Origin of the sequence: Mucilaginibacter mali, from assembly GCF_013283875.1 — a bacterium.
Lineage (GTDB): Bacteria > Bacteroidota > Bacteroidia > Sphingobacteriales > Sphingobacteriaceae > Mucilaginibacter > Mucilaginibacter mali.
In genome coordinates, this window is the sequence record NZ_CP054139.1 from 3,913,920 (window position 1) to 3,971,590 (window position 57,671).

Here is a 57,671-nt window from a genome sequence, read left to right on the forward strand (position 1 = left end):
TTACTCTTTTTAATTTTGTGGGCGATGCCTTCAGCTCGGGCTATCCGTTCCAAGTCCTCGCCATCCTACCCCACACTGGCTTCAGTCTGCGACTGAAGCTTACATATAAAATTGAAGTCTGCGACTTCATCCCCCCAATGACCAATGACAGCGCAGCGAAATGACCAATGACTATCATGGCGATGCCTTCGGCCCGGGCTTTCCGTTCCAAGTCCTCGCCAGCCCTACGCGCTACCCATTCCGGCTCCGGGCTTTCCTCTGCAATCCCTATCGCGTAATCACGCAAATGTTTATACATCATATCTTGTATATCTACCAATTGTAAAATAATAGCTTTTGATTTTACCGTATGTTTGAAATAAGATTATAACATCTAAATTCGAACCATCTAAAAATGAAAGGTGTACGATCCGGCCAAATCCGAAATCGAACATCGCACTTCCGAAATTGCAAAAACTATGGACAGCAGTTGTATCAGCTATAAAAACACCGGTTTCTTTTCTCATACCGTTACCAACTATCTGGAAGACGTTCCCGACCTGCGGTCGTTCTATAGCTACCGCCCCACAATGGACGGCTTCGCGCAATTGTTCAACAACAAAAAGGTAGTAGCCGACAGGCAGGTGTTGGTTGAAGTATTGACCGAACAATACGCCACCATAGCACCATATGCTAAAACTGGATTCCCCCTTCAGGGGGTTAGGGGGCTTTTGGCTGATAACACCTATACCGTTACCACCGGCCATCAGTTGAATATTTTTGCCGGTCCGCTATACTTCATCTACAAAATAGTTACCGCTATAAAACTGGCCCGCCAGTTAAAAGAGGCTTTCCCCGATAAAAACTTTGTCCCGGTTTACTGGATGGCATCTGAAGACCACGACTTTGCCGAGATCAACTATACCAATATCGGCGGCAAAAAAGTACATTGGTGGTACGAGGCCAGCGGCGCCACCGGCCGCATCGACCCGCACAGCATGCGCCAGGCACTTAACCAGTACAAAGGCGTTTTGGGCATGGAGAACCACGGCCCCGAACTGGCCGAACTGGTAGAAACAGCTTACACTAAATTTGATAAACTGGCCGACGCTACCCGTTATTTAGTAAACGCTTTATTCGGTCAATACGGATTGGTAATTATCGATGCTGATGACAGCCGTTTCAAAAAACAGTTTGCGCCGATCATCGAACAGGATATCATCCAGCAGAATAGCTTCAAACACATCACCGAAACCAATAAACTGCTGGAAGCCGCCGGTGTACACATACAGGTGAACCCGCGCGAGATCAACTTTTTTTACCTGGGAGATAAACTGCGTGAGCGTTTGGTTTTTGAAGACAACCTGTACAAAGTATTAAATACCGATATCAGCTTTACAGAAGATCAACTAAAAGCCGAGATACAGGCACATCCCGAGTGCTTCAGCCCCAATGTGGTGATGCGCCCGGTATACCAGGAGGTGATACTGCCCAATGTGGCGTACATAGGCGGCGGCGCCGAGGTGGTTTACTGGCTGGAGCTGAAATCAAACTTCGATCATTACGGCATCGACTTCCCTATCCTCATCCTGCGTAATTCGGGTTTGATCATCCCTAAGGAAGTTACCCCTAAAATAGCCCGCATGGGCCTCACTCCTGCCGACTTATTCAAACCAACGGATAAACTAAAAAACGACTGGATAAAACAGAACAGCGATCATAACCTTAGCTTGCAGCAAGAATGGGCACAACTGGAAGCCATTTTTACCGGCGTAAAAGAACGCGCCGCGAAGATAGACCCAACACTCGCCCCATCAACCGAAGCCGTGCAGGCACGCCTCAAACACGCGATAGATAACCTGGAAAAGAAGTTAACCCGCGCCGAACGCCGTAACTATGCAACCCGCATCAACCAGTTAGATCATATCAAAGCCGACCTGTTCCCTAAAGATAGCCTGCAGGAACGTACCGAGAATTTCGGCCTGTTCTACGTAAAATGGGGGCAGTTTTTTATCGATGAATTGATCCGCAATTTTCATCCGCTGGATTTTGAGTTTACGGTATTGGCGGAGTAGTGGCCGTCACCGCACCACTTCGTCATGCTGAGCGGGAGCGAAGCATCCCCGATATCCAAAGACGACATGCAAAGTTGAGATGCTTCGCTCACGCTCAGCATGACGAGGTTTGATCTGCATACCAGCCATAATAAAATTACAACCCAACATACTGATAGCCTTTGCAAAAAGGCTATTTTTGTTTCAACATCAACCCCAACCTATGTTTAAACTACGGGCCGTACTGCTATCGTTGCTAATACCTTGTTGTGCCGCTAACGCGCAACAACAGGGTGACAAAACCATCATTAGCGATACCATTAGAACGGTAGTGGTCCGCTCTTATCTTTTCAATCAGCCTTATTTTAATGTGCCGGCGCCGATTGGGGTGCTTTATCCGCAGCAGTTAAAACTACAGGCCGATAATTCGCTGGTGCCTGCCATGAATACCATACCCGGCGTAAAGATGGAGGAGCGTTCACCGGGCAGTTACCGACTTTCCATCAGGGGTAGTTTGCTGCGGTCGCCATTTGGGGTGCGCGATGTTAAGGTTTATTTTGATGAGATCCCGCTTACCGATGCCGGGGGAAATACCTACCTGAATGCCATCGATGTAAACAGCGTTAAAAGCCTGGAAGTGTTAAAAGGCCCTGATGGCAGCCTGTTTGGCGCTAACTCGGGCGGGGTGCTTATCCTGCGGCCTATCAGTAACAGCAATACGGCCGACAGCAATTACGCTAAGGTCGGCTTCAACGGGGGCTCATACAGTGCTTTGCATCAAAATGCCATGGTGCAGGCCCTAGGTGCAAACAACCAGTTAAACCTAAGCCAGGCCTACCAAAATTACGGCGGCTATCGCCAGCATAGTAATATGCATCGCGACTACTTCCAACTGGCCGATAAATACAGCTTTTCGGCAAAAGAGCAACTGAAGGTGTTGGCCCTATATTCAAACTTAAACTACCAAACTCCCGGCGGCCTTACCTTCGCTCAAATGCAGGCCGACCCGCAGGCGGCAAGGCCGGCTACTAAAACCGTTCCCGGCGCTATCGATCAGCAAATTCGTATCACCACCAAAGTATTTTTGGGCGGCGTGGTTAACGAGGCCAGATTAAGCGATCACCTCAAAAACGTCACCTCGCTATCTACCATGCACGTAGATTTTGCCAATCCGTTCATCACTAATTATGAGCAACGTGCCGAGGACACCTACAGCCTGCGCAGCTATTTTGAACTGGAAGGCGCGCATCCGGGCTACGCCTGGGCCACCAACCTGGGCGTAGAGTGGCAGCGCACCAATTCAACCATCAACAATTATGATAACAATGCCGGCGTTAAGGGCAACCCGCAAAAGCTGGATAAGATCAATAGCGGCCAGCATTTCATTTTTGGTCGGTATACAGCTGATATTGATGGGACACTGCACCTGGAAGCCGCGTTAAGCTTAAACTATTACGGGTACGATTTTAAAAACCTGTACCCGTTAAACCAATCCGGCTTTACTCCGCGCAATTTTTCGCCGCAGCTAATGCCGCGTGTGGCCCTATCCTATTCGTTTACCAATAATTTGATGGCGCGGGCATCGGTAAGCCGCGGTTATTCGCCGCCTACCACGGCCGAAGTTCGCCCAACCGACAACGTGATCAACACCGGCCTGCAACCACAAAACGGCTGGAACTACGAGACCGGCATCCGCCTGCGCAACAGTGCCGAAACCATGCTGCTTGATGCCTCGGTATTTTACTATCGCGTAAGCAACTCAATTGTGCGCCGCCTGCACCCCGACGAAACCGAATATTACATCAATGCCGGCGGCACCAACCAAACCGGCTTCGAACTGGCCTTTACCGATTGGCTTATCCGCGAAAATAAAGCCCATTTTGTGCGCGGCTTACAGTTTAACACCGCCTATACTTTAAGCCGCTATTTTTTCAGGGATTATGCCGATGCTACCACCAACTACTCGGGCAACCCCTTAACCGGCGTACCAAGGCACGTAATAGTAAGCAGCCTGCAGGTGAAGATCCCACAAAACCTGTATGTGTTTGTGCAACACAACTACACCGCCAGCATTCCGCTTAATGATGCCAGTAACGTGTTCGCGCCGCAATACCACCTGTTGCAAGCTAAAGCCGGCTGCACTTGCAATTTGACACACAAAACTAAACTGGATATTTACGCCGGTACCGATAACCTGCTAAATGCCCAATATAGCCTCGGCAACGATTTGAACGCCGTAGGCAGCCGCTATTTTAACCCATCGCCGTTGCGTAATTATTATGCGGGTTTTAGTTTGATGTTTTAATTGATGTGGTTAGTGGTCATTGTGGTTTAAGCACAGAGGATACAGAGATTCTAAATCGGTGCAATCTTTCCCAAAATCTGTGAAATAAAATAATGATAGCGAAGCGTAATGACCTAATGACGCGAAGTAATAATGACAGCGAAGCGAATGACGCGAAGCCCTATTGCTCCATCCCCACATCCTTTTGCCTGATGACAACAGAATTGCTGCTATGGTCGTTCTCCATCATCACGGTAATGTGGTTCAGTTGGTTATCGTAAATAAATAGTTTACGCTGCTGGTCGCTGCCGGTAAAGGTAAGTTTATAGCCAAAACCCAGTATTTGCTTTTGCAGGTTGGCTATATAGGCGGGATAAATGGTTTTGTAGGTAACGGTTTTCAGCATAATGCCATCGGCGCTGGTGCGGTAGGCACCGGTAAGCATGGTTTCGCCCTTGATCACGTTTTTGTTCTTATCGATGCTTTGATAGTGGGTAATGATCTGGCCGTTCTGCTCTTCTTTATTATTGATCTTGAATTTACCTGTACCTATCAAAATATTATCAACCTGGGGCAGGCTCAGGTTCACCAGGTCGGCCAAGTCGTTAAAAGCGATAGTTTGCGCGCGGGATACGGCACAGCTAAAAAGTAAGATCGTGATGGCCAGTAACTTCTTCATTTAATCAGGACGATCAAAAATAACTATTTTTTTAATATTTATTCGTTCATAAATACTTCTGATTTGTTTATTATCGCCTGAACATGCTGATACAGCATGTTCAGGCGGCTACCCTGCCATAGGTCAGCAACATGCATTATCTTATAATTTTCCGTATTTTTAGCCTTGCATGATACCTATAACATCTAAACTTCCCCAAACGGGTACTACCATTTTTACGGTAATGTCGGCACTGGCAGCCGAAACAAAGGCAATCAACCTGTCGCAGGGTTTCCCCGATTTTGATTGCGCGCCCCAGCTTACCAAACTGGTAGCAAAGGCCATGAAAGATGGGCACAACCAATACGCCCCGATGGCCGGCCTGATGAGCCTGCGCGAACAGATCAGCATTAAAACCGAAAAACTATACGGCGCGGTTTATAACCCCGATACCGAAGTAACTGTAACCGCCGGCGGCACGCAGGCCATTTATACGGCCCTAAGCGCAGTGATACACCCTAATGATGAAGTGATCATCTTCGAACCGGCTTATGATAGCTATGCCCCTGCCATTAAGCTGATGGGCGGCGTGGTAAAATCGCTGGAGTTGGAACCGCCCGATTATCGCATACCGTGGGATATGGTAAAAAGGCTGATCACCAATAAAACACGGATGATCATCCTCAATTCGCCGCAAAACCCTACAGGTACAATTTTAAGCATGGCCGATATTGATGAGTTAACCGCCATAGTAAAAAGCCAGGATATTTTAATACTAAGCGATGAGGTGTACGAGCATTTGGTGTACGACGGGCAGGAACACCACAGTATGGCCCGCTACCCCGAGTTGCGCAAGCGCAGCTTTATCACGGTATCGTTCGGTAAATTATTTCACGCCACCGGCTGGAAGGTGGGGTACTGCCTGGCCCCTGCTAATTTAATGCAGGAGTTTAGAAAAGTACACCAGTTTTTAGTATTCAGTGTAAACACGCCCATGCAGGCCGGTATTGCCGATTACCTGAAAGATGAAAATGTTTATGCCGGGTTACCCGATTTTTTTCAGCAAAAGCGCGACCACTTTAGGGAGGGACTTTCGCAAAGCCGTTTTAAGCTGCTGTCATGCCAGGGTTCGTACTTTCAGTGTGTTAGCTACCAGGGCCTTACCGATGAAAAGGACACCGATTTGGCCATACGTATAACCAATGAATTTGGGGTGGCATCTATACCGGTTTCGGCCTTTTATAGTAAGGGTACTGATCATCATATCCTGCGTTTTTGTTTTGCCAAAAGGCAAGAAACGCTTGATAAAGCCGTTGAAAGACTATTAAAGGTGTGAACATCTAACCGCGGTTTACCGTAAAAAGGCCAACCGTACTAAATTATAGCCGATGGAGAACTTAAAGATAACCACCTATCAGGGGTACCTTTTTTGGGAGAATATTGATAAAAATCTGCAGAACATTACCCTGCGTTTAGGCGGTATCCGCGAGAAGACAGACCTGATCATCCTGCCCGAAATGTTCAACACCGGTTTTAGTATGGATGCCGAACGCCTGGCCGAACCTATGAACGGCAAAACCATGCAATGGATGCAGGAAATAGCAACCAAATATAATTGCGTGGTAACCGGCAGCATGATCATTAAAGATGCCGGCAAATTCTACAACCGCCTGATCTGGATGCGCGCCGATGGCACTTACGAGCATTATGACAAGCGCCACCTGTTTGCCATGGGCAAGGAACATTTAACCTACACCCCCGGTAAAAGTAAACTGATAGTAGAACTGAACGGCTGGAAGATCTGCCCGATGATCTGCTACGATTTGCGTTTCCCCGTGTGGCTGCGCAATGTAGACGAGGAATATGATATGCTGATCATTGTAGCCAACTGGCCCGAAAAACGCGCGCTGCACTGGCGCACCCTGATACCCGCCCGCGCGGTAGAGAACCAAAGCTATGTGATTGGTCTTAACCGTGTAGGCCATGACGGAAATGAAGTTTACCACTCGGGCGATTCTACCTGCATCAGCCCCAATGGTGATGTGGTTTACTACAAGCGCGATGAGGAGGATGTTTATACGTTTACCATCAACCCCGATGAGTTGGCACGCGTACGCAGGGCTATGCCTTTTTTAAGGGATGCGGATAAGTTTGAGATATTGGATTAAGGCTCAGGTCACGCTTCCGTCTTAATTTACTTTCTTATTGGGTTAAAATTTAATCACTGAGATTTACGCAGCGGTCACAGCGGTTCTTATTTGGCTATTAAAGCGATTATGTAAGTTCTTTGTGACCTTTGTACTTCTTCCTTTGTGCCTTTTGTGGTTAAATTACCTTTTTGCTAATTTTAAATTACCAATCCCCCAATCGCATGAAAAAACAACTACTTGCTATAGCTGCTCTTGTATTGCCTTTTGTAGTATCCGCCCAAAAGGCTACGCCAAAGGAAATTGCCCGATATCAGCAACAGGCCAAAGCGGTAACCATCATCCGCGATAATTATGGCGTGCCGCATATTTACGCGCAGACGGACGCGCAGGTGGTGTTTGGACTGATGTATAGCCAGTGCGAGGATAATTTTAAGGGGATCGAGCGGAACTACCTGTACCAGCTTGGCCGCCAGGCCGAGGTGGATGGCGAAAGCAATCTCTACACCGATGTACAACTGCAAATGATAGCCGACAGTGCCGATGCCATTAAAGATTATAAGGCCAGTCCCGTTTGGTTTAAAAAACTGATGGACGCCTTTGCCGATGGCATTAACTACTATCTGTACAAACACCCCGAAGTAAAACCACTGGTGTTTAAACATTTTGAGCCGTGGTACGCGCTGATGTTTACCGATGGCAGCGTATCGGCAACGGTAACCGGTGGGTTGAATTTAAGTGAGACCGCCCGCTTTTACGGTCAGCCGGGGATGGATATGGGCAAGCTGAAATTGCCCAAACCTAAAACCCTGCAGGAGGAACTGGACGAGCGCGAGATCGGCTCGAACGGGTTTGCCGTGTCGCCAAAGCTAAGCGCGTCTAAACACGCCATGCTTTATATCAACCCGCATGTACCGTTCTATTTCCGTAGCGAAGTGCAGTTGGTGAGCAAGGAGGGCCTGAATGTTTATGGCGCCTGCACCTGGGGGCAATTCTTCGTGTACCAGGGTTTTAACCAGCACTGCGGATGGATGCATACCAGCAGCAATGCCGATGTGGGCGACCTGTATGCCGAGAAAGTCACCAAAAAAGACGGCAAATGGTATTACGAATACAATGGTGAACAAAAGCCGGTAACCGAACGCAAACTGACCATCAACGTTAAGCAGGGCGATAAGCTGGTACCGAAAACATTCACCGGTTACTTTACCCATCATGGCCCTGTACTGGGCGCGCGCAACGGCAAGTGGCTGGCACTACGGAACGATAACCGCAGCTACCCTGCCCTGCTGGAATCGTGGCTGATCACCAAAGCCAATACCTTTGCCGAATATAAGTTGGCCATGGATATTGGCCACAACGCCACCAACAACACCGTTTACGCCGACGATCAGGGCAATATCGCGTTCTGGTATGGCAACTTTATGCCCAAACGCGATCCCAAGTTAGATTGGACACAGCCTGTTGACGGCAGCACCTCGGCCACCGAGTGGCAGGGCCTGCATAAACAAAGTGAGATCGTGCATGTGTTTAACCCATCGACCGGCTGGATAGAGAATTGTAACTCTACCCCCTTCTCATCGGCAGGTGTTGCCAGTCCGGATAAAACCAAATACCCGGCCTACATGGCCCCCGATGGCGAAAACTACCGGGCCGTAAACGCCATCCGCATGTTCGGCAATGTAAAAAGCCTGGGGATGGATGATTTGATAAAATTAGGTTACGATAAATACCTTACCGCCTTTGATGTGCTGCTGCCGCCGCTGTTTAAAGCTTACGACGCAGCGCCTGACAGTACCAAGGCTATGTTAAAAGAACCCGTACAAATACTGCGCGATTGGGACCGCCGTTCGGCGGTGAACTCGGTGGCTACTACGCTGGGCTTCGAGTGGGGTTCAAGCCTGATGCGGTTGTTACCACGCGCCAAATCTTCGGAGGATGGCACGTACCAAACCGCGCGTACCGAGGCCATGATAAAGGCTGCCACGCCAAAGCAATTATTGGATGACCTGGCCAGCGTGGTAAAAAGCCTGCAAAGCCGCTATGGCGACTGGAAGGTGCAATGGGGCGATATCAACCGTTATCAGCGCCCGGCCGACGGGATGTTTAACGATAACGCGCCGAGCATTCCCGTAGGGCAGGTATCATCATTGTTCGGGCAGTTGCCATCGTTTGTAAGCCGGCCGATGAATGGCACCAAAAAGCGCTACGGCTACAGCGGCAACAGCTTCATTGCCGCCATTGAATTTGGCCCGAAAATAAAAGCCAAAAGCATCATGACCGGCGGGCAATCGTTCGACCCAAAATCGAAGAACTTTACCGACCAGACCGAGGGCTACATCAACGGGCAATTTAAAGATGTGCTGTTTTACAAAGCCGATGTGTTGAAGCATGTGCAGCGGACGTACCATCCGTAGTATTTGTCTGAACCGCTGATTTTGTATGATTAGAATGATGACGCTGAGAAAAAATCAACGAAATCAGTGTAATCAAAAAAAATCAGCGGTTCAGACAATAACATAATCCATCCTTTCTCAAAATAAGTCCATTGCGATATTGGTTATAAAGCGGCATCTTTAACTAACCAATAAAACCAATGCCTGTGCAACCCGAAAACTTTAATACACGATATATCATCGGTATATCGTTCATCTCGGCCCTGGGGGGCTACCTGTTTGGCTTCGATTTTGCTGTAATATCCGGCGCTCTGCCTTTTTTGCGCACCCAATTTATGCTGGATGCCTGGTGGGAAGGTTTCCTAACCGGCTCGCTTGCGCTGGGCTGTATTGTGGGCTGCCTCATCGCCGGTAATATTACCGACCGCTACGGCCGCCGGCCGGGGCTAATGATAGCTGCTGCTATTTTCGCAATTTCGTCCATCGGTATCGCTTTATCGCAGGGACTAACTTTTTTTGTCATCATGCGCTTTGCGGCGGGTATTGGCGTGGGGATGGCATCTATGCTGTGCCCCATGTATATTGCCGAAGTATCGCCGGCCAAAGTGCGGGGGCGCAATGTGGCCATTAACCAGCTTACCGTTGTGATTGGCATTCTGGTAACCAACCTGGTAGACTACCTGCTGGCCGACCATGGCCCCGATGCCTGGCGCTGGATGTTTGGCCTGGGTGTGGTGCCGTCGCTGGTATTTTTAGTGGGGGTGATCTGGCTGCCCGAAAGCCCACGCTGGCTGCTGAAAGACGGCCAGGTAGACAAAGCAAAAGCCGTACTGAATAAGATCGGCTCGGCGGAATTTGCCGAAAACACAACCGCCGCCATCCAAAAATCGCTGACCGGCAACCAAAAGGTGTCCTACAGCACTGTGTTCCAAAAAAGCGTACGCCCAGCGGTTACGGTGGGTATCATCCTGGCCGTGTTTCAGCAGTTTTGCGGGATCAACGTGGTGTTTAATTATACGTCCACCATATTTGAATCAGTTGGCGCTAATCTTAACCGGCAATTGTTCGAGACCGTTTCCATCGGCGCGGTAAACCTCATCTTCACCATTTTGGCCATGTGGCTGGTGGATAGATTAGGCCGTCGCCCGCTGATGCTGATCGGCTCGCTGGGCTTGTCGATATTATACATTGTACTGGCATTTGCCCTGCAAAATCATTACCCGGCATACATGGTTTCGGTTTTTGTGCTGCTGGCCATCAGCATCTACGCGCTCTCGCTGGCGCCGGTTACCTGGGTGTTAATCTCAGAGATCTTCCCTAATAAGATACGGGGCGCGGCATCGTCTGTGGCTATCGTATCGCTTTGGGGGGCTTATTTTATACTGGTGTTTACCTTTCCTATCCTGGCTAAAAAGCTGGGCACTTACGGGCCATTTTACCTGTACGCGGGCATTTGCCTCCTGGGCTTTTTGTTTGTGGTGGGTAAAGTAAAAGAGACAAAAGGGCAAACGCTGGAGGAGCTGGAAGATAATTTGGTGAGGCATTAATCGGCCTCACCCAAACCCTCTCCAAAGGAGAGGGCTTATAAAACAACACTTCTTAGCCCCTCTCCTTTGGAGAGGGGTTGGGGTGAGGCTTAAACCCCTCCCTGCCATCACACAAATCAAACACACCCCTCCCAGGGGAGGGAACTAAAAAAACATATCGAGAGGTGCATGAACACATCATACGTAAACGCCTGGGAAGAAAAAGTAAGCATACCCACCTACGGCATTGGCAAGCCCGATAAAAACCCGATGTTTTTTGAAAAGCGGGTATACCAGGGCAGCAGCGGGGTTGTATACCCCAACCCGGTGATAGAGAAGATTTACGACGAGAAAGAAGACAAGGAATACATTGGCCTGTTCCTCGAGAACGAGTATATCAAAATCATGATCCTGCCCGAGTTGGGTGGCCGCGTGCAGATGGCGTACGATAAGATAAAACAACGCCATTTTATTTACTATAACCAGGTGATCAAACCGGCATTGGTGGGCCTGACCGGCCCTTGGATCTCGGGCGGCTTGGAGTTTAACTGGCCGCAGCACCATCGCCCAAATACCTTTGGCCCTACCGATTATAAGATAGAAGAGAACGCCGACGGTAGTAAAACCATCTGGATAAACGAGATGGAGCAGATGTTCCACACCAAGGGGATGGCGGGTTTTACGGTACACCCGGGAAGGGCTTATATCGAGATCAAAGCCAAACTGTTGAATACCTCGTCGTTGCCGCAAACCTTTTTGTGGTGGGCCAACCCGGCCGTAAAAGTTAACGACGATTATCAATCTGTATTCCCACCCGATGTGAACGCCGTTTTTGATCATGGTAAGCGCGATGTTTCTACCTTCCCTATCGCCACCGGCACTTATTATAAGGTTGATTACTCACCGGGCACGGATATATCCTGGTATAAAAACATCCCGGTGCCTACATCGTACATGGCCATCAATTCCGATTATAACTTCATCGGCGGATATGAGCATGATACACGCGGCGGCTTGCTGCACGTGGCCAATCACCATGTATCGCCGGGTAAAAAGCAGTGGACCTGGGGCCACAGCGATTTTGGCCAGGCCTGGGACCGCAACCTTACCGACGAGGACGGCCCGTACATTGAGTTGATGACCGGCATGTTCACCGATAACCAGCCCGATTTTAGCTGGCTGATGCCGAACGAGGAAAAATCGTTCACCCAGTATTTTATGTCTTACCAGGAACTGGGGTTGGTGAAGAACGCGTCGAAGGATCTCCTGCTAACCATCAGCAAAAACGGGAATAATGCAACAGTTAAGGTATATGTAACATCGGTACACAAGGGATTAAGTATCACCTTAAGCTACAAAGGCGAAACCCTGTTTGCTGAACAGGCCAATATTCAGCCCGAAAACGTTTTTGAAAGAACCATACCGGTGGGTAACGATGTTAAAGAAGATGAGCTTGTGTTTACCATCAGTTCGGCAACGGGCAGGGAATTGTTGAAATATGATCCATCAACCAATAAAAAGAACCCTATCCCGCAGGCAGCCAAACCGGCTTTGCCACCTGCCGATGTGGTTAATAACGAGCAGTTATTTTTTACGGCACAGCACTTAGAGCAATACCGCCACGCAACTTATAACCCGGTGCCTTATTATGAGGAAGCCTTGAAACGCGACTCGGGTGATTTCCGTTGCAACAATGCTTTGGGCTTGTGGTACCTGCGCCGGGGACAGTTTGAACGGAGCGCCCCCTACTTCCGTGCGGCTATAGCTACCAGTATACAGCGTAACCCTAATCCTTACGATAGCGAACCGTATTATAATCTTGGTCTTGCCCTGAAGTTTTTAGGCCAAACCGATGAAGCTTACAACAACTTTTACAAAGCCACCTGGAGCAAGGCCTGGAAGGATACCGGCTTTTTTGCCGTCGCGCAGATAGATATGGCCCGCAGCGATTATGATCTGGCGCTGGAACATATCGACATTTCCATCAGCAACAATGCCAATAACAGTAAGGCTTATGTGATCAAATCGGCGGCTTTGCGTAAGATGGAGCAGTTGGAAAAAGCGGAAAAGGTTTGTACCGATGAATTGCAACGCGATACTTTTAACCTGGGCGCTTTGTATGAATTATCGTTATGCCAACAGCAAAACAACAACCCTGCCGAAGCGCAGGCGGCAATTGATACCCTGCTAAACCTATCGCGCGGGAGTGAACAAAACCTGATGGCCTACGCTTTGGATTATGCCGCGGCGGGTTTATATGCCGAAGCAACCGGTTTGTTATCGCTCATTGTTAACGCAAACAACAACCCGCTGGTTTATTATTATATGGCATGGTTTGCTGCCCAAACAGGCGATGAAAGTAACGCCAACCAATGGCTGCAAAAAGCTGGGGCTGCTGATCCATATTTGTGTTTCCCTAACCGCCTGCAAGAAGTACTGATACTGCAATCGGCCATTCAATTAAACCCATCCGATAGCAAGGCGCCTTATTATTTGGGCAACCTGTTTTACGATAAGCGCCAGTATGCCGATGCCATTGCCAACTGGGAATTATCGGCCCAACTGGATGATACCTTCCCTACTGTGCTGCGCAATTTGGGTATTGCCTATTTCAACAAATTGAGCCAGCCTGAAAAGGCCCTGCAATATTTTGAAAAAGCCTTTGCGCTGGATACTGCCGATGCCCGCGTACTGATGGAGCTTGACCAGCTATACAAACGCCTTAACCATATGCCGCAGCAACGCCGTGCTTTGATGGAGGCGCACATGCCAACCGTTTTAATGCGCGATGATGTTTATTTGGAATATGTAAGCCTGCTGAATTTTATGTGCGAGTATGACAAAGCCCTGATCATGATCGGCGAGCGGCAGTTTCACCCATGGGAAGGCGGCGAGGGCAAGGCATCGGGGCAATACATTTACAGCCTGGTGCAACTGGCTAAGCAACATTTGCAAAACGGGGCATACGCCAACGCCATTGCCTTGCTGGGCCGCGCGCAAAGCTATCCGCATAATTTGGGCGAGGGCAAACTATTCGGCGCGCAGGAGAATGATATTTTTTACTGGCTGGGCCGCGCTTACCAGGCCATGGGTAATACCGAAGCAGCGAAGGATTACTTCCGCAAGGCCACCATTGGCCTGTCCGAACCTTCAGCGGCCATGTTTTATAACGATCAGCAGCCCGATAAAATATTTTACCAGGGATGGGCCTGGAGCCAATTGGGCGAGACTACCAATGCCGGGCATATCTTCAATAATCTTATTAATTACAGCAAACAGCATATTAACGATGAGGTAAAGATCGACTATTTCGCCGTATCGCTGCCCAACATGCTGGTTTTTGAAGATGACCTGAACCTGCGCAACCAAATCCACTGCCTGTTTATGGAAGGACTGGGCAACCTTGGCTTAGGTAATACGGCGGAAGCGAAGCAGCTATTTAATAAAGTACTATTGCTGGATGCCGAACACCAGGGCGCAAAAACGCACTTACTTTTGGCAGAACAAGCTATATGATGCAGTTGACAAAGGCAATTTGGGGCCATCACGAAGGGCAAAACGTATACCTGTTTAAATTAAGCAACGGGCAAATGGAGGTATCGCTTACCAATTTCGGGGCGACGATTGCCGGCATCATCACGCCTGATAAAAATGGACAAAAGCAGAACATTGTTTTAGGGTACGATGACCTTGCCGGCTATATTGCCGATGAGTTTTATATAGGATGCACCGTGGGCCGTTTTGCCGGGCGCATTGCGGGGGCAGCTTTAAACATCAACGGGGTGCAATACCCATTAGCGCCTAACGATGGCGATAAAAACATCCACCTGCATGGGGGCAATAAAGGTTTTAACAAACGGGTTTTTACCGTAACTAACGAGGCTATTACTGATGATACGGCATCGGTAGAATTGTATTACCGGAGCCCGCATCTGGAAGAGGGCTACCCGGGTAATCTGGACATTTGGATAATGTATCAATTATCTGCCGATAATAAATTAAGCATAAGATATAAAGCTGTAAGCGATGCCGACACGCATATCAACCTCACCAATCACAGCTATTTTAACTTGAGCGGAAAGCAGCAAAACGCTTTAAATCACCGGCTATTTATTAATGCGGATAGTTATTTGGTAAGTGATGAAAATTATATCCCTACAGGAGAGGTTAAATCGGTGGTGGGTACTTCCTTTGATTTTAAAACTGATCGCGTCGTGGATAACGGCTCACGTAACGAATGTTATGTGCTGACTAAGAACACAGTTGGCCTCGCTGCGATATTGAGTCATGAAGCAAGCGGACGGGAGATGCGGGTAGAAACCGATATGCCTGCCCTTGTTTTCTATAGCGCCGATTACCTTGACGGACAGTTTTTAAAAAATGGGGGCCTTTGTTTGGAAACGCAATATTATCCGGATTCGCCGAATCATGCAACGTTTCCTTCTACATTGCTTAAAGCAGGTGAGATTTGGGAGCAATGGACGGAGTTGGGGTTTGGGTGGTAATACCTATATAAAATCGTCATCCTGAGCATAGCGAAGGATCCCAAGCTATGCATAACCGCTCTGCTTATCGGGGATCCTTCGCTATGCTCAGGATGACGATGGAATATAATAGGAATTAAGAAACTACTTCTTCAAACTATTCAAATACTTAATACTCTCCGGCACCTGGGTGATAGACGAACTGCTTTCATCCTCGATATAAAAATGTTTTACACCAGCTTTGCGGGCGGCTTTAATTACGGCCGGGATATCGATCTGGCCAGTGCCCAGTATCACATCGTTATCCTGCGGGGTGCTGCCTGAAAGACTGCCGCGCTCCACGCCTTTTTTCAGGTCTTTCATGTGCAGGGCTTTGTAGCGGTTGCCGTATTTAGCCAGCATAGCGGCCGGATCCTGGTTAGGGAAGAATGCCCACAGGATATCCAGTTCAAAGCTTACGTATTTAGAGTCGGTATTTTTAACCAGATAATCGTACAGGGTACCATCTTCGTATGGCTGAAATTCGAAGCCGTGATTATGATAGATAAAGGTTACACCGTATTTATCCTTCAACATCTTACCATATTTGTTAAAATCGGCCACGGCCTGTTTGGCGTTATCTAAAGTAAAAGCGCCTTTATGCGGGATGCCAGCCACGCGCACATAGCTTGCGCCCAGGGTTTTGGCCGCCTGGCCTACCTCGTCGGTTTTGCCAACTAAATCCTCGTAGCTTACACCATAAGATGATATTTTAATGCCGCGCTCATCGCACATTTTGCGCAGGTTTTCGGGCGTTTGTTTGAACAGGTTACTAAATTCCATATCCGTAACGCCGTTGCCCTTTACCATATCAAGTGTGGCTGGTACATCTTTGGCAAAATTGTTACGGTAGGTAAACGATACCATCCCCGGGGCTTCCGGGAACAATTGTTTTTGCGCGAACGACGCGGTGGCCAAACCAATGGCTAATCCTGTAGTTAGTAATGCTTTTTTAAACCGGCAGATCATATTATTTTTTCTATTGATTAGACGTATTATTTAAATTTTTGGCGCCCAGCCCGGTTCGTAAGTACGTGCCCACATTGCTTGCGCTTCCTTATCGTTCAGGATATGGCCGTTTTGGGGGTTAAGGTGCAGTTCGCGGCCTAACCGCCAGGCTACGTTGCTTAGTTGCATACCTACAATGCTTTTATGCCCTATCTCCACGTCGCAATTTGGGCGGCGGTTATTGCGGCAGGCATCCAGAAAATCGGCCACGTGCATGCTATCCATACCCAGGCTTACGCTGGCGGTATTGCGACCCTGTACCGAGGCCTCCTGTGTTTTGGAACTAACATCCTTAATCAGTTTGCCTTCCAGATCGTATATCTTATAACTATCGCCACCTGTGCGCAGGCTGCCGCCTTCGCCGTAGAAGATAATACCACGGTCTTCTCCCTCTATCTTGCGGCCATTAACGCTGCTGCTTTCCCAAAGGATCATTTTCCTGTCGGGATATTCCAGCGTTACGGCCTGGGTATCGGGTGTTTGCCAATCATCCTTAAAAGCATATCGCCCACCCGATGAGGTTACCTTATTGGGGTAATCAACGCCTAATCCCCAGCGGGCCACGTCTACCTCGTGGGTACCGTTGTTCAGTGCCTCGCCGGTACCCCAGTGCCAAAACCAATGCCAGTTATAATGGATCAGCCCATCCTGGTATGGGCGGCGGGGCGCGGGGCCCTGCCACAGGTCGTAGTTCAGTTCGGCCGGAACGGTGCCCGGTTTCAGGAAGGTGGCTTTACGGGTATTGGTATACCAGGTTTTGGCATAGTAAACCCGGCCAATAACACCGCTGTGCAATTGGTTAATGCCCTCGGTTAGTATCGGTGCCGAACGGCGCTGCGCGCCCATTTGTACTACCCGGTTATATTTGCGGGCGGCGGCAATGGCCAGTTCGCCCTCGGCGGGGTTATGGCTTAGCGGTTTTTCTACATATACGTGTTTGCCCGCTACGCAGCCCATAATAGCCAGCGGTGCGTGCCAGTGATCGGGCGTGGCAATATAAATGGCATCGATATTTTTATCCTGCATCACTTTGCGGCAATCGCCCTCGGTTTTAGGAACGTTCGCCTGCCTGGCATCGGCTACCGATTTAAGCGCCTTTGCGAATACGCGGGTATCCACATCACACAGCGTGGTAACTTCTGTATCTTTTTGCGGCGCGAAGGTACCGGCCATACTGGTACCACGGCCATTAAGGCCGATGATAGCCACGTGGATACGCTCGTTAGCGCCAATAATGTTGCGGTAGCTTTTGGCGCTCATGCCAAATATGCTATTACTAACAGCCACGCCTGCCGAAGCCAGCGCCATTTGTTTTAAAAATGCCCTGCGGTCTTGCATAGGATAGGGGTAAATAAGGGTTTACAATAAACTCGTTAAGCCGCACAGTGTGCGGGTAACACTAAGTACGGAATAAAGATTTGTATTTAGATGTATTTTTTTATTTGATCTGTCACTTCGCTATCACCGGGAATGCCGAGATCCGCAGCCTGGCCCCGCCCATGGGTACCAACGTAAGCGTAGTTTCGTTCGCATTGCTTACTACCGGACTTTGCGGCAATATACCCGCCAGGCCATATTGGTCTATCCCCCATTCGGCTATCTGTTTGCCTTTTACTTTCAGCTCTATCGGCGCGTTGGCATTGATGAAAGGGTTATTATCGGCCGGATATTTCTTCTTAACCACGGTGAATGATTTGGCAGCATCCTTATCCAGCACCAAACCATAGTTCCAGTCAGATCCGGGGTGGATCTCGTACGATGGCCATTTGTTGGCATCGGCCCCCTCCTGCCAGCCCGAGTCGTCCATGGCAGTGGTTTTGCTGTCGCCTTTAATGTAGTTCTCCTTTATCTTGAGCGAGTAGGTAAGCGGACCGTAATTTACGCTAACGCTGTTCTTGTTCTGCTCCCATTGGCGCACGTTGATATTCATGGGCAGGATAAGCGTCAGGCGGTCTCCGTTGTGCCAGTTGTTGCTGATGCGGATATAGCCGCCGCCTTTAGGATCAACCGAGATTATCTTTCCATTCAACTGCACCTTAGGCGCATCGCACCAATTGGGTACACGCAGGTACAACGGGAAGTTAACTGTGCCGGCAGTATTAATGGTGAATGCCACCCTATCGCTAAAAGGGTATTGTGTATTTTGGCTGATGCTTATCGTTTTTCCATTACCCACTTTTGCTTTCACACTGTTTTGGAAATACAGTTGCGCCGCCAAACCGTTATCAGGTGTGGCCATCCAGCTATTCTCGGCGTAATATACCCAGCCCGCCGCGTGGTTATGCTGGCAGCAGCGGCTACTGAAAGGGTTCATCATCAGGAACGGCCCATCGTTAGCGATGCCGGGCGAGTGGTTCTTGCTGTCGTTAAATACCATGTTTGGCGCGGTAAGGTAGCGCAGGGCGCGATAATCCGGTTCGAAGGCGGCGGGATAGGTATTAAAAGCCACATCTTCGGTATTATCGGCCCAAAAGGTATCGCCGGTAATAGGCAGCAGCATTTGGTTCGATGTCATTTGCTCTACCATACCGCAAGTCTCTACCGCCTGGCGGGGGTCGTTGTAGCCTTTGCGGGCATTCTCATCCGCACCGAACATGCCGCCCGGCACCTGCCCGTAAATATCGCGCACCAGTTTAAAATCGTTATAAGTAGCATCAAGATCGGCCTTTGCATTACTTTGCTGGTAAAATTGCGCCGGCTCACGGAAGCTTTCGGCAATGTTCACGTTATGCCAGTTGGGTAGTTTATCGGCCTGGCGCCAGTTGGCGGTATTATGGTCTATCTTGGCGGCCAGGTCAAGCAAAAAGCTATCGCCTGTTTTGTTGTATAGCCAGTAAACGCTCACCAGGTTATCGCCGCCACGGCTGTTCTCCCAATAATCCTTCAGGAACATGTTATCGGGAACACTCAGCTCCCATTTAAAATAGCGGGTCATGAACGGCACCACCCTAGCATCGTGCGAATACTCGTACCACGAGATCAAACACCAAAGCATCGGCATATTAGTCCAAAGGTCGCGTTTGCCACGTTTTAGTACCACCGGACCAAAATCTCCATCGGGGCGCTGATTGTTCAGCACGGCATCTATCCAAAATTTCGATTTGGCGATCATCTGCGGGTCGTGCAGCATATAGCCGATATTGGCGTACCCCTTCAGCCAGTAAGGCAATTCCTCCCAGCCGAATTTACCTTTGCCATCTTTATTTATCCAGGCGTTATCGGTTTTGGAGAGCCACTTACTGATCTCGTCCAAATGGCCAGTTAAACCTGAACGCTGTAGTTCTAAAAAATGTTTCAGCCAGCCGCCGGGAATAACGCTGCCAATGGGTAACCTTGCAAAGTATTCCTTTTGCAGCGGGGCACGGTTGCTTAAATAATATGTGTTGATTGTGGTATTGGCAGGCGCTGATACGCGGCTCACCTGTAAAGCACCTTGCGCATGGGCACCGTTTATGACGGCAGCTAATGCCAGCGTGGCAAATGTCTTCCGGATAATATTGGTCATAATAGTTAAGTAGATGTATTTACAATATTAAGGATATATTTTAATTACGGCACCGATACTGGCAAGATCACACCCCTAAATTGTCGCTTTTGCACTGCATCGTATTTGCGGCAGGACATTAACTTTGGGGTATCAATTAAAACGATCAAACATTATGGCAACTCAAATTTTTGTAAATCTACCTGTAAAAGATCTTTCGAAAACCATCGCGTTCTTCGAGGGCCTGGGCTACAGCTTCAACCCGCAATTCACCAACGAACTGGCCGGCTGCATGGTGGTGAGCGATACCATTTACTTTATGATGGTAACCGAGGGTTTCTTCCAGACCTTTACCAATAAACCCATCAGCGATGCTACTAAAGCCACCGAGGTACTGAACTGCGTATCGGTAGAAAGCCGTGAAAAGGCCGACGAACTTTATGACAAGGCTATCGCCGGTGGCGGCCAGCCATCAAAAGAACCAACCGATTACGGCTGGATGTATGGCCGCAGTTTCCAGGACCTGGATGGGCACCAGTGGGAGGTGATGTACCTTGACCCGGCTGGCCCGCCTGCGGAGCATTGACCGGAGTAGTTACCACCTAATTGTCATTGCGAGCGATAGCGCGGCAACCCCATAGGACCTGCAATCAGGACCTGCCTATGGGATTGCCGCGTCGCTACGCTCCTCGCAATGACAAGGAAGCGATAAAAAAGACTACAAACTTTATCAACATTGTATTTTTGTGGATAAACCCTCGCACAATTTTTGCATTTTTGCCCAATTAAACCAGCGAGACAAACATGGGGCGATACTATATTATCGATTTCGACAGTACATTTACACAGGTTGAGGCTTTGGATGAACTGGCCCGCATATCGTTAAAAAGCCACCCCGACCGCGAAAAGATCTATCAGCAGATCGAGGACTACACCAATGCCAGCATGGAGGGCCGCCTTTCGTTTGCCGAAAGTCTTGCCGCCCGTGTACGATTACTGGAAGCCAACCGCGACCACCTGAAGCAACTGGTTACACACCTCAAGAAAAAGGTATCTACCTCTTTTTCGCGCAACAGCGTCTTCTTTAAAAACCATGCCGATGAGGTACTCATCGTATCCGGCGGGTTTAAAGAATTCATCATCCCGGTTGTTGCCGAATACCATATCAAAAAGGAAAACATCTATGCCAATACTTTCGAGTTTGACGAGGAGGGCAAGATCATCGGTTACGATAAAAGTAACCCTCTATCGCAGGAGGGCGGCAAGGTAAAGCTACTTCGCGAGATGAACCTGCAAGGTGATATTTTTGGCATTGGCGATGGCTACTCTGATTTTCAATTAAAGGAATCGGGCCTGATCAAAAAGTTCTTCGCTTACACCGAAAATATCGAGCGTAAATCGGTGGTTGAAAAGGCCGACCATATCACGCCAAGCTTTGATGAATTTTTGTACATCAACAAGTTACCACGAGCTATCTCTTATCCTAAAAACCGCATCAAATGTTTAGTGGTAGGCAATATTGATGAAGAAGCGCTGGTGCAGATGCGCAAAGAAGGCTACAACATCCGCCATAAAGAGCAGATAGAGGATAAATATTTGCAGGAAGCCGGTGTACTGTTTTGCGATGAGGCCAACCAGCCCACGCCCGAACAGGTGGAAGCTGCCGGTCGCTTAAAGGTTATCGGTTGCTTTGGTAAAGTGCAAAGCCGTAAACTGGCCGATACAGCCTGCGCGGCTGGCGTCATCATTTTCGACGACCCGAAGAGTAACCCACGCAATACCGACTTTATCCCTAAGCGCGTTATCGCCTTTATGAACGAGGGTAAAACGCATACCAGCTGCAACTTTCCCGATCTGCAGCCGCCACGTGTAAGCAATGCCCACCGGCTTATCCATATCCACAAGAACGTACCTGGCATCCTGGCTAAAATAAACGAGGTGTTCGCCCGCCACAACATCAACATCGTTGGCGAGTTTTTGGTGACCAACCCGCAAATTGGTTATGTAATTACCGATGTAAATACCGGTTACGATACCCAGGTGCTGGAGGAATTAAAAGCTATTGAGCAGACCATTAAGTTTAGGTTGCTGTATTAGGTATATTCTTCGAAATTTGTCATTTCGACCATCGGGAGAAATCTTATACGTGCGACCGGCTACACGTATAATATTTCTCTTTTGCGCTAAACACATCCCAGCCCTTGCTCTATCGAAATGACAAATTCTTAATTACTGAGCCAGCAGCTCCGCCACTTCCACACCCAATGCATCGGCTATGGCAAACAGGTGTTCTACCGTAAGTTTTGTTTTTCTTAACTCAATTTTGCTGTAGGCGTTTTGGCCGATGTGCATTTTGGCGGCCATATATTCCTGCGAGAAGTAACTGCGCTCGCGGGTTTTTCTAATGTTATGAAGAATGTATTCGATGTTGATCCCGGACATATAAAACTAATATTCAGCTTTTTATTATTGATGCTTATATCAGCATATACGAAAAAATATCATACAAAGTTTTACTATTAGTTATAATATTTTCATATAATAACAATTTAATTAAACTCTGTTTACAAACTATGCGAAGTATTGGGATGATGATCCTGAACGGTGTTTTGCGACCCGGCGGTATGCCCGGCTACATCAAGCTTGCCATCATCATTACGGAATAAGCGATAAACATCGCCGGTGTAGGTAGTGGTGTAGGTTCCGGTGTAATTATCAAGGTATTCGGTACGGTCGATAGTGATGGTATAGCAACTTACCTCGCCGCTGTTTTGGGTGAAGCAATTCCCGGCAACAGTATCCTGTTGAAGCCGGTTGATAACCAGCCGGTATTTTAAATAACCTGATGCCTTAGCGGTTTGTTTTAATTGGTTGAGAAAGTAATTATAGATCTCCTTTTTATCGGGGATTTTAGAAACTGGCCCTGAATGATGACCAGGTTGATCACAAGTTGAAAGCAATATAACCGGAACTAAAAACAACAGGCAGCGGGATTTTACAGCATAAGGTATCATGCAATAAACAACCCTCCCGGGCAAAAATTTGTTTACCGGTATCTAATTCGTTATAGGAATAAAAAAAACGCTTATATCCCCAGCACCTGCTTCAGCTTCACGTAGCCCGATTTGCTTACGGGAATCTTGGCCCCCGAACGAAGGATAGCCAAATGGGCATCCTTTTCGTACGGATCGATGCGGGTGATCTCCTGTATGCTGACGATGTACGAACGGTGCACCCGCACAAAATAGCGTGGATCAAGGGTCTGTTCAAAGAAGCCCATGGTCTTATTTTTCAGGTACGATCCTTCGGCGGTGTGGATGCTTACGTAATCGTCGTCGGCCTCCAGGTACAGTACGTCCTGCACGGGGATAATTTTTACTTTGGTGCCGGTCTTCACCACAATACGTTCGTGTTGTGCAGGCGATACGTTACCGCTTTCCAGCAGGTCTTCGGTTGGTTTTATGGCTTGCGCGGGGGCAGCGGCCAAAAATTTATGAACGGCAGCCTCAAAGCGCTCCTTGCTGAAAGGCTTCAGCAAATAATCAACCGCGTGGGCTTCAAAGGCTTTTATGGCGTATTCATCAAAGGCGGTGGCAAATATCACGGCCGGGCGCTGATCCAGCAGTTCCAGCATTTCGAAGCCGTTTATTTTAGGCATCTGCACGTCCAGGAACAACAGGTCGGGTTTGTGCTGGTTAACAGCTTTTATCCCCTCGAAACCGTCGCCGCATTCACCTAAAACTTCTATCTGCGGGAAACTTTGTAAATACTCCCGCACCACCATGCGGGCCAAAGGTTCATCATCAATGATCAATACGCGTTTCGTCATTTGCCTGCGGTACTTTTATTACGGTTGTAAATATATCATCATTTGGGTAGGTTTCCACCAAATCGTTACGGGCAAATAGCAAATAAAGGCGGCGCTGCACCCCGCGCAGCCCGAAGCCGGTACCGGTACGTGGCCGTGTAGTTTTGGCATCGTAAGGGTTTTGCACCATTATCACCAGGTAGTTATCCTCCACCTCACCGCGGATGCTGATGGTTACTTCGTCGGTGGTATCGTACAAGCCAAATTTTATGGCGTTCTCTACAATGGGCTGCAACAGCAGGGCGGGCAGCAGAGCGGTCCCACAAACTTTATCGCAACTGATCTCGGTAACCAGTCGGTGCCCGAAGCGCACCTTTTCAATATCAAGGTATAGTTGCAGGTGCGCCAGTTCTTCGGTTAACGGCACCATTTGCTGATCGTCTTTTTTCAGTGTGCCGCGCAAAAAGTCCGACAGTTGGTGGATCATCTTGCGCGCTTCATCGGGCTTAAAACCTATCAGCGCGTTAATAGAGTTAAGGCTGTTGAACAAAAAGTGCGGCTGCAATTGCTGGCGCAGGTTGTATAGCTCGGCTTCGCGGGCCAGCTTTTCGGCTTCGCCCTTGCGCTTCTCGTTCTCTTTATGATCCAGTTGCGCGTACCATACCAGACTGATCATCGCCATCCAGCCAATAGCGAGGAAGTTGGTAAAGAAGCGTATCACCAGCGATTGCGTAAGGAAGTTAAAATAGGCCGTTTGCCCGTTAATGAATGGCAAACAATACCTGCTGCCCGCCACACTGGCCGCCGCCAGCGCCACACACCAAAAAAACAGGTTGATATAGCTGCCCTTGCCGGGCTGGTAGTAGCGCAGGTTATTATTAATGAGCCAGCATACCGCCGCCAGTAAGATGGTGCTTACGCCCCCATCAATACCGGCGGTATACCAATCGAACCCGAAGCTGTGGACGATGTAGGTTTGCGCTACACCCCATGCCAGTCCGCAGGCGGCAAATGCCCAGTCCAATTTTATCGAAGCCGATGTTTGGTTGCTCACAGGTTAAAGTAGTTAATTGATGTGTAGCCTCACCCCAACCCCTCTCCAGAGGAGAGGGGCTAAAAGTCCTCTCCTTTGGAGAGGATTTAGGTGAGGCTTAATTAATATTTTTTAGTTACCAACGCCAATCAGCGCCGATTTATGGTGCGCCCATGCCATGTACAGGTCGGCATCGGCGGGTTCGTTTATCTGGTAATACAATTCGGTGCCGTCGGCCAGCTCGCTTAGCTGGTTAATTTCGGGCACATCTATAAATTGCCATTGCACGGTTTGCTTCTGGCTGTTCATAAAGTTATCTTCACAGATCTTGCCTAAACGGGTGGCTTTTTCAAAAGCCTGCTTATCGCTATCGGCCTGTATCAGGCGTAGTTGCTCGTCAAATTGCGCATCGTGGTTGCCCTCGCCGCTTACTATCCTGAAAACTATTTTCGCTACGTACCAGTTCATCGTTGTTTTGATTTTATGATCAATAGACCTGTATTAAAAACTCCTGATATCAACTCCGGCAAAGATGGATACACCTTTGATCACCAAAAGTTTATCGGTGCTTAGTGGCGCGCCCAGGTTCCGACGCTTATCGTCGACACTGCTAAAAACAGCGGCTACGTCTGATGTTACCTGCCAGTGCGGCGGGATGATCAGTTTGATGCCACCGAACAGCTGGACGATCTCTATCTCCACCCTGCCGTTAATATCGGCCTGGGTAAGGTCAAGGTCGGTACCGCCGAAGATGTTTACGATCTCGCCACCCTTAAAGTTCTTTGAGAGGATGGTGCGTTTTACACCACCAAAAACCGAAACGGTATCGATATGGTCATCGCCGCTTAGCGGTGGTACGTAGGTGCCTGAAGCATTGGCATCGGCAGTTGGGCCGTTAGGATCAAAGTTGGGATCGGGCTTACCTTTGGGTTCAAACGGATTGGTGTATTCGTGCCCGCCGAAAGGATTACCGCCTTTATATTTTTCAAAATGGCCGTTCCTCCATTGATACTTTTTCCCAAGCACCATGTACAGGCCAAAAAATATCAGCATCAATGGCCAAAAGGCGCGCTCTAATGAAAGGCCGGGGATAATGTCATCGGCAATAAACAGCACACCTATCAATATCATGATAGCCGCGCCAAAGGGCCTTGTGAAATTATTTTTAGAGCCGATATAAAGCCCCCAGACGATCAGCAGCATGGGCCAGCTGATGAGCCAGTGCGGGAACAGGAATCCTCCGATTTGTTGCAGCAGCAGCACTGCGCCTACTGCTAAAAGAATAAGGCCGGCAAATACTTTTCCGCTGCGCTGGCCTTGTGTATATTTTGGGTCGATACTCATGATCTATGTTAGTGTTATATTGTTGTACTTAATATTTTATTGATGATGTAAAACTAATATAATAGCACGCTTTTGCAAACCCATAGTTGGCGGGGAGTTGAACAAAGTCGGTAAAGGGGGGAGAAATGTCGGTGAAAATTTTTATTTGGATTGAGTGGGGAGTTTAACCACAGAGGACACGGAGGTTTTTCACAGAGTGCACGGAGATAATTAAGGCTTTTTAAGTGATACAAAATTAGTTCTATATTGCAGGTAAAATACCCCAATTATGAACCAGGAATTTACCCTCGGTAACGGAACTAAAATAGTTTACGGCCTGCTTGGCGCGGGCCTTGCGGCTTTTGCGATCTTCTTTTTCGCTATGCCCCGCAATCCTAATGTCAGTTATGCCGTTTATTCGATACCCTTGCTGTTTCTGCTGGGTTCGGTGCTTATGTTTATTAATATAGCCAGGCGCCGGGTTATTATTGCCGGTGATACCATTACCCGCGCCAATGTCTTCGGGACCAGGGAAATGGCCTTCGATCAAATAAAAGGCTGCCGTATTGGACAGAAAGTGATCATTATTGAGCCGCTTGACGCATCGGCAAAGCGAATGACCATAACCAATTATATCGATTATGCAGACGACGAAGTGTTGGTGAACTACCTGCGGGAACGCTTTACTGACCTTGACGCGGCCGACCTGCAAAAATCAGAAAAAGAATTTGCCGATGACAACCGTTTCGGTTTTAATACCGATGACCGCAAGGCAGCTTTGGAAAAAGCGACGGCTATATGTACAGCCTACAACATTATTGGTTTCACAGGCGGTTTCGCGCTTATTATTTTAAGAGGTGGCCGGGTTGCGGTTATTTGCGAAATAGTTTACCCGGTTATTGGCATCTTTCTGATGGCCTTCAGCCATGGGTTGATCAAATTTTTATCCAATAAAAAAAGGAGTGTATACCCGTTCATCGGGATAGGCTTTTTGATCGCTGCAATATCATTACTTATCCGTTCGCTGATTAATTATGAAATTTTAGGATACGACAAGCTGTTGCTTCCGTCCTTTGGAATTGCTTTGGCAATGTTTATACCGCTATATTATTGGGGCATAAACCGGGAAGCGGAATCCCCAAAAGGACAAGCGATCATGATGTTGGTAGTATCCCTGATATTTGGATTTGGGTTGACCAGGACATTGAATTGCCAGTACGATGATTCTGCGCCCCGCAATTTCAACACTACTGTATTAAGTAAATATATTAGCAGCGGCAAAGGCGCGCATTATCACATCACCTTAAATCCGTGGCATAACACGCAATCATCAAGGGAAATTGACGTAAGCCAAAGTGAATATGACCGCATCCAAATCGCCGATCCGGTTACCATACATGAAAAGCAGGGCTACCTGCACGTGCCATGGTTTTATGTGGATCTGTGATATTTTAGCTGTTTCGGCATGGTGGCTAAACCCCTCCCTGCCCCTACACAATCCAGCACACCCCTCCCATGGGAGGGAACTATTAAACGTAGCACAAGGGGAGTAACTTACACCTCCGGCTCCTGCTGGCTAAGGCAATGGAAACTGCCTAAACCCCAAATAATTTCGGTTGAATCGATACCTACCACTTTTCTATCCGGGAAACATTGCTGCAGGATATCAAGCGCTTTATCATCCTTGTCGCAACGGTAGGTTGGCACAATAACCGAATTATTGGCGATATAAAAATTAGCGTACGATGCCGGCAGGCGCTGATCATCCCAGATCACCGGGTCGGGCATGGGCAACTCGACTATATTCAATTGCTTGCCGTTAAGCAGGCGCATGCCTTTCAGGCTTTGCAGATTCTCCTGTAAAATATGGTAGTTCTCGTCGTTATGGTTTTCTTCAACTACGGTAACAACGGTATCGGTGTTTACAAAGCGGGTGATATCGTCGATGTGGCCGTCGGTATCGTCGCCAATAATGCCATCACCCAGCCACAGAATTTGCTCTACACCGTAATAATTACGCAGGTAACCCTCAATTTCGCCCTGGTTAAGGTGCGGGTTACGGTTGGTGTTCAATAAACAAGCCGTGGTGGTCAACAAGGTACCGGCACCATTAAAATCAACCGAGCCGCCTTCCATTACTATGCCCGGATGATAAACCGGCAGACCGAAATGCTGGCCGATCTTGGTCGGGATCACATCATCCAGATCGAACGGTGGATACTTGCCGCCCCAGGCATTGTAGCCCCAATCTACAATCGCTTTTTGCTTAGTAGCATTATTAACCAAAAAGGCTGGTCCATGGTCACGGCACCAGGCATCGTTAGTAGGGAACTGAAAGAATTGGATCTTGCTCAGATCGGCACCAACCATTTCCAATTGCAGGCGGGCAAAGGTTTGCATCTGCTCGTCGGCCACGTTAATGCGCACCAGTTCGCCCTTGGCTACTTCCTTTATAAACTCGGCATACTTATCGTATATCAGGCCTATTTTGCCCGGCCACGATTCTTCCTTATGCGGCCAGCTCAGCCAGGTGGCGGTGTGGCGTTCCCACTCTGCGGGAAATGTGAAGCCGTTGGCGGCGGGATAGTTGGTATTGGTCATGGTGTATATCTTCTCTATTTGTCATTGCAGATATAGAGGCCTCACCCTGCCCTCTCCAGAGGAGAGGGTTCTAAAAACCTTTTAAAGCCCTCCCTGCTGGGGAGGGTTTGGGTGGGGCTACCTCGCAATGACGCGGTGGTGATTAATCGTTGTCGAGTAAACGTTTGGTGATCGGCTGATAAGAATCGATCCTGCGATCACGCAAAAACGGCCAGTGGCTGCGGTAGTAATCAGACTTGTTTAAATCCAACTCTTTTACAATCACCTCTTCCTCTTCAACAGTGGTTTGGTGCAAAAGTTCGCCAAAAGGGTCGGCAAAAAAGGATCCACCCCAGAATTTCACGCCGGCTTCTTCGCCTACACGGTTCACGCTTACCACGTGCACACCGTTGGCCACGGCATGGCTGCGCTGTATGGTTTGCCAGGCGTTATATTGCTTGGTATTGGTAGCCTCATCCTGCGTAGTAGCCCAGCCAATGGCCGTTGGGTAGAATAAGATCTCGGCACCCATTAATGCGGTAATGCGGGCAGCTTCCGGGTACCATTGGTCCCAGCAGATGAGTACGCCTATGGTAGCGAATTTGGTTTTGAACACTTTATAGCCCAGATCGCCGGGGGTGAAGTAAAATTTCTCGTAAAAGCCCGGGTCGTCCGGTATATGCATCTTGCGGTACTTGCCCAGGTAAGCGCCATCGGCATCCAACACGGCGGTGGTATTGTGGTAAACCCCCTGCGCGCGTTTTTCGAACAGCGAGGCGATGATCACCACACCCAGTTCGGCCGCTACTTTAGAAAGTTCATCGGTTGACGGGCCGGGGATAGCTTCGGCCAGTTTAAAATTATCGTAGTTCTCCTCATCGCAAAAATAAAGCGATGTAAACAACTCCTGCAGGCAAACGATCTGCGCGCCTTTGGCGGCGGCTTCGCGCACTTTAACAATAGCTTTTTGCAAATTCTGTTGCTTATCCGCAACGCAGCTCATTTGCACAATTCCAACATTAACCTTGCTCATAACGTGTGTCTGATAAATTTGGCGCAAAAATAGTTCTTTTTAGAGATTAGTTAATTAGTGATTAGAGATTAGTATTTAACAATGACAAACACCTTTGCTACTTTTAAACCAATACTACCTGCCCAATGTTCTGCTAATCACTAAAACTGTTAAACTATGTTAATTCTGCGTAACGATATTGTCCTAATCACTAATCAACTAATCACTATTTAACTAAAACATTATCTTTGCCCCCAATGTCAGAAAACTCAGAAATAGAAGAAATTGTTGACGAAGGCACCGAGCACAAGACTTGGAAGGGCAAGCTTTGGGGTGTTGTAAAAGTCATCTTGATCATAGCCGTTACCGGTGGTTTGTTGTATTACGTATTCAGCAAAGTGCCCTTTGTTAAAATTAAAGACCGCCTGGTACATGCCGACCGCGGATGGCTGGCCGCTGCCATACTGGCTTACTGTGGCTCAATGCTGTTCTCGTCGTGGCGGTTATTAAGCTTCTTTAAATCGATAGGTTTACGGTTAGACTGGCGCTTTAACCTGCGCCTGTATTTCCTGGGGCTGTGCTACAACGTATTGCTGCCCGGCGGCATCGGTGGCGATGGTTACAAAATTTACCTGCTACATAAACGCTATAACCTGCCCACCAAAAAAGTATTCTGGGCCATATTGTTCGACAGGCTGAGCGGCTTCTGGGCCATCGGCGCTATTGTGGTGGGGCTAATTATCCTGATACCAAGTTTCCCGTATCATTTGGCCATTCCGCTTACCATTGTATCTATCGGTTCGGTAATTTACTATGCGGTTGCCCGTAAGTTTTTTAAGGATTATACACATAACTTTTTCCAGGCACATGGCAAGGCTATCGGTGTGCAAAGCATGCAGTTGCTTACCATTGTTTGCCTGCTAATGGCGCAGGGGTTCAATGGCAAGTTTGCCCCTTACCTATTGTCATTCCTGTTCTCCTCGCTGGCGGCGGTTATTCCGTTTAGTTTAGGTGGCGGGGGCATTCGCGACGCCTTGTTCCTTACCCTGGCGCGCCAGTTTAACCTTACCGAGGATATGGCCGTGTACCTGAGCTTTGGTTTCTACCTTATCTCTATTATTGTGGCTTTACTGGGTGTATACTATGTATTGGTACCTAAACGTTTGGAAGAGGGCTTAAAAAGCGCCGACAAACCAAAATTGGAAAATCACCCTATAGAAGAATAATATTTCTTTTTTTAGACCAATTTTAGAATCATATTCTGAAATTTGGAAAGCTCGCAACCTTATGCATAACTTGGCGTTATATTATAAACGCACGGTTATCTATGAGCCAGTTTAATGATTTTAATAATCCGCAGGTAGCTGCCCTGCCCGCCCATTTAAAGCAATTTATTGTAGATCAGCATTACGATCATTACACCCCTATAGACCATGCCGTGTGGCGCTACGTGATGCGCCAAAACTATAGCTACCTTAAAGATGTAGCCTATTACCCCTATATCCCCGGCCTGCAAAAAGCGGGGCTGACCATCGAGCATATCCCCAACCTGCAGGACATGAACAACGCGCTGGCCAAAATTGGCTGGGGCGCCGTAACGGTTGATGGCTTTATTCCGCCGGCGGCGTTTATGGAGTACCAGGCTTACCGGGTGCTGGTCATAGCCGCCGATATCCGCCAGTTAAAGCATATCGAATATACCCCCGCACCCGATATCATTCATGAATCGGCCGGGCACGCGCCTATCATTGCCGATAAGGATTATCACGAATACCTGAGTTATTTTGGGTCGATAGGTGCCAGGGCCATGTTCTCGGCACAGGATTTTGAATTGTACGAGGCTATCCGTTCGCTATCGATATTAAAAGAGATGCCCGATGCTGACCCTGAAGCTATCAAGGAAGCTGAAGAGTTAGTGGCTTATCGCCAGGAAAATATCGGCACACCATCGGAAATGGCCCTGCTAAGCCGCCTGCACTGGTGGACGGTAGAGTACGGCCTGATCGGTACGCTGGATAACCCCAAAATATATGGGGCCGGCCTGCTATCATCCATCGGCGAAAGTTCTACCTGTATGCTGCCCGATGTAAAGAAACTGCCTTATACTATCGACGCGGTAAACTACAGCTACGATATCACCAAGCAGCAACCGCAGCTTTTTGTAACCCCTACCTTCCAAAACCTGATAGACGTGCTGGAAGAGTTTGCCGATACCATGGCCTTCCGCAAAGGTGGCGCATACGGACTGCAAAAGGCGGTAGAAAGCAACAATACCTGCACAGTGGTATACAGTTCGGGCTTGCAGGTTAGCGGTACGGTTAGCGATTTTAAGACCGATAAAGGCACACCATCATTCATCAAACTAAGTGGTCCGGCGACATTGGCTTATAATAATAAGCAGCTAAAAGGCCACGGAAAAAATTATCATAAAGATGGCTTCAGCTCGCCCGTGGGCAAACTGAAAGATCAAAGTACACCATTAGAAGACTTTACCGAAGGCCAACGCTTTACAGCCGGCATACAGGAAGGCAAAACCGCTTACCTTAATTTTGAGAGCGGCATCAGCTTAGTGGGCAAAGTAAAATCCATCACCATAAACGGAGGTAAATTACAGATCATCGCTTTTGAGGATTGCACAGTTAAAGATGCTGAAAGCCAAATTCTGTTCGACCCATCGTGGGGCGTATACGATATGGCTGTAGGCGAACTGATCACTTCGGTTTTTTGCGGCGCGGCTGATAAGGAAGCGTTTGAAGAGATCAGCTATAAATCGAACACCGGGACACACCATATACAGTACGACGCGCGCCTGCTGGAACTACACCACCTTTACCGGCAGGTGCGCAATTGTCGTCAAAGCCAAAAAGGGTACCAATACCTGGGCAATGTTTGGGAGCAACTGGAAAAGAACCATCACGACGACTGGCTGTGCGCCATGGAGATACTAGAGATACTTGATCACGAAGAACTGGAACCCCAACTGGCCGATGATATCCGCGCATTTCTTGAACACAAGGCTGCTACCGAACCGGAGTTGAAGAAATTGATCAGCGATGGGTTTTATTTAATCAAGCACCCGGTGGAGCAGGCGTTGGTGGTTTAGGCAGAAATTTGCTACCTTTATACTATGACAAAAGTAAGCTTCACAGTTGACGACGAGCGCTTAGGATCAGTAGAGCGGATCTTGAGAGAGCTCCCTTTTGTGCATGATATAGAGGTTGAGGGAAATGAACAAACCTTAAAAGAGCCTTTAAGCCAGTATGAAAAGCTAAAAAGGATAATTGATGATTCAAAAGGCAAAGATCTTTTCAAAGATATCGAAGATCCATCTGAATGGCAGCGCGAAATAAGAAAGGAATGGGATCGTGATCTTTGATACGAATGTATTGATCTACCTGTCGAAGTCCGAACTGAACCTTGAATACATTCTGAACGAAAAGGCAGCTATTTCTGTCATTACTAAAATAGAATCTTTGGGCTATCCTTTCAAAGACCCCAACGAACATGGTTTCTTACTTGATATTTGTAATGCACTCCCGGTAGTGCCGTTATCTGATGCGATAGCCGAAGAGACCATCAAGATCCGCTCTAAACATAAGATCAAACTTCCCGATGCCATTATCTATGCAACAGCTGTTGTATCTGGCTTACCCTTGTTAACTAACAACATTAATGATTTTAGATCGTTAGGTGGTAAAGTTGAACTGATCGACCCATTTACTATATGAACATCATCATCACAGGCGCCAGCAGTGGCGTAGGTTTCGAAGCCGTTTTAGAATTATGCCTGTCGGGCAAACACAAGGTGATCGCCCTGGCACGGTCGCAGGATAAGCTGACCAAATTATTGGAGATTGCCTTAGGGTTAAATCCCGACGCGGTACTTTACCCGCTGGTGTTCGACATTGTTCACGACGATTACCACGGTTTGCAGCAATTTATCCAAACCCGTTTTGAAGGCAAGGTCGATGTGCTGATCAACAACGCCGGTGTACTCATCAATAAACCTTTTGCCGATATGGACGAGGCCGATTTTGTAGAGATGCTGCAAAGCAATTACATAGGGCATGTGCGCATGATCCAAAGCACCCTGCCGCTGATGGCCGAAGATAGCCACATCGTCAACATTGGCAGTATGGGAGCCTTCCAGGGCAGTGCTAAGTTTGCAGGCTTATCAGCCTATTCGGCCAGTAAGGCGGCTTTGCATACCCTTACCGAATGCCTGGCCCTTGAACTGGCCGACCGTAAGATCAAAGTGAACTGCCTGGCCTTAGGTTCGGCGCAGACCGAAATGCTGGAGCAGGCTTTCCCCGGTTACGAATCGCCGGTAATGGCTTTCGAAATGGGCAAATACATCGCCGATTTCGCGCTGACCGGGCAAAGGTTCTTCAATGGTAAGATATTGCCGGTGGCGGTGACAACGCCTTAGTTTGTTGTAGTGATGGCAATTTAACCACAAAGGCCACAAAGAAATAGCAAATTCATTAGCACAAAGAACACAGAGATAATCAATGTATGTTAAAAGATCTGACCATAAAGCAAGAGTTACTGGCTCAGCTCATGAGTGACATTTCAGAAAAATACTACGCTGCTGGTTGGGCGCAGGATCTGGAATATGTTTTATGGGACGCTGTTATCAATGGTGAAAGAAAATACGGCCATGACATCATTACTATAAGAGAAATTGAAACGTTAATATCGTTATCCAACGAAGCAAAATGTTGGATTGTATTTGATGACCATGCGGAAGAAACAGCTATCTCCTTAGAGGTCTGGCGAAAAAAATTCAATAATGATATTAGCAATAATGCAAAATTATTGAATAGCTAGGGCGTTGCCTGCGGCCGGGCTATCCGCTCATACTGCACTGGCCTTAGCCACAGGCCGGTATCCGCTACTATCTAACGCTGCCCGGCTTTGTGCCCTTTGTGTAAAACCTCTGTGCCCTTTGTGGTTAAATAGCCATTCTGTTAACCACCAACCAACTAATCACTATATTTGTCCCCAGTTTACAACACCTTAAATAATGAGCATATCTAAATTAGCGCAAAACCTGCGCGGTTCTGAAATTATAAAAATTGCCGGCGAGATCAACGAATTGAAAAAACAGGGGCAAAACATTGCCAACCTTACCATCGGCGATTTCGACTCGAATTTATACCCTATCCCCGCCGAACTGAAAGCCGGTATTGTGGGCGCTTATGGCCATAATCAAACCAACTATCCCCCTGCCGATGGAGTGCTCGATCTGCGTGAAAGCGTAAGCGAGTTCCTTCAAAAGCGCCTGGGCCTAACTTATCAAGCAAACGAGATCCTGATATCGGGTGGTTCACGCCCGCTGATCTATTCTATCTTCCTGGCTATTGTAGATCCCGGCGATACCGTGGTATTCCCGGCACCATCGTGGAACAACAACCACTACAGCGACCTGACCAGCGCCAACGCCATCATTGTGCAAACCACGCCCGAAAATAACTTTATGCCTACGGCTGCCGAGCTGGCCCCACACCTGAAAGGTGCTACGCTGCTGGCCCTGTGCTCGCCGCTGAACCCTACCGGTACCATGTTCACCAAAAAAGACCTGGAAGAAATATGCGATCTGGTAATTGCCGAGAACAAAACCCGCGCCGCAGGCGAAAAACCACTGTACATTTTGTACGATCAGATCTATTCGCAATTAACTTTTGGTACCCATCAGCATTACAACCCGGTAACGCTGCGCCCCGAACTGCGCGACTTAACCATTTTTGTTGACGGCGCATCTAAATGCTTTGCCGCTACCGGCGTGCGCGTAGGCTGGGGCTTCGGTCCGGCCAAAATTATCGATAACATGAAAGCTATTGTAGGCCACATGGGTGCATGGTCGCCTAAGGCCGAGCAGGTAGCTATGGCCGATTACCTGCGTCATGATGACCAGGTTGACGCTTACCTTGGCGACCTGAAGACCAAAATACAGGCAAGCCTGGCAGCCCTGCACGAAGGCTTCCAGCAATTAAAGGCCGATGGTTTAAATGTCGATTCCATCGAACCGATGGGCGCTATCTATCTAACCGTGAAGGTTGATTATGCAGGTAAAACTACGCCCGATGGAACGGTGATCAAAGATTCGGCAGATGTGAACTTTTACCTCATCAAAGAAGCCAAAGTGGCTTTAGTGCCTTTCTCGGCTTTTGGTACCGACGAGGGTATGTGCTGGTTCAGGGCTTCGGTGGGTGCAAGTTCGCTGCAGGATATCCAGCAGATGATACCGCGCATAAAAGACGCTTTATTGAAATTGAAATAACACACCCTTCCCAACCCTCCCCGATGGGGAGGGCTATTATATTTTGTAGATGAAAAAGCTTTGTTTATTTATTGCCTGTAGTTTACTTGTATTGGCATCCTGTAAAAAAAAGGCCGACGAGATAGATACGTCTACCGCTTCGGTTAACGTGGCCCTACTTACAACAAAAGCCTGGATAATTAGCGGCAATGATGCTAATCCCGCTACCAACCCTAAAGGCGGCACGATAAACTATGCCCCCATAAGCGCCTGTTATACCGACGACACCTATACTTTTAACACGGATGGCACCATGCTGGTAGACAATGGCACGGTACATTGCAACGGCGCCGAAGCGGCAACATCCACCTACAATTACAGTGTTGATAAAGTAAACAATACCATCACGGTAGACGGTAATACCTTCAGGCTGGCAGAAATATCGGCCATACAATTTAAGTATTATTCGGTTGTTTCTACACCTGCGGGTAATCAGTTTACAGTATATATCTTTCAGCACAATTAAACCATGCCCGCGGGAACACTCTACCTCATCCCTGTACCACTGGCCGATGAAGCCGCGGGCAAATCGTTTACGCCATATTTGGTGGATACCATCAATCAGATAAGCGAATACATCGTCGAAAACGAAAAAACCGCCCGTCGCTTCCTGAAGGAAGCCGGTCTGAAAACGCCTCAAAGCGAATTGCTGATACACGATTATGGTAAGCATAACCGGGATAAAAACGATAACGACTTTTTTAAAGGTCTGTTGGCGGGTAAAGATGTTGGCCTGATGAGCGAAGCCGGCTGCCCCGGCGTAGCCGACCCCGGCGCGGAAATAGTAGCCGAAGCGCATCGCAAAGGCATAAAAGTGGTGCCGTTGGTAGGCCCAAGTTCTATTTTACTGGCGCTGATGGCATCGGGCTTTAACGGGCAGAGTTTTACCTTTCATGGGTACCTGCCTATTGACAAAGCCGATCGTGCCCGCCGCCTGAAAGAACTGGAAAACCAGGCCGAGCGCCATAAGCAAACGCAACTATTTATAGAAACCCCCTTCCGCAACAACCCCATGCTGGAAGAAATTTTGCGCACCTGCAAACCCGCCACCCGCCTGTGCATTGCCTGCAACCTTACCGCGGCCGATGAAATGGTGAAAACCCAAAGCATCGCCGCCTGGAAAAAGCAAACACCCGATCTGCATAAAAAACCAACCATCTTTTTACTTTTCCACCCCTGATAAAGCATGCAGATCAGCGGGCAACATACATCGGTTTTAATTGCAGGCGCCGGCCCGTCTGGCCTGATGATGGCCGCGCAGTTGCTGCGCTATGGCATTCAACCTGTTATTATCGATAGCCGGCAGGGACCGACCAGCCATAGTAAAGCGCTGGCTGTTCAGGCGCGGTCTATGGAGATCTACCGGCAGATGGGTATTGTTGATAAGGTACTGAAGGATGGTAAACCTGCCAAAGGGATAACTTTTTACGATGACGGCAAACCCGGCGCGCAACTGCTGATGGACAGTGTAAGCGACGGCACTACGCCCTACCCCTTCATCCTGATGTACCCCCAAAGCAGCAACGAGCGTACCCTGCTGGATTACCTCACAATGAATTGCTGCCCTGTTTACTGGGATACCACGCTGACACACATCACTCAAACTACCGACAAGGCGACCGCGACGCTGGAAGCCAATGGCAAAACCCAAACCCTAACCGCCGATTGGGTGATCGGCGCGGATGGAGCGCATAGCCCGGTACGCAAATCGCTGAACATACCTTTTAACGGGGATACCTATAAAAGCCTCTTTTACCTCATAGACGGAAAGCTTGCCGACCGTTACGATATCGACCTGATCCGCGTTTTCCTGTCCACAAAAGGTCTGGCCGGATTCTTCCCCATGCCCCAGGAGGGCTACTACCGCATTATTGGCAATTTGCCTGACGGGGTGAACGAAGACGGTAGTGAACTGGAATTGAACGATGTGCTGCCATCCTTAAGCGCTATAGTCGGTCGCGGGATATCGGTTGAGGAATGCCGCTGGCTCATCACCTATAAACTGCATCACCGCATGGCCGATAATTTCAGGCTGGGGCGCTGCTTTTTAATTGGCGACGCGGCGCATATCCACTCGCCGGTTGGCGGGCAGGGTATGAATACTGGTTTACAGGATGCCTACAACCTGGCCTGGAAACTGGCCATGGTCATCAACCAAAAAGCAAATGCCAACCTGTTGGATACTTATCCCGAAGAACGGATGCCGGTAGCTAAACGCCTGCTAAAAACCACCGACAGCGCCTTTAAGTTCGCCATGTCTAAAGGTATCCTGTCGCGCACCTTCAAAAAATATATCATGACACGGCTGCTGCACTTTATGTGGAGCAAGGAGCGTATCCGCAAGTTCTTTTTCCTTACCGTATCGCAAACAGGTATCACCTATCGCGACAGCAAGCTGAACCTGCACCTTAGCAACGCCAAAAAAATAAAGGCCGGCGACCGATTGCCCTGCCTCACTATTTTCGACGAGAAGAAACAGGAAGAAACCGACCTGCACCAATGGTGCTTTAAACCCGGCTTCACGCTGATCATTTTAGGGAAGCTGATAGAAGAGGACCTGTTTAAAGTTGCACGCTGGCTTACGCAAACCTATAACGGCAGCATCAACTTTTATTATTTGCCCCCGTCCGAAAAAAACCAGCATGTGTTTGATGCCTTCGAGGTTGGCAAGGGACGGCATCGCAGCATACTGGTGCGCCCCGATATGCACATCGGCTTTATGAACGATGCGGTTGACCCGGACAGGATGGATAGGTATCTGAGCCCCCTAACCCCCTAAAGGGGGAACCCGATGTGCAAATGCGAAAATGTGCAAATATGCAGATGATAAAATTCTCGCATAACTTCCTCATTTGCACATCTGCATATAAGCACATTTTGCACATCGCCCCCTAGGCATCACCTCACAATCGCTACCCAGCCCGATAGCACGGTGCCGGGCTTCAAATCAATTTTATAATAATAAACGCCTTCGGGCAGTGGGACGCCACCCGTGCTGCCATCCCATTGTTTGGCATAGCCATGCGTTTGGTACACTACCCTGCCCAGGCGGTTAAACACCTGCGTATACGACTCGGGATAGGTTTCCAGCGCAACAATGTTCCAGGTATCGTTAATGCCATCGCCATTAGGGGTAAAAGTATTGGGCACTACTACCTTTTTGTAAACGCGGATAAATACGTCAGCTGTCGTTTCAAAATAGCAGGGGGCGCCGCTGGTGGCGTGCAGGGTGTAGGTAATATCTTCGGTGGGCCTCGCCGTTGGGCGCAGCGCGTTCGGGTCGCTTAGTCCGGTAGATGGTGTCCAGTAATAACTGGTGGCATTAGCGTCAACACTGCCATTGAGCGTGATGGTTTGCCCCTCGGTCATTTTTTGGTCGGCGCCGGCGCTGATTTGCGGCTTATTGGTAACGTTTACGGTTACCTGTGCTGTAGCGCTGCAAGCCGTCGCGTTGCTAACAGTTACCGTATAAGTTGTGGTTTTGGTTGGATTAGCCTGAGGGTTGGCTATATTAGGATTATCTAAACCCACTGCCGGCGACCAGGAGTAAGTAGTACCGCCCGATGCTGATAACTGTGCCTTATCGCCCTCGCAGATGGTAAAATTAGCATTACTTACCGATGCCGTTACTTTGGGACTTACCTTAAGGATGGTTGACGCGGTGGCCGTACAACCCGCGGCATTTTTTACAGTGACTGTATATGTATCATCATCGCTTAACTGCACATTGGGGATAGACAGATTAGCAGAGGACGAACTATACCCACCTTTGGACCGTGTCCATGTATAGGTGTTATTTGGGTCGGAACCTGACCGTAGGGTAAGCGAGAACGGCTGCCCTTCGCATACGGAGACGCTTGGCGGCGCGCTTACAGATGGTATATCGCTTATAGTGAGTGTAAGCACGTTAGACACCACCCTGCACGTTGGCGATGTGATATTACCCCCATTGGCGCTGGCCATGCGGTATTGATATGTGCCGGCTACAGCTGTAACCGCGGTAAAATTGGCCGTGTAATCTGTAGTGGTTGCCCCGGTTATATCTGTCCAGGTACCATTACTGTTTACCTGCCATTGGTACATGGGGTTTGGGTATCCGCCGGCCGGTATCTGCGCAATCATTTTATAGCTTTGAGCTGTACCCGCACAACCGCTGGCATTTTGTGATGATAATACGGGGAAACTTGAACTAATAACCGGCCCGCAGGGGCGAAAGGTGATATCATCTACCGCTATATCATTACCTGTGCCGCCTGCTCCATTATTGATCATTGTCAATGTAATATCGCCACCTACAGCAGGGGTTGTAAACAAAATACCGTACTGTTTCCAGTCCTTAGCGCTGATGCTGGGTGGCAAATCGCCGGTATTTATCAGGGTCTGATTCCCTAATGCATCTGTTATTTGAAACGTGATATTAGGGGTAGCCGTCTTCACGGTTTTTGCCATGTTAAGTAACCATGCAGCAAATTCGTAGGTAGTACCGGGGCATAGGCCGGTTATTTTTTGCTGAAAAAAATAGTTTGTTTTAGATACGTTGGCGTTCACCACCATCATATAACCGTTTCCTGTATGATCAGTAGCGGCCCACCAGTCAAACATGCCTGCTGTAGACTTTGTAATGGTATAGTAACCATCATTGGGGGTACCTGAAGTATACGTATAATTGGTTAGGTTGGGGATAGGGTTACTGTTAGAGAAATCAATATTCACAATCGGGTCGCCCAAACTACCGTTACATGTTTGCGACTGCGCATAACCAACGCTCACGGCAAACAGGTAACAAATAATCAATAGTATCAGGTATCGCATATTAACAAAAGCATTTTTAGCACGATGCAACATGGCTTAAGGTTTCGCAATTATTGCAGCGCTAATAAATTGGTTTTGTAAATATATAGTTTGTTGGTGAAGCTTTTATGAAACCTGGTGTAATAATTACAATAAGTAGTGGTTAAGATGTAGCGGATAAACAAGCGGAGAATGGTCTGTACCCCACAGACCATGTGAAAAGGACAAAAGCGTTGGGCAGTGCGATCCCCTCCCATAGGGAGGGTGAAGGGAGGGGTTTCTGCGATACCACATTGTGCCTAAACCCCTGCCACTACACTGCCCGGCGCGCCCCTCCCAAGAGCTATCGTTGTGGACACATCTCTAAATAAGAGCAACTTGTCATTTCGAACCCTTAGCGGGAGGGCAAGAGCGAGGAAAGGGTGAGAAATCTTATATATGAAGCCGGTCGCACGTACAAGATTTCTCCTCACGCAACCGCACTACCCTGCCCATGGTTCGTTCGAAATGACAAGTTGGTAAGATGTGTCCACACGATAGTCCCAAGAGAGAGAACTATAAAACTTCAGGGACAAACCGACTACAACGGCGGCACGGTTAAAAATGTCCTCTTATCTGCTTGAATATCTTCTCATCATACAAAGCCCGTAAAGCCCGGTGTGTCTCAGCAGGTAAGGCCGGCAATGCCGACGCGGCCACATTACCATCTACCTGGCTTATCTTCGACGCGCCGGGGATCACCGTGGTCACTTCCGGGTGGTCCAGTATCCAGCGGATGGCCCATTGGGCGGTACGTTCGTCGGGCAGCAGGGTTTTTATCTCTTCGGCCAGTTTTACGCCTTCTTTAAAATCGATGCCCGAGAAAGTTTCACCGGCATTGAAGGCCTCGCCGTTGGCGTTATAGTTGCGGTGGTCTTTAGCGGCAAATTGGGTATCGGCATTGAACCTGCCGGTCAGCAGACCACTGGCTAAAGGCACGCGGACAATAATGCCTACGCCCTTCTCTTCCGCTTTGGCAAACACTTCGTCGGCCACATGCTGGCGGAACAGGTTGAAGATGATCTGCAGCGATGACAGCCCCTCCTGTTCCAGGCAGATCAGCGCCTCTTCGGATGTTTCCACGCTGGCACCAAAATGCTGTATCAACCCTTCCGACTGTAGTTTGCGCAGGTAATCAAACACTTTACCTGCACGCATCTCTTCGGTAGGGATGCAGTGCAACTGCTCTAAAAACAAATGCGGCACATCCAGGTGCTTCAGCGAATCTTCCACCGCGCGGCGCATGGCATCGTAAGTAAAATTTTGCGGCCAACCATTCGGCGCGTCGCCCCGGCGACCCAGCTTGGTAGCCACGTGGATCTGTTTATCGGTGGTCTTCAAAAACTTACCGATCACGGTTTCGCTCACGCCCATGCCGTAAACATCGGCCGTATCAATAAAATTGCCGCCGGCATTTACGTAAGCTTGCAAAATGCCAAAGGCCGCTTCTTCGTCTACAACACCCCAATCGGCGCTGCCTAATTGCCAGGTGCCCAGGCCAACCTCGGCTATGTCGGTATCTTTAAATTTTCTGTAGTGCATGTGTTTATCAATAAACGTCATTGCGAGGAGCGATAGCGACTTGGCAATCCCCGACTTGCAGAGCGGCTCTGTATTTCGGGGATCGCCACGCTATCGCTCGCGATGACGATCCTTTAATTATACTAACTTCCCAACTCCAATATCCGGTCAAACTCCTCCACTTTCAACGGCATTACCGAGAGGCGGCCCTGGCGCACCAGGCTAACATTCTTCAGTTGCCCGTCGGCTTTTATCGTTTCCAGCGTTACCGGGGTTTTAAGGGTTTGCACGGGCGATAGATCGACCACAACCCAGTTCGGGTCTTCAGTGGTGGGGTCCTGGTAAAATTCGCGCACCACTTTGGCAATGCCTACCACGGCCTTGCCCTCGTTGCTGTGGTAAAACAGCACCAGGTCGCCCTCCTTCATTTCGCGCAGGTTGTTGCGGGCCTGGTAATTGCGCACGCCATCCCAAAAGGTGCGGCCGTCTTTATTAAATTTCTCCCAGCTATATTTTACAGGTTCGGATTTTACTAACCAGTGGTTCATGTTCGATGATGATTTTTGACGGAGGTAAAAATGCGGAAAAGTGGGGAGAATAAAAAAATAGTATTTTTAGGGGATTGAGGCACGCGTGCGCCAGCGGAGGGGAAGTCCTATAATATGTCAACCATAATTAGATAGAAATGAACTTAAAGAAAGCATATTATTACCTTTTTTATAAATTTTATAAATTTGGTGAAGCATCTCCCTCATTGTTTCCCAACGACCTAACGGCCGCATTTGCAATTGATTGGTTAGAGGCTCTTTTATTAGCATCTATTGGTTTTTATTTAATGCCCCTTACAGGTAGAAACGGACATTTGAGTGTCTTTTCCTTTCAAGTTTTACTTCCGCTTTTAGTCATATTTTTAATAAATCATTTTGCCTTTATACACGACAAAAGATGGAAAAAATATATTGATGAGTTTGATCGATTTCCACAAAAAAAGAATAACAAGGGGACATGGTTTGTTATTGGTATTATAGCTTTTATTATTATAAACTTTGGATTTTCTGTTTATGTAATGAAACAAGTTCCCATTACTCCTTAATTGATGCCTAAGCTGATGCATGTGTGTCCTCCTATCTGGCGCGAGTATGCAGCATTGGGCTGATTCGTGCCTAGCAAGCACCCTAACTGGCGCGAGTATGCAGCGATGGTTAAGGCAGGTGTACTCGTGTCTTAGCCAACAATACTATTCAAACCCGTAACCTTTCCGGTTAGGGGCTTTTGGCGTCTTAGCTTTTCCGCGATAGGGATAGTAGTGGAAAGCCCGCAGCCGCCGGAGGGTAAGCCCCATAACTGGCGCGAGTATGCAGCGTTGGACTGAGACGGGCGTACTCGTGCCTTGACCAGTAAGACCAAACAACAAGACCCGGCAAAAGCCGGGTTTTGTTGTTTATATAATTATTGTATTTTTAAACAAGTATGAGTGTCAAGTATAAATTCAGAGACCAGGAGAAACTATACTTTATCAGTTTTGCCGTAGTGAACTGGATAGATCTTTTTATACGAAACGATTATAAAGATATCATGCTCAACTCGTGGAAATATTGCCAAACCCACAAAGGGTTTGAAATATATGGCTGGTGTATCATGACCAGCCATGTACATATGATTATAGGCAGTAATGGCGCAAAGCTGGAAGATATTATGCGCGATATGAAAAAGCATACTTCGATAGCGCTGAAAGCCGCTATACAAAATCATCCTGGCGAAAGCCGCAGAGAATGGATGTTATGGATGATGGAAAGAGCGGGCAGAAAGAACAGCCAGAATATAAATTTCCAGCTTTGGCAACAAGATAATCACCCGATAGAAATATATGATTTCAGGATATTGCATCAAAAGCTGGATTATATACATAACAATCCGGTAGTGGCAGGCATTGTTGACAAACCACAGGATTATTTATATAGCAGCGCGCGCGATTATTATGGTTTACCAGGTATGGTCGATATAATTTTAGTTGATCCATTGGTGGCATAAAGGCACGAGTACGCCCGTCTCAACCTAACGCTGCATACTCGCGCCAGTTTGGAGGCATTAATAATGCTTTATGGTAAGCCGGATTATAGTATAGCAAACATTATTACTTAAAATTGATCATGGCTTGCTACAAGCCATGATCTTAAAATATCAATGCAATAAGCTCGTTGTGCAACAGCCACGTCCCCGCTTGTGTTAAACGAGCATGTACAGCATAAATCTCAACTTGTCATTCCGCCCAATTTTTCGTATATTGTAGCTACCTGCACCCGGTATAATCAATTCGATTGTACTATCCTGCAAAAGCAATCCTTTAAAAATCCTTCTTATTTTAAATATAAAGTATGTGCTGGTGCTGGATATTTCCCCGTTCTTTGATATGGAATGCTCCTCAAAAAGCACTTCTTAAAACAAGTCTGGAAAGCTTTTTACGATAAGATTCTACAAAAGGGTATCAATTTAAAACTAAACTCTTGCCGGGCGCTAAGCGCTGCTTATATTGCATAACATATCCATACAGCCATGCGCAAACTGCTTGCCCTGCTTATTTTTGTTAGCACCATAACCTTCGCCCAAACGCCCAAAGTAAGCAGCGGCACCATCCAGCATATCGAAAAGTTCCCTTCGAAATTTGTCCCTGCCCGCAATGTGGATATTTGGCTGCCCGATGGCTACAGCATTAATAAAAAGTACGCCGTATTATACATGCACGATGGTATGGCCCTTTTTGATGCCGCTATCATGTGGAACAAGCAAGAGTGGGGCGTAGATGAAACCATGGGCCGCCTGCTGGCCGAACATAAGATAAAGGATTGCATTGTAGTCGGCATCTGGAATGGTAATGCCGACCGCCATCACGAGTACTTCCCGCAAAAGCCCTTTGAAAGCCTGCCAGCCCAGGTGCAGGATTCGTTATACGATATCGGTTCCACTGCGGGTAAATTACTGTCGGCTAAGGTAAATTCGGATGATTATCTGAAGTTTATTGTAAGGGAGCTGAAGCCCTATATCGACAGTCATTACCCTACGCTGAAAGATCAAGGAAATACGTTCATCGCCGGGTCGAGCATGGGTGGGTTGATATCGCTGTATGCTCTCTGCGAATATCCTAAGGTATTTGGCGGCGCAGTATGCCTTTCCACCCATTGGCCGGGGACATTCGCATTGGACAATAACCCCATTCCTGTCGCCTTTATGGCATGGTACGGCAAACACCTGCCATCGGCACGGAGCCATAAAATCTACTTCGATCACGGCGACCAAACGCTGGATGCGCTGTACGCGCCCTATCAAAAACAAGCTGATTCGCTGATGCTGGCAAAAGGGTACACACAGGGCAAAAACTTTTTAAGCAAATTCTATCCCGGGGCCGATCATTCTGAAAACTCGTGGGGTAAAAGGTTGGATGTGCCGTTGGTGTTTTTATTGGGGCGATAGAGTTGGTTATTTGACAGAGCGCACAGAGAAAGAATCACAGAGGACACGGAGCTTTGCAAATGAAAAATAGATTTGGCTTAAGTATATCTCTGTGCGCTCTGTGAAAACCTCCGTGTTCTCTGTGCTTAAATTCTTTAATCCTGTTATCCTAAAAATCCGATAAATCATGGTTCAGACAAAAATCATGGTTAAATTTGCCCCATGCTTACCCATCGTCAACTTTTTTTAGCCAATAATGCTCAAACCACCAACTTCCCCCTGCTGCTGGAGTTTGAGCGGGCCGAGGGTGTTTACCTTTACGATAAGGATGGCAAAGCCTACATCGACCTGATCGCCGGTATTGGCGTGAGTAATACCGGGCACGGGCATCCATATGTAATTGATGCCATTAAAGCCCAGCTGGATAAATACCTGCACCTGATGGTTTACGGCGAATACGTGCAAAGTCCGCAGGTAAAGTTTGCCGAAAAGTTGGTATCGCTGCTGCCTGATGACTTGCAGTCGGTTTACTTTGTTAACTCAGGGGCCGAGGCGGTGGAGGGAGCGATGAAGCTGGCTAAGCGTTATACCGGCCGCAGCCAGGTGCTGGCCTGTTATGGATCGTACCACGGCAGTACGCAGGGCGCATTAAGCATTATGGGTAACGAGGAGTACAAACAGGCTTACCGCCCGTTAGTGCCAGGTACTGGCTTTATCCGCTTTAATGAACCTGCCGATCTGGACCTCATCACTAATGAAACCGCCTGCGTATTTGTAGAAACCGTACAGGGCGAGGCAGGCATCCGGGTAGCCGACGTTGAATATATGCAGGCCTTGAGCGCACGCTGCAAAGCAACCGGTACCTTACTGGTGTTAGACGAAATACAGGCTGCCATGGGCCGCACCGGCAAACTATTCGCGTTTGAGCATTATGGTATTGTGCCCGATATTCTGTTGCTGGCTAAGGCGTTGGGTGGCGGTATGCCACTGGGGGCCTTTATCGCATCTAACGAAGTAATGTCGGCATTAAAGGAAAACCCGATACTGGGGCATATCACCACCTTTGGCGGGCACCCGGTATGTTGCGCCGCCGGACTGGCATCGCTTGAGGTATTACTGAATGAAAATTTGATAGATACCGTAGCTTCCAAAGAAGCGTTATTCCGCCAGTTACTGGTTCACCCGGCTATTAAGGAGGTACGTGGTAAGGGGCTGATGCTGGCGATTGAACTGGCCGACTTCGATACGAATAAAAAAATCATCGACCGATGCATCGCCAACGGTGTAATAACCGATTGGTTTTTACATTGTAGCAACTCTATGCGCATAGCGCCACCGTTGATTATTACTGAAGAGCAGATACGTGAGGCTTGTGGGGTGATATTGGAGGCTATGGACCATGGCATTGCGAGGAGTAGTGGGGGTTTGTGAATTGGGTGCGATGCGAACAACCGACCAACGGGAGCTCATTAATGCCCTTTAAAAACAAACCATTAATAATCTCACAGGCAGGTTCTGTTTGAATATCCTATGGGATTGCTTCGCCATCGCTCGCAATGACAAATTTTAGTGGGCCGGCCGCGTTAGCGATTGCAGCGGATACCGGCCCTGTGGCTAAGGCCCCGTGCAGTATGAGCGGAAAGCGCGGGCCGGAGGCAACGCCCCAGTTAGTCATTAGTCATTCGCTACGCTGCCATTAGGGCATTGGTGCTGATTACCATATAAAAAAGGCCGTATCGATCATCAATACAGCCTTTTTTATCAATATCATAAATTCACTTTCTATTTCCCGCCGATGGTTATTTTTTGTGTTTGATAACCTACCGAGCCTTTCAGGTCGCCACCTTCGAGGGTGAGGGTATAGGTAGCCGGTTTATCGGCCGCGTAGAACGATACGGTTGCTTCGCCATCCTTGTTGGTTACCACAGTGGGTTCCCAGTGGATGGTAGAGCGCAGGTCGGCAAATTTGGCGGGCGCGTTTTTAACCGGGTAACGCGGGCGGTAAAATATGGCCGGCAGCGTATTCTTTAGCGGCTTGTACACGTAAATACCGGCAGCATGCTGGGTAAACGGCCCGTTGCCCGCACGGGTAGTGATCTCGATATAGGCTGTAGCTGAGCCGCGTGCCCCGGCAGGGCTTTCGGCCATCAGTTCTTCGGGTGTAAGGTTTTGCGTATTATAGTTGTTGGTACGGCGCATGGTATACATTACTTCGATGCCTTTAATATCCTCGGCGGTAAAGTAATCCAGGTATTGTTTCACGTAATTATAAAACTCGTTAGGCATGGCCGGGCCATCGGTATCCATTGGCTGGTAAAAACGGTTCAGGTAAACCCCATCGAACGAAAAGCTTACCTTTTTATCCTTCAGCATATACATCAGTTCGGGCGGGGCCTTTGGTATGCCAGAACCACGGCCCCCGCCGGGTTTGCTCAAATAACCGGTATGGAAGCCGGTTACTTTTTGCTCAAGCAGGTCGGCCAGCGACATTTTGTTGGCATTTACAATTGTTTCCTCGTCAATCACCTGGTCGGCTTCGCCGGCGCCGTTCAGGTTTTGCGAACCTTTCACCATGGCCCTGTCGCGTATGGTAACGGTTTTCAGCAACCTGCCCTGCGGGCCGTATTGGGCCTTATCCAGTTCGGTATGGTATGATGGGTTGGTTTTAACGAAGTTCAACATGGCCGCGTCGCTGTTTACATACCATGGGGTGGCGCGCGGCGTATTTTCCTTAATGATATCGGGTGCCAGGTTTTCATCAACCGTAATACCCGAGTTAATAACCTTATGGCGCTTATTCTGCGCTTCCAGCACAAAGGTTACGCTATCTATCGATGGAAAATTGCGGAAAGTAAAGCGGCCCTCGGCATTGGTAAGGGTATCTTTTATATAATTATAACGGCCTCTTGCCAATAGCACCACCTGGGCATTGGCTACAGGCTTATTGAGCAGGTTACCCACCCGGCCGTTAACAGTATACTGATATTCGGGTTGGAACGTTGGTTTTGGGATGGCTTTGATCTGGTTCCAGTCGTAGCCTATCCAACCTTGTGTAAGCAGCAGGGCATCCAGTGCCTGCCAGGCGTTCTTATCGCCGGTAAAGTAGTAGGCAGGATCTTCTACAAAGCCTTTCAGATCGGATGTTAACAGGAAGCGCGATGTAATATTATCATTATTGGCGCTATCGGTCTTAACCTGGGTATCGTCGGTAACCGCTAAAGAGAAGCTGCCAATGATGGGTTTACCGGCGGCATCGCGCACCGATATTTTAACCGGGATGCTGTCGCGCGCGGCATAAGTACTTTGCGCGGTACTGACACCTATCTTCAGGTTATCGTGATGATCTACATAGGTCAGGCGCTCGTTAAGTGGCTGGTTTTGGGCGTTAAGCAGCGTAAAGTGCACAATACCTGTAGGGAACGAGCTTTTTGCCACATGCACCGTCGCAAATGCACGGGCGGTAGGGATACTGGCGCCGAAACAAACTACGCCACGGGCCTGGCCCACCAGGTAATAGGCGCTGCCCGGTTTAACCAGGTCGGCGCTCATAAATACCGATACGTCCATACTATCGCGGGTAGCAATGTTGCGCACCCTGATCTCGGTACCCGATGGTTTAATAGCAGGCAACGGTACATCCTTTGTTTGGCCACCGGGCAGAGTAAGTTTAGCGGTATATACATCACCGGCCTGCGGGGCAAGATCGACCGTACCGATGCCTTTATAGGCTGATTGCAGGGTAACCACTTCTTCGCCTGCAGCGTTCACTATTTTGCCGCTGATGTTTACGCCCTTACCATCATCGCCAATGGCTTTGAAACCTAGGTGCGCGGGCAGGCCTGCCACCATATAGCCGCCTTCGGGCATAAACTGCACATCTACATCCTTGGCACGGCGGGTGTTTACGGGTATGGCCACCTGCTTTTTCGGGTCGGCTTTATCCTGCGCCACCAGTACCAGGTTCTTCACCGGGGTTTTATCGGGCAGCGGGAAATTCAGGTCGAGTAAGCCTTCAGCGGTAGTTTGGGCATTGCCTTTAAACAGCACCTTTTTACCATCAAGCACACGCATTTGCATTTGCTTAAGGCCGGTGGTTTGGTTATCCAGGCTGCTCAGCTTTACGTTCATTTTTATATTATTGGCATCGGATAGCTGGCTATTTGCCGCTACCAGCCAGGTTTGCTTTTGCGGATTAGAGATATAAAATGCGCGGGTAAAAAAGTAATCCTGCCCGAAGTTGCGTTGCCAGTTGGTATAAGCGCGGATGCTGATAGAACCCTCGCGCATCCCCTCCAGCGAAATATTGCCCCAGGAAATCCCCACCCCCATCTGGAAGGCCATACGGCGGATCACTTTACTACTATCGTTCAGCACCTCTACATAAAGGCGGCTGCTCAGCGGCGAATAATTGAGGTTGGCATTTAACAGGTAAGCTTTAAACCAAATGGTATCGCCAACGGCGTAATAGGGTTTATCAAACTGCATATACAGTTTTTCGGCAGGCATATGATAGTTGAAGCTATCTATTTTGGCCATTACATCTTTAATGCCACTTTGCGGGGTTTGCGCTTTGGCAAAAAGCGAAAGGCCGAGCAACAAAATGATGCTCAATGATTTAAGAACGGGGTATTTCAATAAATTCATAAATAAAAGGACGGGATAAAGGTTAATTAAGCTTGTTTGACATGTATTATAAGCAATGGTTTAAATATTGGTTAAATAAATACCGCATGGTTGGTGCAGTTTGGTAAACATAAGAGAGTTTACTAATGATAAAGATTGATTTAAATTAAATTGTTTTGGTGAGATGGATGAGCAATGTTATCAATTTTATTAGCATGCGTAGGTTAACCACAAAGTTCACAAAGAAATATCATGTCAATTAGCACAAAGATTCACAAAGCTTTTATAACTCATTTATTAGATATTAAGGCTTTGTGGCCTTTGTGAAAAAACCTTTGTGGTTAAATAACCACCTAAGCCATCCCTGCCAATAAAGCTTACTGTTTTGATAAAAGGCTTAATAAGCTTATACTTAAACTTTATTTACTTGCGTCCGCATTTATAAACCAAAATTGTAAACCTGTATCAATGGCATCGTTAACCAACAAGTCGTACCGCTTCGCGTTCATTCTCATCACGTCCCTGTTTTTTTTATGGGGCTTTGCTCATAACCTCGACCCGATACTGATCCCACATTTAAAGCGCTCGTTCACGCTGACTACCTTACAGGCTTCGTTGGTCGATTCGGCCGTGTTTGTGGCCTATTTTGTGATGGCCTTGCCGGCCGGCGCCATTATGCGCAATTATGGTTATAAATCGGGCATTATTACCGGTTTGCTGCTATTCGCGCTGGGTTCGTTCCTGTTTATACCGGCTGCCAATACACAGCAATACATCTTCTTTTTGGGCGCGCTGTTTATTATCGCCTGCGGGTTGACCATTTTGGAAACCGCCGCCAACCCTTACGCTTCGTTACTGGGCGATCCGGAAACGGCTACCCAACGCCTTAACTTTTCGCAATCGTTCAATGGCTTCGCGGCGTTTATGGCCCCGATTGTTGGCGCCAACCTGATACTGACCAGGGGTGCGACCGATGAACAATTAAGCCACATGACCGAAGCCGTACGCAAGGCAACCTTAGCATCCGAAGCATCCACCGTAAAAATGCCGTATATGATATTGGCAATCATCCTGTTGCTGATAGCTGCCGCCTTTTACTTTACCAAACTGCCCGAAATTAAGGATGATAACCAGGAGGCCAGCAGCAAGAGCTTATTCCACGCCTTTAAGCATAAACACCTGAGCTGGGGTGTTGCCGCGCAGTTTTTTTACGTTGGCGCGCAGGTTTGCGTATTTAGCTTTTTTATCCTGTTCGCATCCAAAACCATCCCGGCAGGCACACCGAAAGATCTGCTGGTGACGATAATGGAAAAGATATTCGTATTCTTCCACGTGGTGAGCGAATCATCGGCCACTACTTATTACTCGTATTACCTGTCTGCCGCCGGACTGATGTTTATGGTTGGCCGCTTTGTGGGTACTTTTATTATGAAGTATTTAAAGCCCAACACCCTGCTGGCCATTTATGCCGCTATTAACGTGCTGCTTTGCATTGTGGCCATGAACAGCCACGGCACTACGCCGGTTTATTGTGTTATCGCTATCGCGTTCTTTATGTCTATCATGTTCCCTACCATCTTCTCGCTGGGGATCCATAATTTGGGTGGCGATACAGAATATGGCAGCAGTTTGATCGTGATGTCGATAGTTGGCGGCGCTATCCTGCCGCCTGTATTTGGTTATATTACCGATAAAACCGATAACATTCAATACGGTTACATTGTGCCACTGGTATGCTTTGCCGTGGTGATGCTGTTTGGCCTTATCGGCTATAAAACCACCCAAAAAGAAGTTGCCAATACCCCCGACCCTATCCTATGAAAAGATATTGCTTAGCCCTCGACCTGGTTAACGACCCAACGCTGATTGCCGAATACGAAGCCTACCACCAAAACGTCTGGCCCGAAATTAAGGCCAGCATCACCACATCGGGCATTACAGATATGGAGATCTACCGCTTTGGTAACCGCCTGTTTATGATAATGGAAGTGGATGATACCTTCAGCTTCGAGCGTAAGGGCGCCATGGATGCCGGCAATCTTAAAGTTGATGAATGGGAGCAACTAATGTGGAAGTATCAGCAGGCTATCCCCGGCGCCAAACCGGGGGAAAAGTGGGTGTTGATGGATAGGATATTTAAACTTTGATGCCATTTGAGATAATTTTAACCACAGAGGTCACAGAGATAAAACACGGAGGACACAGAGTTTGTCCAGTAAGATCTCTGTGTTCTCTGTGAAAATCTCCGTGAACTCTGTGGTTAAATCGACTTTATAAATATTACCCAAGCAAATCTTTATACAACGCAAAATTCTCCTCATCAAAACAAACAAACGTTACTTCAGCAATACTGTCATTATCTTTTAAAAAATTGTTAACCGCATTTATGGCTACCTGGGCAGCTTCTGCCTTGGGATAATGGTAAATACCTGTGCTGATATTGGGGAATGCGATGGTTTTGATGCCTTTGTCAACCGCAAGCTGCAGGCTGTTGCGGTAGCAGTTGGCCAGTAGTTCAGGTTCGTTCTTGTGGCCGCCGTTCCAAACAGGGCCAACAGTGTGGATCACATAGCGGGCGGGCAGTTTGCCGCCGGTGGTAATAACCGCCTCTCCGGTTTTGCAGCGGCCCTGGCGGTTAATAATATCCATACAGTCATCCAGTATCTGCTTGCCGCCGGCACGATGGATAGCGCCGTCAACACCTCCCCCGCCCATCAGGCTGCTGTTGGCGGCATTTACTACAGCATCAACATGTTGTTTGGTGATATCGCCTTTAATGAGTTTGATCTTGGAGTTCATTTACGGGTTGCTGATGATTTAACCACAAAGTACACAAAGAGTTTTTCACAAAGTTGACAAAGCCTTTGTGACCAGATATTAAGTAAAAACTTTGTGATCTTTGTGCTAAGTATTTGAAATTTCTTAGTGCCCTTTGTGGTTAAATTGCCACTATTGCTTAGCCGCGAAGAACAATGCCTTCAATTCCGTAGCGTCATCAGGATTCATTTTGCCGCCTAATATCAGGCGAAGCTGGCGGCGGCGCAGGGCTCCTTCGTACAGGCTTACTTCGTCTTCGGTTTCGGGCTGCAGTTCGGGTACGGGGACTGTCTTGCCTTCGGCATCAAGGGCAACAAAGGTGTAATAAGCCTCGTTACTTTTCACCCTCGTGCCCGATGGGATATTTTGCGCCCAAACATCCAAACGTACCTCTACCGAGGTATTGAACGAGCGGGTTACCTTAGCTTCAATGCTTACCACATCGCCCAGTTTAATGGGTTGCTTAAACGATACGTTATCTACCGAGGCGGTTACTACCGTACGGTTGCAATGTTTCTGGCCCGATATGGCCGCGGCAATGTCCATCCAATGTAAAAGGCGCCCACCCATCAGGTTGTTCAGTGTGTTGGTATCGTTGGGCAGTACCAGTTCGTTCATTATAGTATATGATTCTTTGGGCGATTTTGCGTTCATGCGGGCAAAGATAGGGGTAAATGTGCAGATGTGCGAATATGCAGATATGCAAATGATTGGTTAGCGCCAAAACCGCGTTAGGGATAGTAGTGGAAAGCCCACAGCCGCCGCCGGGCTGAGCGCGGGCCAGCGGCGAGGACTTGGAACGGATAGCCCGGGCCGGAGGCAACGCCATCTATATTTGTTCTTTTTCTTGATAAAAAGAACCAAAAATCAAGACAGCAAAAATGCTTTCTTCGCTGCACAAGGCCTTTGCCCTGCAAACCGGGCAGAACCACAGGGCCGGACCTTGATGCCCCTGCTGCGCGCCCGCTTATCCATCGCTCCAGGCATCAAGCTAATGCCCTTTTCCTCCCACAGGCCACCATTGTTCTGCCCGCTTTCGCCCGGAAGCTGTTTTGCTGTCCGGTAACGAAATCCCTCTCCTTCGGAGAGGACAAGGTGAAGCTAAAAACAAAAAGCCCCGGCGATAAACTCACCGGGGCTTTCATGATATATATTGATCTGCTTATTTTACTTCTTCAAAATCAACATCGGTTACGCTATCGGCGTTGCCTTGCTGGCCACCACCTTGTGGACCTGCACCTGCATCAGGGCCTGGCTGCGCGCCTTCGGCCGATGCTTTGTACATATCTTCAGAAGCTGCCTGCCATGCGGCGTTCAGTTCGGTCTGGGCGCTTTCAATAGTGTCCAGATCTTTAGCTGCATAAGCGTCTTTCAGTTTTTTCAAACCGTCTTCGATAGAAGATTTTTTATCGGCAGGGATCTTATCACCATACTCTTTCAGCTGTTTTTCGGTGCTGAAGATCAGGGCGTCGGCCGAGTTCAGTTTTTCAACTTTCTCTTTTTCCAAACGATCTGCTTCGGCATTAGCTTCAGCTTCGTCTTTCATCTTCTTGATCTCGGCATCGGTTAAGCCCGAAGAAGCCTCGATACGGATCTTCTGCTCTTTGCCGGTAGCTTTATCTTTAGCCGATACGTGCAGGATACCGTTGGCATCGATATCGAAAGTTACTTCGATCTGCGGTACGCCGCGTGGTGCCGGTGGTATACCATCCAGGTGGAAACGGCCTATGGTACGGTTTGCCGATGCCATTGGGCGCTCGCCCTGCAAAATGTGGATCTCTACAGATGGCTGGCTGTCCGAAGCGGTAGAGAAAGTTTCCGATTTTTTGGTCGGGATGGTAGTGTTAGCTTCGATCAGTTTGGTCATTACACCACCCATGGTTTCGATACCCAAAGATAATGGGGTAACGTCTAACAGTAACACGTCTTTCACTTCGCCGGTTAATACACCACCCTGGATAGCAGCACCGATGGCTACCACCTCGTCAGGGTTTACACCTTTTGATGGTGATTTACCGAAGAATTTCTGCACAGCTTCCTGTATAGCAGGGATACGGGTTGAACCACCTACCAGGATGATCTCGTCGATATCTGAAGTGCTGTAACCGGCGTTTTTCAAAGCGGTTTTGCAAGGCTCAATCGTACGTTTGATCAGGCTATCGGCCAGTTGCTCAAATTTAGCACGGGTTAAGCTCTTAACTAAGTGCTTTGGCATGCCGTCAACAGCGGTAACGTATGGCAGGTTGATCTCGCTCTGGGTAGTGCTCGAAAGTTCGATCTTAGCTTTCTCAGCAGCTTCTTTTAAGCGCTGTAGTGCCATTGGGTCTTTACGCAGGTCGATGCCTTCGTCGTTCTTGAACTCGTCGGCCAGCCAGTCGATAATTACCTGGTCAAAGTCGTCGCCACCAAGGTGAGTATCACCATCGGTTGATTTTACTTCGAAGATGCCATCACCTAATTCCAGTACAGATACGTCATGTGTACCACCACCGCAGTCGAACACAACGATCTTCATGTCCTTGTGCGCTTTATCCAGGCCATAAGCTAAGGCAGCGGCAGTAGGCTCGTTGATGATACGTTTAACGTTTAAGCCTGCAATTTCACCGGCTTCTTTGGTAGCCTGGCGTTGCGCGTCGTTAAAGTAAGCCGGTACGGTAATAACCGCTTCGGTAACTTCCTGACCTAAGAAATCTTCGGCAGTTTTCTTCATTTTCTGAAGGATCATGGCCGAAATTTCCTGAGGGGTATATTTACGGTCGCCTATCTCTACACGTGGGGTGTTGTTGTCACCTTTAACCACTTTGTAAGGTACGCGCTCTGCTTCTTTAGTAACCTCGTTAAATTGGTTACCCATAAAGCGTTTAATTGAATAGATGGTTTTGGTTGGGTTGGTAATAGCCTGGCGTTTGGCAGGGTCGCCCACTTTACGCTCGCCATTATCTACAAAAGCCACAACAGATGGGGTTGTCCTTTTGCCCTCGCTGTTAGCAATAACTACAGGTTCGTTACCTTCCATTACTGCCACGCAGGAGTTGGTTGTTCCTAAGTCGATTCCAATGATTTTAGACATATATTGATTGATTTTTCCTTTATTAATTATATCCTTAACACTGCCATTATAACAAGCCGTGTGCCAAGACAGTTTTGGCAGAAAAAAGGGGTGTATGGCATTTTTTTGGTGACGGTTTCGTCAGGAATACGCCGGATTGTGGTGACAGGTTGGCAGAATGACGGATGTACACATGCGTGAATGTGCAAATATGCAGATGATTGATAATAAGAAAATGACCGGTAGCAGCACATGGCGGTCGGTAGCCCCGCTATCGCTAATACTGCACAGGCGTTAGCCACAAGGCCGGTATCCGCTCTATCGGGTTTAGGTTGATCAGGCAGTGCTTTCTTTACACTATAGCGATGGGTTTGATACCCATCGCTGCCGGCGAAAGTGTTTAGAAACAAAAAATCCCGCCTTGCGCGGGATTTTTTCCATTTAACTAAACTTAACTATTTATCTGATCCTATTACTAAATTTTTCAGAGAGAGAAAGTGAGATTATAACTCGAAAAGGAAGGCTTTCTGGTTATTCTCGTCGTTGTAAACATTTACTACCCGTTTGGTTACTTCGTTGTTTGAAGTTACCTTGATGGTGTATTTACCATTTTCCAAAGCGCTTAATACATAACCTTTCAGCACATCGTTACCATTTTTGGCCTGGATATCTTTCATTACCACATTGCCTTCAGCATCGTAAATAGCTACTGATGTTTTGCTGACATCGGCCTTGTGGATGATCACGCCTACACCTTTATCCTGTGCCAGGGCGGTGAATACCACTACGTCTTTTTTAGCTGCTGCTGGTTCTGCTTTTTTTGTTGGGTTTTCGGCTGCGAAAACGGCGCTGCTTAATAAGGCTAATACGGCTACTATGGCTGATGATTTGATTAGAGCTTTCATGATATTTTTATTTTTTAAGTGTGATTATTAATTGTTGTTCGTTTGTTTCAATGACCAAAACAACAAAGAATATCTGGGTTGAAAATATGTAATAGACCACCTTGGGATATAACTCGACCAAACCCTCTAAATGCGCTATTTTATCAAAATGAGGCATTTATGGGTGGTTTTCGGGCTTTGATATACTAAAAGCGGGGTTTCGTCTACCAGATTTGGGGGTTGGTAGATGAATTGGTGGGTTGTATTGTTGTAAACTGGCTGCGGGAGTTTAGTATTGATTTAACCACAAAGGGCACAAAGAATGTCCTGACTGGCTGACACAAAGGGCACAGAGGTTTTAAA

The 57,671-nt window shown here is 48.0% G+C and carries 47 protein-coding genes; 27 read left to right on the forward strand and 20 right to left on the reverse strand.

Features of this window, described 5'->3' with window-relative positions; genetic code table 11:
• The first annotated feature begins 458 nt into the window (after window positions 1-458).
• Together bshC and HQ865_RS16270 are read left to right on the forward strand one after the other, a co-directional pair.
• On the forward strand, window positions 459-2,054 hold the full coding sequence (gene bshC / locus HQ865_RS16265) for a bacillithiol biosynthesis cysteine-adding enzyme BshC (protein WP_173415910.1): 1,596 nt from the start codon (window positions 459-461) through the stop codon (window positions 2,052-2,054).
• A gap of 202 nt (window positions 2,055-2,256) precedes the next feature.
• Entirely contained in the window at window positions 2,257-4,338 is a 2,082-nt protein-coding gene (locus HQ865_RS16270; RefSeq protein ID WP_173415911.1) for a TonB-dependent receptor, read from the forward strand.
• Between the two features lie 160 nt (window positions 4,339-4,498).
• On the opposite strand, the gene HQ865_RS16275 is transcribed toward HQ865_RS16270, so the two are convergent.
• Window positions 4,499-4,996, reverse strand: a complete 498-nt coding sequence (locus tag HQ865_RS16275) for a hypothetical protein (protein WP_173415912.1) — start codon at window positions 4,994-4,996, stop codon at window positions 4,499-4,501.
• Window positions 4,997-5,165: 169 nt separating this feature from the next.
• Here HQ865_RS16275 and HQ865_RS16280 point away from each other — a divergent pair, with 169 nt between their 5' ends.
• From HQ865_RS16280 to HQ865_RS16305, 6 genes are all read left to right on the forward strand, one after another.
• Window positions 5,166-6,311: a methionine aminotransferase gene (locus HQ865_RS16280; protein WP_173415913.1), complete on the forward strand. Its 1,146-nt coding sequence runs from the start codon at window positions 5,166-5,168 to the stop codon at window positions 6,309-6,311.
• A 52-nt stretch (window positions 6,312-6,363) separates the two neighbouring features.
• The gene (locus HQ865_RS16285) at window positions 6,364-7,143 is read left to right on the forward strand and encodes an amidohydrolase (protein WP_173415914.1); all 780 of its coding nucleotides are present in this window, start codon (window positions 6,364-6,366) and stop codon (window positions 7,141-7,143) included.
• A gap of 203 nt (window positions 7,144-7,346) precedes the next feature.
• Entirely contained in the window at window positions 7,347-9,539 is a 2,193-nt protein-coding gene (locus HQ865_RS16290) for a penicillin acylase family protein (protein ID WP_173415915.1), read from the forward strand.
• Window positions 9,540-9,718: 179 nt separating this feature from the next.
• Complete coding sequence (locus HQ865_RS16295; protein ID WP_173415916.1) at window positions 9,719-11,065, forward strand: sugar porter family MFS transporter; 1,347 nt, start codon at window positions 9,719-9,721, stop codon at window positions 11,063-11,065.
• Between the two features lie 168 nt (window positions 11,066-11,233).
• A complete protein-coding gene (locus HQ865_RS16300; RefSeq protein WP_173415917.1) occupies window positions 11,234-14,560 on the forward strand; it encodes a DUF5107 domain-containing protein in 3,327 nt (1,108 codons plus the stop codon).
• Window positions 14,557-15,549, forward strand: a complete 993-nt coding sequence (locus HQ865_RS16305) for an aldose epimerase family protein (RefSeq protein WP_173415918.1) — start codon at window positions 14,557-14,559, stop codon at window positions 15,547-15,549. Before HQ865_RS16300 ends, HQ865_RS16305 begins: the two co-directional genes overlap by 4 nt.
• 123 nt (window positions 15,550-15,672) lie before the next feature.
• On the opposite strand, the gene HQ865_RS16310 is transcribed toward HQ865_RS16305, so the two are convergent.
• The 3 genes from HQ865_RS16310 to HQ865_RS16320 all read right to left on the reverse strand — a co-directional run bounded on the left by HQ865_RS16310 (window position 15,673) and on the right by HQ865_RS16320 (window position 20,080).
• Complete coding sequence (locus HQ865_RS16310) at window positions 15,673-16,536, reverse strand: sugar phosphate isomerase/epimerase family protein (protein WP_173415919.1); 864 nt, start codon at window positions 16,534-16,536, stop codon at window positions 15,673-15,675.
• Window positions 16,537-16,566: 30 nt separating this feature from the next.
• A complete protein-coding gene (locus HQ865_RS16315; protein ID WP_173415920.1) occupies window positions 16,567-17,913 on the reverse strand; it encodes a Gfo/Idh/MocA family protein in 1,347 nt (448 codons plus the stop codon).
• 112 nt (window positions 17,914-18,025) lie between these two features.
• Complete coding sequence (locus HQ865_RS16320; protein WP_173415921.1) at window positions 18,026-20,080, reverse strand: beta-L-arabinofuranosidase domain-containing protein; 2,055 nt, start codon at window positions 20,078-20,080, stop codon at window positions 18,026-18,028.
• Between the two features lie 154 nt (window positions 20,081-20,234).
• On the opposite strand from HQ865_RS16320, the gene HQ865_RS16325 reads away from it, so the two are divergent.
• Complete coding sequence (locus HQ865_RS16325; protein ID WP_173415922.1) at window positions 20,235-20,645, forward strand: VOC family protein; 411 nt, start codon at window positions 20,235-20,237, stop codon at window positions 20,643-20,645.
• A gap of 218 nt (window positions 20,646-20,863) precedes the next feature.
• Window positions 20,864-22,156 (forward strand): HAD-IB family phosphatase, encoded by a 1,293-nt coding sequence (locus HQ865_RS16330; protein ID WP_173415923.1) that lies wholly within the window; start codon window positions 20,864-20,866, stop codon window positions 22,154-22,156.
• Window positions 22,157-22,288: 132 nt separating this feature from the next.
• Here HQ865_RS16330 and HQ865_RS16335 read toward each other — a convergent pair whose 3' ends face one another.
• The 6 genes from HQ865_RS16335 to HQ865_RS16360 form a co-directional block, all read right to left on the reverse strand.
• Complete coding sequence (locus HQ865_RS16335) at window positions 22,289-22,501, reverse strand: helix-turn-helix domain-containing protein (RefSeq protein WP_173415924.1); 213 nt, start codon at window positions 22,499-22,501, stop codon at window positions 22,289-22,291.
• Window positions 22,502-22,623: 122 nt separating this feature from the next.
• On the reverse strand, window positions 22,624-23,019 hold the full coding sequence (locus HQ865_RS16340) for a hypothetical protein (protein WP_173415925.1): 396 nt from the start codon (window positions 23,017-23,019) through the stop codon (window positions 22,624-22,626).
• A 125-nt stretch (window positions 23,020-23,144) separates the two neighbouring features.
• A complete protein-coding gene (locus tag HQ865_RS16345) occupies window positions 23,145-23,888 on the reverse strand; it encodes a LytR/AlgR family response regulator transcription factor (RefSeq protein WP_173415926.1) in 744 nt (247 codons plus the stop codon).
• Window positions 23,863-24,921 carry a sensor histidine kinase gene (locus HQ865_RS16350; protein ID WP_237073484.1) on the reverse strand — a complete coding sequence of 353 codons (1,059 nt, stop codon included), beginning with the start codon at window positions 24,919-24,921 and terminating at the stop codon, window positions 23,863-23,865. Before HQ865_RS16350 ends, HQ865_RS16345 begins: the two co-directional genes overlap by 26 nt.
• A gap of 111 nt (window positions 24,922-25,032) precedes the next feature.
• Window positions 25,033-25,368 (reverse strand): DUF4288 domain-containing protein, encoded by a 336-nt coding sequence (locus HQ865_RS16355; protein WP_173415927.1) that lies wholly within the window; start codon window positions 25,366-25,368, stop codon window positions 25,033-25,035.
• 33 nt (window positions 25,369-25,401) lie between these two features.
• The gene (locus HQ865_RS16360; protein ID WP_173415928.1) at window positions 25,402-26,244 is read right to left on the reverse strand and encodes a LiaF transmembrane domain-containing protein; all 843 of its coding nucleotides are present in this window, start codon (window positions 26,242-26,244) and stop codon (window positions 25,402-25,404) included.
• A 268-nt stretch (window positions 26,245-26,512) separates the two neighbouring features.
• On the opposite strand from HQ865_RS16360, the gene HQ865_RS16365 reads away from it, so the two are divergent.
• A complete protein-coding gene (locus HQ865_RS16365) occupies window positions 26,513-27,670 on the forward strand; it encodes a PH domain-containing protein (RefSeq protein WP_173415929.1) in 1,158 nt (385 codons plus the stop codon).
• A gap of 107 nt (window positions 27,671-27,777) precedes the next feature.
• On the opposite strand, the gene HQ865_RS16370 is transcribed toward HQ865_RS16365, so the two are convergent.
• Both HQ865_RS16370 and HQ865_RS16375 read right to left on the reverse strand, forming a co-directional pair.
• The gene (locus tag HQ865_RS16370; protein WP_173415930.1) at window positions 27,778-28,824 is read right to left on the reverse strand and encodes an agmatine deiminase family protein; all 1,047 of its coding nucleotides are present in this window, start codon (window positions 28,822-28,824) and stop codon (window positions 27,778-27,780) included.
• A 142-nt stretch (window positions 28,825-28,966) separates the two neighbouring features.
• Window positions 28,967-29,836: a carbon-nitrogen hydrolase gene (locus HQ865_RS16375; protein ID WP_173415931.1), complete on the reverse strand. Its 870-nt coding sequence runs from the start codon at window positions 29,834-29,836 to the stop codon at window positions 28,967-28,969.
• Between the two features lie 236 nt (window positions 29,837-30,072).
• Here HQ865_RS16375 and HQ865_RS16380 point away from each other — a divergent pair, with 236 nt between their 5' ends.
• The 10 genes from HQ865_RS16380 to HQ865_RS16425 all read left to right on the forward strand — a co-directional run bounded on the left by HQ865_RS16380 (window position 30,073) and on the right by HQ865_RS16425 (window position 38,916).
• Window positions 30,073-31,041: a lysylphosphatidylglycerol synthase transmembrane domain-containing protein gene (locus HQ865_RS16380; RefSeq protein WP_173415932.1), complete on the forward strand. Its 969-nt coding sequence runs from the start codon at window positions 30,073-30,075 to the stop codon at window positions 31,039-31,041.
• 101 nt (window positions 31,042-31,142) lie between these two features.
• Window positions 31,143-32,918 (forward strand): aromatic amino acid hydroxylase, encoded by a 1,776-nt coding sequence (locus HQ865_RS16385; protein ID WP_173415933.1) that lies wholly within the window; start codon window positions 31,143-31,145, stop codon window positions 32,916-32,918.
• 24 nt (window positions 32,919-32,942) lie between these two features.
• A complete protein-coding gene (locus HQ865_RS16390; protein ID WP_173415934.1) occupies window positions 32,943-33,191 on the forward strand; it encodes a hypothetical protein in 249 nt (82 codons plus the stop codon).
• Entirely contained in the window at window positions 33,181-33,543 is a 363-nt protein-coding gene (locus HQ865_RS16395; RefSeq protein WP_173415935.1) for a type II toxin-antitoxin system VapC family toxin, read from the forward strand. Before HQ865_RS16390 ends, HQ865_RS16395 begins: the two co-directional genes overlap by 11 nt.
• A complete protein-coding gene (locus HQ865_RS16400; RefSeq protein WP_173415936.1) occupies window positions 33,540-34,244 on the forward strand; it encodes an SDR family NAD(P)-dependent oxidoreductase in 705 nt (234 codons plus the stop codon). Before HQ865_RS16395 ends, HQ865_RS16400 begins: the two co-directional genes overlap by 4 nt.
• An 86-nt stretch (window positions 34,245-34,330) precedes the next feature.
• Window positions 34,331-34,645, forward strand: coding sequence for a hypothetical protein (locus HQ865_RS16405; RefSeq protein ID WP_173415937.1), 315 nt, complete (start codon window positions 34,331-34,333; stop codon window positions 34,643-34,645).
• A gap of 196 nt (window positions 34,646-34,841) precedes the next feature.
• Window positions 34,842-36,098, forward strand: a complete 1,257-nt coding sequence (locus HQ865_RS16410; RefSeq protein ID WP_173415938.1) for a pyridoxal phosphate-dependent aminotransferase — start codon at window positions 34,842-34,844, stop codon at window positions 36,096-36,098.
• Window positions 36,099-36,147: 49 nt separating this feature from the next.
• Complete coding sequence (locus HQ865_RS16415) at window positions 36,148-36,603, forward strand: hypothetical protein (RefSeq protein ID WP_173415939.1); 456 nt, start codon at window positions 36,148-36,150, stop codon at window positions 36,601-36,603.
• Window positions 36,604-36,606: 3 nt separating this feature from the next.
• Window positions 36,607-37,317: an SAM-dependent methyltransferase gene (locus tag HQ865_RS16420; protein ID WP_173415940.1), complete on the forward strand. Its 711-nt coding sequence runs from the start codon at window positions 36,607-36,609 to the stop codon at window positions 37,315-37,317.
• A gap of 6 nt (window positions 37,318-37,323) precedes the next feature.
• Window positions 37,324-38,916, forward strand: a complete 1,593-nt coding sequence (locus HQ865_RS16425) for an FAD-dependent monooxygenase (protein ID WP_173415941.1) — start codon at window positions 37,324-37,326, stop codon at window positions 38,914-38,916.
• A 119-nt stretch (window positions 38,917-39,035) separates the two neighbouring features.
• On the opposite strand, the gene HQ865_RS16430 is transcribed toward HQ865_RS16425, so the two are convergent.
• From HQ865_RS16430 to HQ865_RS16440, 3 genes are all read right to left on the reverse strand, one after another.
• Window positions 39,036-40,949 (reverse strand): T9SS type B sorting domain-containing protein, encoded by a 1,914-nt coding sequence (locus HQ865_RS16430; RefSeq protein WP_173415942.1) that lies wholly within the window; start codon window positions 40,947-40,949, stop codon window positions 39,036-39,038.
• 576 nt (window positions 40,950-41,525) lie between these two features.
• Window positions 41,526-42,509: an aldo/keto reductase gene (locus HQ865_RS16435; RefSeq protein WP_173415943.1), complete on the reverse strand. Its 984-nt coding sequence runs from the start codon at window positions 42,507-42,509 to the stop codon at window positions 41,526-41,528.
• Window positions 42,510-42,631: 122 nt separating this feature from the next.
• The gene (locus tag HQ865_RS16440) at window positions 42,632-43,036 is read right to left on the reverse strand and encodes an EVE domain-containing protein (protein ID WP_173415944.1); all 405 of its coding nucleotides are present in this window, start codon (window positions 43,034-43,036) and stop codon (window positions 42,632-42,634) included.
• 137 nt (window positions 43,037-43,173) lie between these two features.
• Between HQ865_RS16440 and HQ865_RS16445 the strand changes: the two genes are divergently transcribed.
• From HQ865_RS16445 to HQ865_RS16460, 4 genes are all read left to right on the forward strand, one after another.
• A complete protein-coding gene (locus tag HQ865_RS16445; protein WP_173415945.1) occupies window positions 43,174-43,581 on the forward strand; it encodes a hypothetical protein in 408 nt (135 codons plus the stop codon).
• A 377-nt stretch (window positions 43,582-43,958) separates the two neighbouring features.
• Window positions 43,959-44,519, forward strand: a complete 561-nt coding sequence (locus HQ865_RS16450; protein ID WP_173415946.1) for an REP-associated tyrosine transposase — start codon at window positions 43,959-43,961, stop codon at window positions 44,517-44,519.
• Between the two features lie 522 nt (window positions 44,520-45,041).
• Window positions 45,042-45,956 carry an alpha/beta hydrolase gene (locus HQ865_RS16455; protein ID WP_173415947.1) on the forward strand — a complete coding sequence of 305 codons (915 nt, stop codon included), beginning with the start codon at window positions 45,042-45,044 and terminating at the stop codon, window positions 45,954-45,956.
• Between the two features lie 201 nt (window positions 45,957-46,157).
• Window positions 46,158-47,366: an aspartate aminotransferase family protein gene (locus HQ865_RS16460; RefSeq protein WP_173415948.1), complete on the forward strand. Its 1,209-nt coding sequence runs from the start codon at window positions 46,158-46,160 to the stop codon at window positions 47,364-47,366.
• A gap of 351 nt (window positions 47,367-47,717) precedes the next feature.
• On the opposite strand, the gene HQ865_RS16465 is transcribed toward HQ865_RS16460, so the two are convergent.
• Window positions 47,718-50,546, reverse strand: a complete 2,829-nt coding sequence (locus HQ865_RS16465) for a hypothetical protein (protein ID WP_173415949.1) — start codon at window positions 50,544-50,546, stop codon at window positions 47,718-47,720.
• Window positions 50,547-51,026: 480 nt separating this feature from the next.
• Here HQ865_RS16465 and fucP point away from each other — a divergent pair, with 480 nt between their 5' ends.
• Together fucP and HQ865_RS16475 are read left to right on the forward strand one after the other, a co-directional pair.
• Window positions 51,027-52,379, forward strand: a complete 1,353-nt coding sequence (gene fucP / locus HQ865_RS16470; RefSeq protein WP_173415950.1) for an L-fucose:H+ symporter permease — start codon at window positions 51,027-51,029, stop codon at window positions 52,377-52,379.
• Window positions 52,376-52,705, forward strand: a complete 330-nt coding sequence (locus HQ865_RS16475; protein WP_173415951.1) for an L-rhamnose mutarotase — start codon at window positions 52,376-52,378, stop codon at window positions 52,703-52,705. Before fucP ends, HQ865_RS16475 begins: the two co-directional genes overlap by 4 nt.
• Window positions 52,706-52,838: 133 nt before the next feature.
• On the opposite strand, the gene HQ865_RS16480 is transcribed toward HQ865_RS16475, so the two are convergent.
• The 4 genes from HQ865_RS16480 to HQ865_RS16495 form a co-directional block, all read right to left on the reverse strand.
• Window positions 52,839-53,357 (reverse strand): O-acetyl-ADP-ribose deacetylase, encoded by a 519-nt coding sequence (locus tag HQ865_RS16480; protein WP_173415952.1) that lies wholly within the window; start codon window positions 53,355-53,357, stop codon window positions 52,839-52,841.
• Between the two features lie 150 nt (window positions 53,358-53,507).
• Window positions 53,508-54,029 carry an acyl-CoA thioesterase gene (locus HQ865_RS16485; RefSeq protein ID WP_173415953.1) on the reverse strand — a complete coding sequence of 174 codons (522 nt, stop codon included), beginning with the start codon at window positions 54,027-54,029 and terminating at the stop codon, window positions 53,508-53,510.
• A gap of 508 nt (window positions 54,030-54,537) precedes the next feature.
• Window positions 54,538-56,445 (reverse strand): molecular chaperone DnaK, encoded by a 1,908-nt coding sequence (gene dnaK, locus HQ865_RS16490; RefSeq protein ID WP_173415954.1) that lies wholly within the window; start codon window positions 56,443-56,445, stop codon window positions 54,538-54,540.
• Between the two features lie 482 nt (window positions 56,446-56,927).
• Window positions 56,928-57,329, reverse strand: coding sequence for a T9SS type A sorting domain-containing protein (locus tag HQ865_RS16495; RefSeq protein ID WP_173415955.1), 402 nt, complete (start codon window positions 57,327-57,329; stop codon window positions 56,928-56,930).
• Between the last annotated feature and the right edge of the window lie 342 nt (window positions 57,330-57,671).

Bases quoted from the DNA above. Each gene is read 5' to 3' on its own strand.
- HQ865_RS16270 (WP_173415911.1), top strand. From the start codon at position 2,257: ATGTTTAAACTACGGGCCGTACTGCTATCGTTGCTAATACCTTGTTGT.
- HQ865_RS16310 (WP_173415919.1), bottom strand. From the start codon at position 16,536: ATGATCTGCCGGTTTAAAAAAGCATTACTAACTACAGGATTAGCCATT.
- HQ865_RS16290 (WP_173415915.1), top strand. From the start codon at position 7,347: ATGAAAAAACAACTACTTGCTATAGCTGCTCTTGTATTGCCTTTTGTA.
- HQ865_RS16495 (WP_173415955.1), bottom strand. From the start codon at position 57,329: ATGAAAGCTCTAATCAAATCATCAGCCATAGTAGCCGTATTAGCCTTA.
- HQ865_RS16315 (WP_173415920.1), bottom strand. From the start codon at position 17,913: ATGCAAGACCGCAGGGCATTTTTAAAACAAATGGCGCTGGCTTCGGCA.
- HQ865_RS16485 (WP_173415953.1), bottom strand. From the start codon at position 54,029: ATGAACGCAAAATCGCCCAAAGAATCATATACTATAATGAACGAACTG.
- HQ865_RS16440 (WP_173415944.1), bottom strand. From the start codon at position 43,036: ATGAACCACTGGTTAGTAAAATCCGAACCTGTAAAATATAGCTGGGAG.
- HQ865_RS16475 (WP_173415951.1), top strand. From the start codon at position 52,376: ATGAAAAGATATTGCTTAGCCCTCGACCTGGTTAACGACCCAACGCTG.
- HQ865_RS16405 (WP_173415937.1), top strand. From the start codon at position 34,331: ATGTTAAAAGATCTGACCATAAAGCAAGAGTTACTGGCTCAGCTCATG.
- HQ865_RS16435 (WP_173415943.1), bottom strand. From the start codon at position 42,509: ATGCACTACAGAAAATTTAAAGATACCGACATAGCCGAGGTTGGCCTG.
- HQ865_RS16400 (WP_173415936.1), top strand. From the start codon at position 33,540: ATGAACATCATCATCACAGGCGCCAGCAGTGGCGTAGGTTTCGAAGCC.
- HQ865_RS16305 (WP_173415918.1), top strand. From the start codon at position 14,557: ATGATGCAGTTGACAAAGGCAATTTGGGGCCATCACGAAGGGCAAAAC.
- HQ865_RS16280 (WP_173415913.1), top strand. From the start codon at position 5,166: ATGATACCTATAACATCTAAACTTCCCCAAACGGGTACTACCATTTTT.
- HQ865_RS16345 (WP_173415926.1), bottom strand. From the start codon at position 23,888: ATGACGAAACGCGTATTGATCATTGATGATGAACCTTTGGCCCGCATG.
- HQ865_RS16275 (WP_173415912.1), bottom strand. From the start codon at position 4,996: ATGAAGAAGTTACTGGCCATCACGATCTTACTTTTTAGCTGTGCCGTA.
- HQ865_RS16335 (WP_173415924.1), bottom strand. From the start codon at position 22,501: ATGTCCGGGATCAACATCGAATACATTCTTCATAACATTAGAAAAACC.
- HQ865_RS16480 (WP_173415952.1), bottom strand. From the start codon at position 53,357: ATGAACTCCAAGATCAAACTCATTAAAGGCGATATCACCAAACAACAT.
- HQ865_RS16450 (WP_173415946.1), top strand. From the start codon at position 43,959: ATGAGTGTCAAGTATAAATTCAGAGACCAGGAGAAACTATACTTTATC.
- HQ865_RS16295 (WP_173415916.1), top strand. From the start codon at position 9,719: ATGCCTGTGCAACCCGAAAACTTTAATACACGATATATCATCGGTATA.
- HQ865_RS16385 (WP_173415933.1), top strand. From the start codon at position 31,143: ATGAGCCAGTTTAATGATTTTAATAATCCGCAGGTAGCTGCCCTGCCC.
- HQ865_RS16455 (WP_173415947.1), top strand. From the start codon at position 45,042: ATGCGCAAACTGCTTGCCCTGCTTATTTTTGTTAGCACCATAACCTTC.
- HQ865_RS16445 (WP_173415945.1), top strand. From the start codon at position 43,174: ATGAACTTAAAGAAAGCATATTATTACCTTTTTTATAAATTTTATAAA.
- dnaK (WP_173415954.1), bottom strand. From the start codon at position 56,445: ATGTCTAAAATCATTGGAATCGACTTAGGAACAACCAACTCCTGCGTG.
- HQ865_RS16410 (WP_173415938.1), top strand. From the start codon at position 34,842: ATGAGCATATCTAAATTAGCGCAAAACCTGCGCGGTTCTGAAATTATA.
- HQ865_RS16330 (WP_173415923.1), top strand. From the start codon at position 20,864: ATGGGGCGATACTATATTATCGATTTCGACAGTACATTTACACAGGTT.
- HQ865_RS16360 (WP_173415928.1), bottom strand. From the start codon at position 26,244: ATGAGTATCGACCCAAAATATACACAAGGCCAGCGCAGCGGAAAAGTA.
- HQ865_RS16460 (WP_173415948.1), top strand. From the start codon at position 46,158: ATGCTTACCCATCGTCAACTTTTTTTAGCCAATAATGCTCAAACCACC.
- HQ865_RS16325 (WP_173415922.1), top strand. From the start codon at position 20,235: ATGGCAACTCAAATTTTTGTAAATCTACCTGTAAAAGATCTTTCGAAA.
- HQ865_RS16365 (WP_173415929.1), top strand. From the start codon at position 26,513: ATGAACCAGGAATTTACCCTCGGTAACGGAACTAAAATAGTTTACGGC.
- HQ865_RS16430 (WP_173415942.1), bottom strand. From the start codon at position 40,949: ATGCGATACCTGATACTATTGATTATTTGTTACCTGTTTGCCGTGAGC.
- HQ865_RS16355 (WP_173415927.1), bottom strand. From the start codon at position 25,368: ATGAACTGGTACGTAGCGAAAATAGTTTTCAGGATAGTAAGCGGCGAG.
- HQ865_RS16425 (WP_173415941.1), top strand. From the start codon at position 37,324: ATGCAGATCAGCGGGCAACATACATCGGTTTTAATTGCAGGCGCCGGC.
- HQ865_RS16415 (WP_173415939.1), top strand. From the start codon at position 36,148: ATGAAAAAGCTTTGTTTATTTATTGCCTGTAGTTTACTTGTATTGGCA.
- HQ865_RS16380 (WP_173415932.1), top strand. From the start codon at position 30,073: ATGTCAGAAAACTCAGAAATAGAAGAAATTGTTGACGAAGGCACCGAG.
- bshC (WP_173415910.1), top strand. From the start codon at position 459: ATGGACAGCAGTTGTATCAGCTATAAAAACACCGGTTTCTTTTCTCAT.
- HQ865_RS16320 (WP_173415921.1), bottom strand. From the start codon at position 20,080: ATGACCAATATTATCCGGAAGACATTTGCCACGCTGGCATTAGCTGCC.
- fucP (WP_173415950.1), top strand. From the start codon at position 51,027: ATGGCATCGTTAACCAACAAGTCGTACCGCTTCGCGTTCATTCTCATC.
- HQ865_RS16285 (WP_173415914.1), top strand. From the start codon at position 6,364: ATGGAGAACTTAAAGATAACCACCTATCAGGGGTACCTTTTTTGGGAG.
- HQ865_RS16370 (WP_173415930.1), bottom strand. From the start codon at position 28,824: ATGACCAATACCAACTATCCCGCCGCCAACGGCTTCACATTTCCCGCA.
- HQ865_RS16420 (WP_173415940.1), top strand. From the start codon at position 36,607: ATGCCCGCGGGAACACTCTACCTCATCCCTGTACCACTGGCCGATGAA.
- HQ865_RS16375 (WP_173415931.1), bottom strand. From the start codon at position 29,836: ATGAGCAAGGTTAATGTTGGAATTGTGCAAATGAGCTGCGTTGCGGAT.
- HQ865_RS16390 (WP_173415934.1), top strand. From the start codon at position 32,943: ATGACAAAAGTAAGCTTCACAGTTGACGACGAGCGCTTAGGATCAGTA.
- HQ865_RS16300 (WP_173415917.1), top strand. From the start codon at position 11,234: ATGAACACATCATACGTAAACGCCTGGGAAGAAAAAGTAAGCATACCC.